We start from the raw sequence: 56153 nt of genomic DNA, 5'->3' as shown, positions 1-56153 counted from the left end.
AAACCATGTCTCAAACAAAAAGAGAAACCCATCGCTTCAGAAAAGAGTGGGTTTCTCTACAGCCTGAAGGCAAAAGGCAGGGGAAACCCTGCCTTTTGCCTTGTTTGGTTTCCATTATGAAGAGGGCTGAAACCGTTATTTTTGAAAATATTTTCACTTCTTGGCTTGTCATGCTTGGACACAAAGAATATATACCCGTACCCCTCATATACTGTACCAAACTATCTCGAGTAGGGAGGCGGGAGCGTGCACGATTACATCAAGGAACGGACAATAAAAATCGGCCGTTGCATCGTCGAGACGAAGCACACGGTGCGAACGATTGCCAAAGAGTTTGGCGTCTCGAAAAGCACGGTGCATAAGGATTTGACTGAGCGTTTACCAGAGATTAACCCCGATCTGGCGGATCAAGTGAAGCACATTCTGGAATATCACAAATCGATCCGGCACCTGAGGGGAGGAGAAGCAACCAAAATCAAATATAAGAAGAGTACCGGAAGAAAGCGCGAGGTTCTGGCGGCTGCAAAATCGTAAGCGATTTTTTCTACAAAAATAGAGGAATTTCGCTCATTTCAGCGAATACTGTACAAGATGAACATTGAACCGACTACTATTCGTCTTGGAGGACTTTAGACTTATGTTTAGCAAGGACATCGGAATTGATCTTGGAACAGCAAATGTGTCCATTCACGTAAAGGGGAGGGGCGTCGTCTTGGATGAGCCCTCCGTCGTCGCGATCGAGAGCGAAACGAAGCGTGTATTAGCTGTGGGCGAAGAAGCGCATCGAATGGTTGGTCGGACACCAGGTAATATCATCGCCATCAGACCGCTTCGGGACGGTGTAATTGCCGACTTCGAAATTACGGAGATTATGCTTAAAGCGTTTATCGATCGCGTCGGCGGCCGCTCGTGGTACAGCCGCCCTCGCATTCTCATTTGCGCGCCGACCAACATTACCTCGGTGGAGCAAAAAGCGATTCGTGAGGCGGCTGAACGCAGCGGGGCTAAGGATGTTTTCTTAGAAGAGGAACCTAAAGCAGCTGCAATTGGCGCAGGTATGGATATTTATCAGCCTAGCGGCAACATGGTAGTTGATATTGGCGGTGGCACGACGGACGTGGCTGTGCTTTCCATGGGCGACGTCGTTACCGCCTCTTCTATTAAAGTTGCTGGGGACAAGTTCGATGCCGCTATCATGAGATATATTAAGAATAAGTATAAGCTCTTGATCGGTGAGAGGACCAGTGAGGATATCAAAATAAAAATCGGCAGTGTGTATGATGACGGCCGCAAAGACGAGGTTGATATCCGCGGACGGGATATGGTATCCGGCTTGCCGCTTACGGTTACAATTCACTCCAGGGAAGTACGTGAGGCGCTTTGGGAGCCGATATCGTCAATTGTAGCAGCGGCTAAATCGGTGCTGGAGAGGACTCCTCCGGAGCTGTCGGCGGATATTATTGATCGGGGGGTTATTCTAACAGGCGGCGGAGCGCTTCTCGGCGGTCTTGATGCACTGCTGGCGGAGGAGCTGAAAGTTCCTGTGCTAATTGCGGAAGATCCTATGCACTGTGTCGTTAAAGGGACAGGCCTTCTTCTGGATTATTTGGACAGAGCACCTAGTAAACGAATATAAGAACGGCTGGTCTATATAACGATAAATAAAGCTCATCATGCCGCATAAGGACGGCAGCAACGTATTCAGGTAGGACGCTTTGGGGAGCGTGCCGAAGGATACGAAGATAATAAATGAGTCTAAAGACGCATAGACGTTCTATTCACCGTGCCGCTCAGAAAGCCGATATATAGTGTATATGCTTACGAAAGCCTGGTTTACGCTTACGAAGCTATGCTTCTACGAAACATCAGCATACGCTTACGAAGGCAGCTTTCTCAAGAAAGCTTTTAGGAGGCTCATACATGCTAAGAGGTCTTTACACGGCAGCGGCAGGGATGGTTGCTCAGCAGCACCGACATGATACCGTAACGAATAATATTTCGAATATTAATACGCCTGGTTATAAACAAGACAATGCGGTCACTCGTTCATTTCCCGATATGCTCCTTCAGCTCACCGGTGTCAAAGAAGGTGAAGGGCATGCCATTGGACATTTGAATACGGGAGTATTCGCTGAGGAGAGTCTGCAAATAAATTTGCAGGGCGATCTGACGCAGACGAACCGGTCCGGCGATTTTGCTATTATGTCTGATATCGCGGTCCCCGGCATCATCTTCGATGAATCCGGCAAATATGTTTCACCGGATGGGATGGAGACATTCCAGCCGCAAGCTTTCTTCACGATTCAAGATCCGAACGGGGAAACCCGTTATACGCGTAATGGTTCATTCACTCTAAATGAACAAGGCTTTCTAAGCATGGCTGATGGGTCGCTTGTCCTAGGAGCGGATAGAAGGCCGATTCAACTTCCAACGGGCACATCAGTGGACAAGCTTTCACTTGATAATGGGCGCCAATTGATTCATACAGCGACAGGCATAAGTGTGGGGCAATTGCTTATCACTCGGATCGAGAATCCAAATGAGCTGGTACGTTCAGGAAACGGTAAATTTGCCCTTCAAGGCGATCCGAAAAATGCAAGTCCGATTGCTGCAGATGACCGTGTTGAAGTGCGTCAGGGCTATATCGAGCGTTCGAATGTTGACTCTGCTCAATCCATGGTTGATTTGATGTCAGCGGCCCGCGCTTACGAAGCCAATCAGAAAGTTATCCAATACTACGACAAGAGCTTGGACAAGGCTGTGAATGAAGTAGGACGCGTTTAAATGGGTGTGAATTCGTAAAGGAGGCCTGAAGTCTTGAACAGCTCTATGATTAATGCAATGGTTTCAATGAACGGACTTCAGCAGAAGCTCGATATTCTTGCCGATAATATTGCCAACGTAAATACGGTTGGCTATAAGCGCAAGGAAGGCTCGTTCGAAGATCTGCTGACGACGCTCAAGAAGCAGCCGGATTCCTTTACACAGCCGGGAAGGTTGACACCGCTTGGTTTTAATCAGGGCTGGGGCTCCAGACTCACGAATGTTCAGCCTGATTTATCGCAGGGACCGCTTCAACAAACCGATCAGCCTTATGACCTCGCCATCGAGGGCAATGCCCTTTTTGAAGTGCTGGTTGATAACAACGGAACACGCGCTTATACACGCGGAGGATCCTTTCAAACTTCTTTTGCTGCAAACGGCGCGAACATTCTCACGACACGTGAGGGTTATCCTGTTGCATCAGCGGATGGAAGGCGTATCGAAATACCGGCTGGCGTGCATGATGTGCAAATTGACGCGCAAGGCCATATTACAGGTTCTCCCCCATATGGAGGACGTATAGATCTTGGTCAACTGGGTATGGTACAAGCTACGAAGCCAGGATTACTGTCACAGGTGTCCGATAACTTATTCACTATTGCAGATGGCATGAATACTGGGGATGTCGTTCAAAGCATTGTCCCTAGCGAAGCCAATCGAATCTCGATCCATCAAGGTTATGTAGAGCAATCCAATGTTACTTTGGCAGATGAAATGACTGAATTGATTAACGTGCAGCGCGCTTACCAGTTAAGTGCAAGAGCATTGTCCTCGAGTGATACCATGCTTGGGCTTGCAAATAATCTGCGCGGGTAGGAAAGAGTTGAGCGGTATGGATACGAAGAAGGAAACAGCTGCAGGACTGGAAGGTGTCTCTCAAGCGGAGCGTTCTCTGCTAACGGCAGTTCCGTCCGGCAGTCGATCAGCCGAGCAGGAACTGCATTCAAAGCGGGGTGCTGAGGCTGCCCAATCGGACAAGGAACGTCCGAAACGCAACCAAGGAGTCCGCATTTTGCTATGGCTGCTCCGTAAGAGTGTCGTGCCGGCATTGTGTGTGATTGCAATTGTCGGCGGTATGTGCGTAGGCTACGTTACAATCGGAAAAGGCTCTGTCTCGGATGTATTTAATCTGGCAACCTGGAAGCATATGTACGATCTTGTGTTTGCGGATTCATAATATGGAATATACTTGTACAAGCCCCTACTCTACGCAGAGCGGGGCTTTTTTGTATGCGCAAAGGGAACGATGCCCCGCGATGAACTTGAAAAAGGCAGTACCAGGGCAGCTGAGCCTTGGTACTGCCTTTACATGACGAGCATGCACGCACTATTTAATAGTAATCCGGATGCTGATGGATTTGCCGCCGAAGGCTGCCTTGATTGCTGCAGAGCCTTTGGCAATACCAGTAACCGCTCCGTGATCGACAGTTACTGCTTTATCGTTGGACGATGACCAAACCGCCGAACCGGATACATCGATCGTTTTGCCGTTCTCGTACTCAGCGGTAACTTTGATCGTACCTTTGTCTGCGGCATTCATTGTAAATGATTTTGAGTTCAAAGTAAGTTTCTTCAACTTAGGCACAACGCTCACGGTAATTTGTACCGACTTATCCTGATAGCTGCCCTCAAGCTTAGCTGTACCCTCTGTCAGCCCTTTAATCGTGCTTCCTTTGATCGAGGCAACTGTCTCCGGTGTCATTGTCCAATCCATCTTGCTGCTGAGAGACACGGATTTACCGCTCTTATAGACGCCTGTTACTTTCAATGTTTTGGTGCGATTGGGGTTAAGAACGACGGAGCTCGCATCTACAAACAGCTTCGTAATTTCCTCTTCGATTGCAACCCGTATGGTGATGGATTTGCCCAGGTAGGTGCCGGTCAGCGTTACGTTAGATACGACAAGCCCCCGCATATTCAGTGCTTTCAAAAGCAGGTTTGAAGATGAACTCTTCCATGTGACTGCGTTTGTTACATCTTCCTCACTGCCGTCTTCATAGGTAACCTTGATTGTTGGAAGCTTCACTTCTTTGCCGATAACGATACTTTGAGACGTCTTATCAGCCGTGAGCACTAATGGCTTCTGATAAACAGTCACGGTGACGGATACGGATTTGTTAGTGTCGATTTCAGCGGTGAGGAGCGTTGTTCCTGCTTTATTCGCTGTCCATTTACCATCAACGAGATTGACAATATCGGTATTGCTGCTCTTCCAGGTAACAAGCCCTGAGACATCTATGGATTCATCGGCTAATGTTTTGGCTGTGATTTTCGGCAGGGTAACGGCTTCATTCAGAAATGCGCTCACTTTATCGCTTGCGGCAGTGAGCATGCTGACCGTTGGATAAACCGTAACGTTAACTTGCTGCGATACGCCTTTGTAGGAAGCCTTAATGGTTGTTGTGCCTACACCTTTAGGCGTAACCAGCACTTTGCCATTATCAACACTTACTGTTGCTGCGAATACATTACTTGAAGTCCAGCTAGCGGCAGTGGATACGTCTTCAGGCTGTTCATCACTGCCAACCACAGTCAACGTGAATGCTGCTGGACTGCCTTTTAACGATAGATGCTGTTCTTCTTTGGGGGAGATCCGCATCGCTTCAAACGCCGGACGCACAACGACCGATATCGATGTCGACGCTCCCAAGTGGTAAGCGGTAATTGTCGTTGTTCCAGAGCCTACCGGAGTCACTGTCCCGTTATCAACGGTTGCGACAGCGGTGTTGGCACTGGTCCATTTGATATCGCTTGGCGCTGGAGTCGGCGCACTGCCGGTTGAAGTTAATATGCCTGAGGCAGTCACCGTTTCCGGGGCATTGCCAAGTATAAGTTCCATCAGCGTATCTGGAGATATTGTAAAGGATTGATAAGGAGATGCGACTTTAAGCTTAATGGAGTCCGTTTTGCCTTTGTAAGCGGCTGTAATCGTAGTTTCACCCAAACTCACCAGTGTCACATGACCCGCTTTAACCGTTGCGATGGCTGTATCGGAGCTTGTCCAAACGGCATCATTCGTGGCAGTGAAATCCTCAAAGCCGCTTTTCTTAGCAGTAAGTCCAAAGACGATGGATTGGCCGAGCTCAACATTAGCGGCATCGGCGGCGGCATTTCCGTTGGTATCCTCCAAGGTCAGACTGTCATACTTGTAAGAAGAGGTGAACTTAATCGTAAGCGTGTATCCTTTGTACTGGGCTTTAATGACGGCATCACCGCTTGTTACCCCCGTCAGCACCCCATTCTCTACCTTAATAACTGTGGAGTTGGATGATGACCATGATGCATCCGTTGTGACATCCTTCTTCGTCGTTACTCCCGCTGGGGAGAGGAAGGTTGCGTTGGTTTGGAGCTCGTAGGTTTCCCCTACATATAAGGAAGGGCTGGACGGCGTTGTTTCAAAGGTAAAGCCGGTAACGGTATCCTCCGCGGCAGATGCAATACCGGCGAATGCGGATAGAATTAGAAGGAGTGACAGACCTGCGGAGGCCCAAGTACGGATGACTCGGGCAGAAAAGGCTTGCTTCACATGACTCATAGTGGTTCGAATAACCTCCGGCTTCATATAATTTAGGGACCTCTACTATTTAACGGTTTACGGAGCCTTAAATTGAAGCAAAATACCACTAATTACCAATAATGTTCATTCGATTCCTCGCTGCAGCAGGCAGAAAGACTGCGCCTTCATTAAGAGCAGAGTTTTATTTTTCCTGGTGTAGAGGTATAATGGGTGAGGAACTTTGAAGCCATATCCCGAAAAGGTAAGGGGGCGTGAGCATTTGAATCTGCCTAACTTGTTGACGATGCTGCGTTTTGCGTTGATCCCCGTTTATATCGCTATTTTCTCCTCGGGACATATGAAATGGGCATTTCTCATTGTCATTCTTGCAGGACTGACTGATATTTTAGACGGATATTTAGCGCGTAGAAACGGACAAGTGACCTCGCTTGGCGCCATGCTCGATCCACTAGCGGATAAGACGATGATGATCACGGTTATTCTTTCCTTGCTTATAACGGGACATATTCCTTGGAGTGCGGGTGCGGCTATTTTCATACGCGATTTAGGTATGATCATAGGATCGGCGTATTTCCATTTTCGGGGGAAAAAGACGGTACCGGCCAATTGGATGGGCAAACTGACGACCGCCCTTTATTATCTGGCTATTCTTTTTATATTCTTTGAACTGCCCTTTGCTAAGGCCTACTTATGGGGAATTATTATCTTCTCCTTTATGACTTCCTTCATTTATATCTTTTTGTTCGTCTCCTTGAACAAGGATAACGCTGCGGCTGAGCAGCCCAATCTTTTGGCAGAAGAGGAGAAGACGAAGACGATGTAAAAGCAAAAAAGAGACTGACCGCGAGAGGCTTCTGTAGAAGCATTCTCTCCTTGCGGTCAATCTCCCTTATCTTAACCTTCACGACTGCAGTTTCGAGAAGGATGGCCTTATTGTGGCACAATAACCAACAATTTAAACGTGGATTTCGAAAGGAGACATAGAAATGCTGGATATTAGACAAATACAAGAGATTATTCCGCATCGCCCGCCGTTTCTGCTTATCGATCGCATTCTTGAGGTAGAGGTTGGCAAGCGTGCGGTAGGGATCAAAAATGTGACGATGAACGAGCCTTTCTTCACAGGCCACTTCCCTCAATATCCGGTGATGCCGGGTGTGCTGATTGTTGAGGCGCTCGCCCAGGTAGGTACAGTCGCGATATTGATGGTGGAGGGAAATAAGGGGAAAATCGGATTTTTCGCCGGCATTGATAATTTCCGTTTCCGCGGCCAAGTGACTCCTGGCGATACGTTGACTCTGGAAGTCGAGATTACGCGCTTAAAGGGGATTGTCGGAAAAGGACAAGCAACCGCCAAAGTCGGTGATAAAATAGTGGCCGAAGGCGAGATCATGTTTGCCCTTAAGGATCCTGAATAATTATCTCGTACCCAACGATTGAGACATATAGAAGCAGTACAAATACGGTGGAGAGAGGGAGATTGCAAATGACACAAGCAGCAGTAGAACGTTACGAGGCATGGCTGAAGGATCCCGTGATTGATGCAACGACGAAAGAAGAGCTCACAGCAATCAAAGGGAATGCGAAGGAAATCGAGGATCGTTTCTATCGTGACCTTGAATTCGGAACGGGCGGTCTGCGCGGAGTTATGGGCGCGGGTACGAACCGGATGAACATCTATACTGTAGGTAAAGCAACACAAGGGCTTGCGGACTGGGTGCTTAGCCAGAACAAAAGCAATCCTTCCGTTGTTATCGCTCATGACTCCCGCAATAACTCGCCTGAGTTCGCGCTCGATGCTGCCCTGGTGCTGGCTGCAAACGGCGTAACGGCTTATTTGTTCAAAGGCCTTCGCCCGACGCCGCAGTTGTCTTTTGCTGTACGTGCTTTGGGTGCTGTCAGCGGCATTGTCGTTACAGCCAGCCACAATCCACCCGAGTATAACGGCTATAAAGCTTACGGCTCTGACGGCTGCCAGCTGGTGCCTGAGGATGCAGAGCAGGTTATTGGCGCTATTCAGCGCGTAAGCGGCTTCGATCAAATTCGCCGCATCAGCCAAGAAGAAGCGGAAGCTAAGGGTCTGCTGCGCTGGCTTGGAGAAGCTGATGACGCAGCTTATGTGGACACTGTTGTGTCTCACAGCCTAAATCGTGATTTATTGAAGCGCGGATTTGGCGATACTTTTAATGTGGTATTCACCCCGCTGCACGGAGCAGGCAATATGCCCGTTCGTCAGGTATTGAAGCAGGCAGGCTTCAATAACGTGCACGTTGTCCCTGAGCAAGAACAGCCGGATGGCTACTTCAGCACGGTCAAATCGCCGAATCCGGAAGAGCGGGAAGCTTTTACGCTTGCCATTAAGCTTGCACAGGAAGTGGAAGCGGATATTATTATCGGTACGGATCCGGACTGTGACCGTATGGGTGCGGTCGTGCGTAACAATGAAGGCGAGTATGTTGTTCTGACAGGCAACCAGTCAGGCGCTATTATGGTGAACTACCTGCTCAGCACGTTAAAGGAACGCGGACAGTTTCCTGCAAACGGCGTTGTGGTCAAAACAATCGTGACAAGTGAAATGGGCGCGGATATTGCACGCTCCTATGGTGCAGGAGTGGTCAATACGCTGACGGGCTTCAAATACATAGGGGAGAAAATGACTCAATATGAAAAAACGGGCGAGCATACATTCTTGTTCGGCTATGAAGAAAGCTATGGATATTTAACCGGAACGTATGCCAGGGACAAAGATGCCGTTATCGCTTCGCTGTTTATTTGCGAAGCAGCTGCTTACTATAAGAGTCAAGGGAAGACGCTGTATGATGTTCTTCTCGAATTGTATGAAAAATTCGGGTTTTACCTGGAACATCTGGAGTCGCGTACACTTAAAGGCGTTGACGGCGTTCAGCAGATTGCCGGAATCATGAACCACTGGCGCAGCAACCCGCCAGCTGAGGTTGCCGGTGTGCGTGTAACGAAAATGCTTGATTATTTGCCTGGTCTTGACGGGCTGCCAGCGGAGAACGTATTGAAATTCCTGCTGGAGGATGGTTCGTGGTTCTGTCTGCGTCCGTCCGGTACGGAGCCGAAAATTAAAGTTTATTTTGCAGTATGCGGCAGTTCCCAAGCGGATGCGGCAGCGGCTGTAGAACGATTGACGCAAGCGGTCATGGAAGTTGTGGACAACAAGGCTTAAGGAGTGGAACCGGTGCGACAAACTTGGCAACAATGGAATCGAAGAGCCCAGCTGTTACTGTGGGTGCTTACATTAATAGGGGTTATCGCTGCCATTCCTGTGGGTGCTTCCCGCTGGGAATTAGAGAAAACAGCCAAGCAGGTTGAATTTGTGTTCGACTATCGGGACCTCGTGCAAATTGCGTCTTACCAGGCGCATCCCGAGCAATTCATTAAAGAACAGCTTGTCACCATGAAAGAGTCCGGCATTCACTCTATGGCCGTGTTTGAAAGCTCTCTGCAGGATTTAAGCTGGTCGGGCCGTCTGACGCTGTACAATTCCGAAGATGTAAGCAATCTGATGGACATGCCTAAACCGACGAATGAGAAATATACGTATTTGCTCTTTGCCGGCAGTAAAGAAGAGGCAGCTTTGCGTCCTGTGATTGAAGCGACGTTTCAGCAGTGGGATATTCCGGTAGCTCCTTGGAGCTATGACGGCAAATCCGGACTTGTTATTGAAACGCCTGTAGAGAACGCAGTCTTGAAGTCCATGAAGCCGGATCCGATCGCTGTTCAAACGCTATATGACGCGGGATTTGCGATCTTGCCCCGTTTCTCCGACCGTACGCCTTATGATCAGGAAGCCATGAATAACTTGCTCACTGATTATAAAAAGCTGGGCGTAACGCGCATCCTGTTTGATGGCGATGCGGTTAAGGGGTATCGGGACAATCCCGATTTGAAGAGTATTGCCGGATTTGCGGATATCTTGAATCGCAATGGAATCGGCATTACAACCATCGAGAATTCCCAGCCGCAAAAAGGCATGAATAGTCTGGCTTATTTGATTCATTATAATGTGGCAAGGCTTTATTCGCTCTCTGACAGCGATGCGGCTACGATGACGCCGGAAGGCATTGCAGACCGCTTCCAATTAGCGATCAAAGACCGCAGCATCCGGATGTTCTATCTCAATAGTGCGCCTGTAAGCAGTGCTTCCAAGTCAGCGATCACGAACTCCCTGCAAAATATTTATGACTCCCTGCAGGGAGATCAAGGTGCAATTGCCAAGCTGACTAAGCTTGGCTTCAAGACAGGAGCAGCGCAGCCGTTTGATTACCAGGCCCCTCCTTCTTGGCATAAGCCGCTGAAGGCGCTGGTTGCGCTTGGAGCGATTTCACTGATTGCACTGCTGATTAATACCTTCCTGCCTGGTGTTCTGATTCCGGTATTCGTAATAGGTTTAGCCGGAAGCGCAGGCTTGTATGTCCTCTCGAAATCGCTGTTTGAACAAGGCCTGGCGCTTGGAGCGGCGATCAGTGCGCCGACGCTCGCCATTATATGGGCTTTGAGCCGGGTGAGGGCGCATACGGTGGGTAATCGAAGACCGGTTGGCGGACCAACAACAGAAGGCAAGGGTTACACAGGTCCGCCTTCCATGCGCTGGACGTTTCAGGGTATTAGCGCAGGCCGCAGGTTTACGATGGCCATTGCGATATTTGCAACTACATCTGTCATTTCCTTGGGGGGCATACCGTTTGTCGTTGCCCTGCTGAACAATATTACGTATAAGCTTGTACTGGAGCAGTTCCGTGGCGTCAGTTTACTGCACCTTGCACCGATTGCGCTTGCTGCCCTATATGTATTCCTGTATACGGGAGATTCCGTCATCGGGAATATACGGAAACTGCTCAAGATGCAAATCACCGTTCTATGGGTTATTGCAGCGGTAATTATTGGAGCCGCCGGCTTATATTACTTATCGAGAACGGGTAATGCAGGCAAGACCTTTTCACTGGATATCTTGCTTCGCAACACGCTCGAGCAAACCTTCGGCGTCCGCCCGCGGACGAAAGAGTTCCTGCTTTCGCATCCATTATTTTTCTTTGGGCTGTTTTTGGCGCTTCGTTACCGCGCAGCATGGGTATTCTTTATTGTAGGTGCCATTGGCCAGCTGTCGATGGTCGATACCTTTGCTCACATTCATACACCGCTGCATATCTCAATCATTCGGGTACTGCTCGGTCTCGTACTTGGTGCGATAATCGGGATGGTCATGATCGGGGTATGGCAGGTATTGGAAGGGGCATGGAAACGATGGTCACCTCGCTTCGCGCAGGCGAAACAAAATCTCAAATCCGGCGTGTAGTTATCTCGGGTTATTATGGTTTCCGCAACAGCGGAGATGAGGCGGTTCTAAAATCCATTCTGTTCGCGCTCGAGGAAGAGGGAGCCGGGCAGGGCGTCCAGATTGTGCCGATCGTCTTATCGATCGATCCGGCCTGGACGACGGCGATGTACGGCGTGGAATCCGTGCATCGCATGAAACTTGGCGAAGTGCTGCGTGCGATTCGCAGCAGCCACGGGCTTATCAGCGGCGGGGGAAGCCTGCTGCAGGATGCAACAAGCGCGAAGACGATCCCTTATTATACGGGCGTTCTGAAGCTGGCTCAGCTGCTGGGCAAGCCGACGTTTATCTACGCGCAGGGCATCGGGCCGGTGAACCGCCGGTGGATGGACTGGCTGATCCGCGGCGTTATGCGGCGCAGCGCATATGTGTCGGTGCGGGATGAGGGATCCGCCCAGCTTCTTGAGCGGATCGGTTTGCCGCTTGAGCGGATCGACGTCGTACCCGATCCGGTCATGGCGCTGCCGCTGCCGGCAGCGCAGCCGCAAGCGGGCGAAGCCGCTGCGGCGGGCGGCCTTGGCCACGGGGCCGCGGCTTCGCCGGCGGCGGCCCCGGGCCGCGCGGACGCGCCCGGCGCGGCTGCGGAGCGCCTGCCGCTCGTCGGCGTGTCCTTGCGCCAATGGCGCAAGGACGGCGCCGACCTTGCGCGCATCGCCGCCGCGCTGGGCGCGCTGGCCCGCAGCCGGGCTGTGCGGCTGCGGTTCCTGCCCTTCCACACTCCATCAGACGCGGAAGCGTCGCGATGGGTGGTCGGGCAGCTCGGCGATCTCGGCGCAAGCCAAGCCGAAATCGCCGAGCCCGGCGACGACCCCCAGCAAATGCTGCTGGAGGTCAGCCGTTGTGACGCGCTGCTGGGCATGCGCCTGCACGCGCTCATCTACGCGGCCAATCAGGCCGTACCAATGGTCGGCCTGTCGTACGATCCGAAGATCGATCAGTTCCTGAATCGGATCGGAATACAACCAATCGGCACGACGGAATCGCTGGATCCTTCCAGCTTCGTCTCCGAGATGAATCGGATGCTTGATGACCCCGCCGCGTGGCGAGCGAACCATCAAGCGTCGATCAACAAATTAAAGCAGGAAGCACGCGTTCCGGCGAAACAAATCGTCAAGCTGCTTCGTTTAAATAATTGAGGTGACAACAAGAATGAGCCAAGCAGCCATTCAAAGCGTGCCTACGGTTTCGATCTATGGGATTCGCTTTTCCAAAATGAACATGGCGGATACCGTCCATTATTTAACACAACGGGTGGAGCGCCGCGAACCGACGCAGGTCATAACCGGTAATCCGATTATGATCATGACTGCGCTTGAGCAGCAAAGCTTTCATAAGGTTATGCTGGATGCAGAGCTGGTAGTACCAGATGGCACGGGTGTTGTCTGGGCAGCTAATTATATCGGCGATCCGGTTACGGAGCGTGTCGCTGGTTTCGATCTGCTCCACCATTTAATGGGGGTTGGAGAGAAGCGCAGCTGGCGCGTTTTCCTCCTCGGAACGACCCAAGAAATTATTGAACAAACCGCTAGGAAGCTGAAACAGCAGTATCCGGGCGTTACAATAGCTGGCTACCGCAATGGATATTTCGGATCGGCAGAGGATGCCGAAGTCGTCGAATACATACGGTCAACCCAAGCTGATCTGCTGTTCGTTGCACGTTCGGTAGATACGCAGGAGCCGTGGATCGCCCAGCACAAAGAAGCGTTTGGCGTTCCCGTCATTATGGGTGTGGGGGGCAGCTTTGATGTCATATCAGGCAATCTCAAGCGAGCACCGAAGCTTTTTCAAAAGCTTCGTCTGGAGTGGCTATACCGGCTTCTGCAGCAGCCATCTCGATATCGGAGAATGTTCATGCTGCCGAAATTCGTAGCGAAAGTGATGCGAGATAAAGAAAAGGTCGGAAAACATCGTCCAACCTCCTGAAAATAGCGACTAAATCGCTGAAAATGCTTGAAAATGACAGTGGTGTTTCTTTTTCAATCGGAGTATAATTCATTCCGGCGATAGCTTTGAAAGGGAGATGGAGATGACTGAGGTCGTTCTTTATATTGTAGGTTTTATAATCTCGCTATGTCTTGCACTGGCGCTAACTCCGTTTGTTATTAAATTTGCTTACAAAGTCGGGGCTATCGACAAGCCCAATCATCGTAAAGTTCATACACGCATAATGCCGCGTTTAGGCGGACTAGGAATATATGCAGCTTTTATTGGCGCTTATTTTGCCGTTAAACCGTTCATTCCGGACGGATTGCTGCGCAGCTATGATACGAATTTAATCAATGCCCTGCTGGCGGGCGGATCTATTATCGTCGTAATCGGTGCATTGGACGACCGCTTTGAATTATCGGCCAAGGTGAAATTGCTCGGCCAAATCATCGCAGCCTGTGTGGTTGTTCTTGGCTTTGGCGTTAAGATTGACCTGCTTAACATCCCGTTCGGGGAAGCTATGCAGCCAATCGCATCATGGATCAGTATCCCGTTGACTATTCTTTGGATTGTCGGCGTAACCAATGCGATCAATCTTATTGATGGGTTGGATGGCCTTGCAGCTGGCGTATCGGGCATCGCCATCGGCACCATTATGGTCATGGCGGCAATCATGGGATTTGCCCCGGTTGTTCTGCTTAGCGCATTATTGCTGGGAGGGATCATCGGATTTCTCGTTTACAATTTCCACCCGGCAAAGATCTTCATGGGCGACACCGGATCGTTATTCCTCGGTTTCGGGCTTGCAACGCTTTCCATGCTGGGTTTCAAGCAGGTAACGATCGTATCGTTCGTAACACCGCTTCTCATTATCGGAGTTCCGCTTTCGGACACGTTCTTCGCGATCGTTCGCCGCTGGGTGAACAAGAAACCGATATTCGCGCCGGATAAAGGCCATCTGCATCACTGCCTGCGCGAGCTTGGCTACAGCCACCGTAAAACCGTACTAATCATCTATGCCATTGCATCCTTCTTCGGTATCTGTGCGATTCTGCAATCCACGATTGTACAATCAACGGCTGCCAACTGGATCACCTTTGCAGTCATAGTCATACTCGTATTCGTTCTGCAGATTGGGGCTGAGCTCATTGGCATCGTGGATAAAACCCGTAGGCCCGTACTCAACTTCCTCCAGCGCATTCTGATGCGCACCGAGCAATCGCGCTCCAAATAACCGTTTTTATTGGTAAAATAAACTCCGCTTCCAATTGGAAGCGGAGTTTTTTGCGACTGCTGATCCAGCTTTTTCTCGCTGCAATCTAAACTTTTACCGTTTTGACGCCGATAACTAGAATACAGTTAACTATGACAATGGTATTAAGTGGAGGAGGCATATCGTGATTAAGAAATTAAGTACATGGTTCATTTTATTAGCCTTAGTCATCCAACTACTGCCTGCCAGCGGGATCCAGACAGCGACCGCAGCTACAGGTAATTTTACATTCCCAAGCGAAAGTGATCAGATCGGTTCACCCCGGGTTACGACAGATGAGCGAATAACACTTTCTGGCACACTTAACAATGTTGATCCAACTTCAATTTCTTATAACGTATACCAAATAATCGATCCTGCTACAGAGAAAATTGAAAACAAAAGAGAAAACCTGACAAGTAATATAGCTGTGAATGGTTTTTCCATTCAAATCTTCAATATTCAACTCTTCCCCGGTCTAAACAAAATTACATTTAAAGGAACCCAGGGTGGCGGCGAAGTTTCAAACTCGATCTATGTGGATTACCGTAATGGACCAATGTTATATGACCTTACTGCGAACTTAGACGGCAATAACTTTCCAATCGTGGAGAATGGTACTACGGTCGTACAATCTAATGCGTCCAAAGGTCGTTCTACGGCGGATATCAGCATTACCGGTAAAGCTCCGAATGCACAATCGGTAACGATTGTTGTTAATGGAAGCAGTAAAACGTATTCGGTTAACAGTGCCAATAGCAACACATTTGCTGCGGCACCGATTACTTTGCAGAAAGGAAAGAATTCTGTAAAGATCAAAATATCCAATGGAACGCAGGTTATAGAAACAACACGAGACATTGCCTTTTACAACGGCAGTGTGACGTTCTATGATGTGAACCTGAATGAGCTTAACGCAGGAAATACAATTGTTCAATCCCAAGCGCTTGAATACAGTCCGAATTTCGTATATTCGGCAAACTCGAATACCTTGACGATTACGGGTAAAGCAATTGTTCCAAACAGTTATTATGAGGTAGTAACTAATCCATCTACAACACCACCGACGAAGCAGTTTGTTCCGCACCCTGATCCCTATTCCCTGGTATCGGATTCGAATAACTTGAAGGCTTCGTTGAAGGCTTCGATGAAGCTCGTTACTGCTTCTGTCTATACAGACCTTACTCCGAGTATCGTTAATATTTCCGTTGTTGGCTCACCTGCGGTGACGGATCCATTCTTTGTCTATGATTACAAAATTGATGTAGGTGCAATCAGCGGGTTAACGAAAGACTCCTTATACAACGTTAAGCTGAGTGCAAGAAATGAAGTAAATGCGCATTTGAACCTTACACCGACTGAAGAGGGTACAGATGGTTTATATTTCTCCCTAAGAGACGGTTCCAAAGCCTTCATTAGTGAAATTAATTATTTGCCTGGCTATAAACCTAGCTCTTACGAGGGTATAGAAGGTGTATCGTTAAACGGCAAGAACATTTATGGACTCCCTTTAGGGGTTGAAATTCTGATCGGTAATCCAGGAGCAGGCAATCAAACTGTAAACGTGGACCGGATTGAAGATCTTTATGGAAAGCATATGGACAGTCCTGCCACAGCAGCAGCTTACACAGTCAAGCCGTTAAGCCAATCCATTGTTACCAAAACAGTGAATGGACAGCTGAAAACCATTCAACGCGTCGTTCTCGAGTTTCCCAAGATGCCTTATGAGGGAACCCAAACTCTTACGGTTAGTGTAGTTGGGGGTGCCGGTCCGGAGAAGACCACATTCACCTTATTATATGGGCCTTATGCTAACTTCAAGACTCTCTTTGACCATATGACGGTTAATGACGATGCAACCAAAACCATCGAAGATCGTGTCAGTGAAATTATCGGAGGAACGACTGGTGTTGTTTCAAAGTTCAGTTTGTTTGAAGGTGAGCTGCAAAATATCAATGATACCAATGAGATACGATACGTTGCAGATGCAGTAACAGGACCGCGTACGATGTATTTCTACATTAATAATGTACCTTTCCCAATTGTCCCGGTTAATTCAGCTAATCCACACGATACGCATTTTATGCTCGACAGGTCTGGAACGCCAGCAGAAGTAACAGCAAGATTGACTTCTGCAATGAGAGCATTTTATAACGGCGAGAATATCATCAAGCTGGTATTCCAAAGTTCTAAGAGCTATTATGAGAAGATTGTGCGTGTAAATTTAATACCTACGAATCTGCCGATCATACCTGCGGATACGACAGGAGTGTTTCCGTTCACTTTCCAAGAAGGAATTAGTGATATCAAGCCTGTTTTCAATGATCCGAAGTTTAAGAAGCAAGGTGCGATCTTCACAACGAATGAAGCATTCATGAATATATACGGTACGTTTGATTTTATAGATTTGGGAACTACCCAATCTGCTGTTGAATCCAAAATGCTGTTATTATTAACCGATGATGATGCCTCGGCTACTGTTCATATTCCTGCAAGTGATTATATATTCAAAATCTCAGGCGCAGGCCTTACAAGCGATATTACTTGGAGCTTGTCCCAACCATTTATGATTGTTAACGGGGATACGACAATTGGCATGTATCCGGCATCTGGAGCAATCAACGGCGATTTAGTTGTTCGTTACGACTTAGCAAAACAATCGTTTTCTTTCTTATTAAAAAAACAAGAATTGAATGCTGACGGTAGTTTAAGTGTTTACGTATTTAGCGTTTTTAACAGCGGTACAACGGGACCTAAAGCGACGTACCGATTAGAAGTTGATCCAACCGTGCTGCCATACAAAATCCTTCGTCCATATTTACCGGCAGAAGGTATCGTGAATAAGAATTTCGTGGATGTCATTATTAATGCCAAAGGCGCGGAGAAAGTAACCGTCAATAAAATAACGGCAGACAAATTCTCTTACGATTCAGATAACAACCCAGCTAACGGTGTTGAATATCCAAATGCATTTAAAATTACGGTAAACGGCTTGAAACCAGGTGTTAATAAAATTAATTTCACTATCGAGAGTGTGACGGATAAAGTCAGCAATTACTTCGAAATTAAATATACACCGACCATCATTCCAGGCGCGGAGTTCTTAGATGATATGAAAAACTCGAATAAAGTCTTCGATGGCGCGGTTAGTTTAACCTTTCCGAAAGGCACGGCGCTAATTCGCAGAGACTTTAATGTCCCTGCTAACTTGAAGAACCAAGTCTTCACCGGCCATAAGCTTTTATTCGCTATTGCCAATCCTGAAGATGGGGTTGTTGATCGTCGTGAATACGACAGCCCGCCGGCAGACTTTGATTTGATCATGCAAAACTTTGGTACGAGATTTAAGGTCTCTTTCCCATCGCGTTTCACGAAGTCCAGCCCTGTATACTGGATTGATGCCGGTTTGGCGGATGACATTAGCACAGCGAATTATGATCCGCTGAAAATGGGTGTTGATCCTTATCAATATCCAGGTGCTAAAGGTCCGGATGATACCAAAATCCCAACTTATGATGAGCGCCCAGATGATCGTGAACTGGTCGCCTCCAAACGCGGGTCACTTACACTTGCTTTTGATCCAGCAATGCGTGAGGGCATTGGAACGATTATTACTGTATATCGTTACGATGTGAAGAATAAGTTCTGGGTTAATCTTGGCGGTACGGTTGATACCAAAAAGAATACAATTACAGTCCCTTTTGACCAATTTGGATATTATGTGGTTGCCAAAATGGTTTACTCTTTCTCTGATGTAACGAATCATCCGTATGCACGCAACTATATGGAAGCTATTTTCTCTAAGGGCGTCATGAACGCAGCGAATTTCGACGACTTCGGTGCTGACATGTATACAAGCCGAGGCGAGTTTACCCGTATGGTCGTCAGAGCATTAGATATTCCATTGAACTATGGGCTTAGCAAACCGCACTTTGATGATGTCCCGCCAATCATTAACCAAGACGCCTTATGGGATTTCAGTTACGTTGAGACTGCTGCGCGTGAGGGTATCGTGCGTGGTACTCAGCCGCGGGCATTCGAGCCTAATACGAATCTAACGCGTGCAGAAGCGGCTGTATTCATCGCCAGGGCGCTTGAGCTTAAGCTGGAGACAGATCCGAAGAAGATCGATGCTGCCCTAGGCAAAACCTTCAAAGATTATGCCAATATCAGCTATTATGCAAAAGCATCAGTTCTTGCAGTAGCGAAGAAAGGCTACATTCAAGGCGCACCAATTGATCCGACTGATCCGAAAAAAGGATTTGTATTCGAACCGAAATCAAATCTTTTGCGTTCGGATGCGGCTATTATTATGGGTAAAGTCTTAGCTGATCTGAAGCGATTGCCAAAGCTGAATTAATAAATATCTTGAGCTGCCTGGGGCAATCCCAGGCAGCTCAAGATATTTATAAGAAACAATTGCTAGAGTTCTCTTTACATGGGAAATGTTATATGTCGACGGAAGCAGGACTTTCGAGCTATACTAGCATTTGTGGGTGGACAAGGTCATAGAATCAAGTCTTTCCCGCAGCAAGTTCACATAATAGACGATGTTTTGAAGAATTTAAAAGTTTTTTTCAATACATCGCAACTTTTTCGAAACTGGTGCGTTTAATTACATGTACATAGCGGTAAGAAAGATTAGCTTGTGTATGCTGGGAACTTATTCAGAAATTGTCTAAATTACTCTTTACGCTAGAAATGGGCCATTGTATAATGTTATAGTGGTATCGCTAGTCTACCAAATTTTGCTTTCTTTCTCCTGTTTACAAGTTTCTGCGACACCATTCCACAAGGAGTGTAGTTTCTGCAGACATTATTTATACGAAATTTGCTTAACTCTGGAAAGGGGGTGAATCGGCCGATGAGAAAGAGCAATCAATATTTCACACAAGACTCTCAACAACCGAAGCATTTTAGAGGAGGAGAACAAAAGGTTATGAAAAAAAGTTTATCATTACTGGTAGCAATTGCTATGGTTTTCTCGATGTTCGCATCCGTAGCATTCGCTGCTGACGCAGCAGTAGAAAAAACAACACAAGAAAAGTTTGACGAATTGAAAGCAGCAGGTATCTTCACTGGTTATCCAGGAGGCGGTGCTGGTCTTACAAACGAAATGACTCGTGCAGAATTTGCAAAAGTTCTTGCAAAAGTAACTCAACTTACTGACAACGCAGCTGCTGCTAAAATCTACAGCGACGTTGTAGCAAGCCACTGGGCTGTTGGTCAAATTGGTTCAGTAACTGAAGCTGGTTTCATGTCCGGTATCGGTGCTGGTAAATTTGGTCCAACTGGTAAAGTAACTCTTGAGCAAGTAGCTAAAGTAGCAACTTTGGTTGCTGGTATTAGCCAAGTTGATAAAGATGTTACTGGTACAGTATCACCTTGGGCTAAAGGTTATGTAGCTGCAGCAATCGACGCGGGCCTTCTTACAGAAGTTCCTAGCTACCAAGTAAACGCAACTCGCGGCGTGCTTGTAGAAGTTGCTTACGACCTTTATGATGTTAAACCTGGTGTTCTTAAAGCAACTGGAGCTAAACAAACAGGTGCTAAGAAAATCACTGTAACATTCAACCAAGCTGTTACTGATGCTGACAAAGCTGCACTTACTTACGAGCTGAAATACAGCTTGACTCCTTACCCTGTAACACCTGAATATGCTACTGACGGTAAATCAGTTGTTCTGTCTGCTGCTTACCTGCCAGCTGGCGATTTCACACTTACAGTTAAAGGTAGCGATGCAATCAGCCTGAAAGTTGAAGCTGAAAAAGCTACTAAAATCGATGTAACTGTTCCAGCATTGACTTATGCTGACAGCGTAGACTTGGGAGTAAAAGTTTACAACCAATTCAGCGAAGAAATGACTAATGCTGGTCCTACAATCTCTGTTTACAACGTAACAAAATCCAAAAATGTACCTGTAAATGGTACTCAAGTTAACCTGAAAACTGGTGATGTTGCAGCAATCGGCGATAGCATCAATGTAACAGCTGTTTTACCATCTGCTGGTCTTTCAGTTAACAAAACATTGAAAGTAATCAACGGTAGTGCAGCTACTTCGATCAAAATTGATCAAGTACAACCACTCGCTGGTAAAACTCGTATTTCCGTTGGCGAAACTGGATTAGTTCTTCCATTGTCTCTTGTAGACGTTAACGGTCAAGCGATTAAGCTTCCTTACCAATCACAAGTAATTTTGGCTAATGGAGCTCACAGCTTCGATCTTGGTGGACTTATCTTCTACGTAAGCGACACTGATATCATCAATAATATCGCAGTAGATCCTAATGGTGTTGTTACTTTCAACACTAAAGCAAATTCAGGTACTGCATACATCACAATCACTAACGGAGCAACTGGCGCTACTGCTACAACTTCTGTTGTTGTTAATGGTGTATCTGAATTGAAAGAATTGCAATTGCAACACCCTGGTAAACCAATCGTTAAAGGCGAAGCAATCGTATTCCCTTTCACTGCGCTTGATACTTTTGGTGCAGCAATTGCGGGTAAAGATCTTGTTATGAGCCAAGTTTCTTTCTACGGACCACAAGGTCTTACTGTAGCTAAGAATGCTAAAGGCGAATTGGAATTTACTTTTGCTAACACAGGTTCATACACTGTTTACACTTTGGTAAAAGGTATTCAACAAGCAACAACTGTACAAGTAACTGTAGGTGATTCTTCTTACTTCACAGCTGTTAACGGTGTTAAAGACGTCGCTACAACATATGAAGTTGGCGCATCTAATGACTTCGATGTAGATAACATCACAATCGTAGATAACTATGGTCGTGTATCTAATGTTGCAGCGGGTACTTACACTGTAACTCCTGATGATCCTAACGTTGTTAGCTACACTGGTGGTAAATTGGTTGCTGGTAACGCTGCTGGTTCCACAACAGTTACTGTACACAGCAACGCTAACACTAATATCGCAGATTACAAATTTACTGTTAACGTTGTAGCTTCTAGCGATATCAAAACATTCGCAATTAGCGACATCGGAACTATATACGGTAAAGACACACTGACAGGTGCAAGCAAATATGCTAAAGCAGTTACTCTTGTTGGTAAAACAGCTAGCGGTACTACTGTAGCTCTTAAAAACAGCAATGCGAATGCGGTAACGACATCTGACGAATCCGTAATTGCACTAAGCGGCAATAATACAATCTATGGTTTGAAAGCTGGTAAATCAACGATTGCAGCTTACAATGCAAACAATGTTAAAGTTGCTGAGCTAGAAGTAACTGTATCTGATGCAGTTCCAACTGCTAAAACAGCTGCTTTCTCCGCATCTGAGTACACAACTGCTGGTACTGTAACTGTATCGGTTGAAGTAAAAGACCAATACGGTGTAGTAATTACACCAGATAGCTTTATCGCTTCCAGCGATACAACTATTGCAACAGTATCTTCGATCACTAAAACAGCTACAGCTATTACTGCAACTGTTACTAAAGTGAAAACTGGTTTTGTAACTTTGAACTTCGTATCATCCAACGGTACTACTGCAACTGCAACTGTAGTTGTTAACTAGTACTTCAACAAAGAAACAGGCGAGGGCTTCCCTCGCCTGTTTTTTCTATTTACCGACATTTCACGCAGTATTCATCTTGATTTGCTAAAGTAGATGTAATAAATCTTTCATGAGGACGAAACAAAGTGAAAGCATTAAGCGTCTATTAGAGTATATAGATTTAGGAGGAATGTTCGTGAAGCAGAAGTGGATTAAATATGGGGTCGTCACCTTAGCAGCGTCGTCTTTGCTTTTACAAAATGGTCTATTACCCGCAGCACCCGTTGCGGCTGCAGCTGCTCCAGTATCCATATCGAATCAAATCGTGAAATTAAGTGCATCAAGTTATTTGAATATTAGAGAAGCCCATTTCCTGATGCAGGAAAAAGGTAAAGTATTGGCATTCTCAGTTGCGATAACGAATAATGGATCCTCAGAGATCAACCTTATTGATTATTGGCTTCGCGTGAAGACCAAGTCCGGTAAGACTTTTAAAACGACATTAACGGAAGGGGACAAAACCAAAACAACGGTTGCCCCCAAAACGACTCAATACATAACTTACTATACGGTCGTAGATAATCAGACAACTATTAATGACTTATCATTTGAGGTTGTGAAATGGGATTTCTCCCAGGCAAATTACGAACGTAGATTAGGTGTTATCAAGTATCCGGCTAATACGACAGATCGGATTGCAGCCTTCCAAGGTTCAGTTATGCTCTATAACTCGAACAAGATTAAAGGTGCGATTAAACAATCCTTTATCACCAAGGATGCTAACAGCGCGTATCTGACCATTAACTTTCTATTGGAGAACGTAGGGCAACAGGCAGTAGATCTGTCCAAAATGAACTTTTTCGTTCAGACAGACAGTTTCTCTGTTTATAATGTTGACGCTTCAGGCCTGGATCAAGTGTCGATCCAACCTAAAGAGCGTAAAATCGTGACTCTACATGCAACCGTTCCATTAGTTGTGGCAGGAAAACCGCTATCTTTTGTCGTAGCTCTTAATGATGAAGCTTCTAAAGTTACACTACCATCTGGAGTATTTAACTTACCTTCAGTCAAACCTGCTGCTGCTGTTGAATTCGGACAGAAGCGAGCCGTATATATGGATGGTACACCGATTAATACGCAGGTAGGCACAGTGCTCTTAACTCAAGGGACAGATAAAAACCAAGTTGAATTTAACTTCACGCTTAATAATATTGGTACAACTTCAATTGCAAATCCAAGCTTAGATTACTTTCTGATGACACCTTCCGGAATCAGTTATCCTCTGACTTATACCAAGGAAGAGAATAGTACGCTTTTGCCGAATATTGAAAAAGTTATTTCTCTAACAGGCGATATCCCGACTACAGTCAAACCAGAAACAGGACAGCTAGTAGTGAAAACAACAGCGACGGATAAAGCAAAGTCCTATATTATTGGTAATTATAAAATGCAGAAATCTACGCCTCAAGTTGGCGGATTGAACAGTGCGTTCAAGTATAATGATTACAGCGTCAAATTGGTATCTATTCAGCGGTCACCGATTGAAGACAATGATATGTTAGTAGCAAATCTAGCGATAACGAATCAGACTCAGATCACCAAGCAAGTCCCAGCTCTTGGCGGATATTTCCTTGTAAATGGTGTGAAAGTTGGAACAGAACAAAAGATCGTAGGACTGGATGATGCGGTTACGATTGCACCAGGAGCTTCCTACAACGCCATTGTATATGCTCAAATTCCTTATACAACGGCTATCGATACAATCACTTTTGTAAGCACCGAAACAATTCAGGATAAAGCCGGCAAGACACTCTATCAATTCTCAGGCCAGAAGCTAAGCGACATTCCTACCAAATCGACTGATGCATCATATGATATTATGAGTATAGGCAAACGTTCATCGATTAAAATTGCCCGTACAGCTATTTTTACCGGTGACTCCAAGGATACTTTTTATGCGGAACTGGAAGCAATTAATAATGAGAATCGAGCAGCATTAGTAGCGAAGCTCGGGGCATATATCGTAGATAAGAATGGTATTGTTGTTCCAGTCCAGTTTGCAGAAATAAAAGACAAATTATCTCCGACAGGAAAAGCGCTTGTATCTGCTTGGGCTCCAGTATCTAAGCAATTCGATAAAACTGCCTATCAGCTTATTGTAGGCCAGGCCTTATCGAATTCAACAGGTGGCTCTACGGGTACAAGTACAGGAGAGACACCAAGTGACGGGGGAGGAACTACGGACACTTCTTCCATTCTTGTTAATCCAGTTTCCTATAGTTTAAACAATCAGAATACAGTTCCGACTAAGAGTGATTTTACAGATATTCAATTTGCAGGCTTTAATTTGACGCTGCATCATATCATTGCCTCATTAAATGTATCGGGTCAGTTCTCGGTTGAAGGCTTGAAAATGGCGATGGATTATAGTCTGGCTAAAGATACACAATACGAACTCATTACTGGAGATCACAAGTTGATGTTTGAGTTTGTTAATAAAGACAACAGACAGGTGACTTACACGAAACAGTTTGGTTTATTAACCGCAGGCACTAACGAAGAGCTGCTAAAAGAAGGCGAGAGCGCACCATTAGAATTCACAATTGCGGATACTGCCATTCAATCGAAAATAAATCAATACCAGAACTATACGCTGAATATATATGATGTTTTCCAAAATTCAAAGCTTCTTGTGGCTTCAAGAGACCTCCAGTGGTTCTCCGTTTCGAATTAATAGAATTCGCTTCTATGCCCCATCTCAGCGATTCGCTGGATGGGGTATTCTCGTTTCATTTAAGAGCCTTAGGTGTGGAATACATTCTCATAATCTAGTATGCTAGTAACCATAAAATACTGGAAAAAAGGAGATGACTAAATATGAAACAATCAATGCTCCGCCTGGGCATTGCTGTGGTCCTTGTCGGAGCTGCTTTTGGTGCGGGTACCTATTGGAATAGCCAAGCAGATGGTGGAGATGCTGTCGCGGTTCCCGGTTCAGTCAATGACCCTGTTGTTACCAAAAGCTATATCGATAAACAAGTGGCAAATCTTGTAAAAGCCGAGCTTTCCAAGCAAGGCGTCGATCAGACAAAACTTCAGGCTGCGCTTGATGGCTTCCGTAAGGAGCTGGAACAAGGCCAGAGCGGACAAACAGTTGAAGTGGTCTCTGTTCCTGTCACGAAGCGTTTAGTGGCTAAGGATGGCGCTGAAATTGTCATAAGAGTCGGCAAAGCGGTGGCGTATAGTTCAGATGCAAATGGAATAGCCGACTTGACGGATGGTACAGACATCACCAATGGAAAGACTGTTCCTAGTAATCATCTCATACTATTCCCGCGCGGAGGACGAGGAGTTATGTCAGCGAATGGCGCAAAGAGTGGTTTGACCGTCCTGGTGCGCGGTGATTATGAGCTGCAGCCGCTGCAATAGTTTATTTTTACCCTTTCTGACAAGATGTTATGCGCTTTGAATGATGGTCACGTGCGCACAATAGAAGCATCTACTCAGGAGGTGCTTATAAAATGTCAAATCGGTCAAGAAAAGTTGTTCCTGCAAGCAGAGAAGCCTTAAATCAGATGAAATATGAAATTGCAGCCGAACTTGGACTAACCAATGGCACAATCACTCAAGATCGCTTTGGTATGACGGAGTTTGCTTCTGAATTAGGCGGTACTGAAGCTTCTTCAGCTCCGGGCAGCGTGCAGTGGTCCAAGCTCGCGACTAGAGATGCTGGTTCTGTGGGCGGTCTAATGACCCGACAATTAATTCAGCGGGCAGAAGAGGTACTTAAAGGGTTGTAAAGCCGTCCATTCCCATTGACACAAAGCGACACTTTCGGTATCATACTGTTTTAGAGAGTTGTCATGGACCTTTTCCACCTCGGAAAAGGTTCATTTTTTGAAATCAACAATTTTCAACGTTCGTTCCACGTTGATTTCTTTATAATTCCAGTCTTAAGTGTGTTTTATCCATCATACTTAGATTAATTAAGATGTAGGAGGTTGATGAACAAATGTCGTTAAAAGGACGTCACTTGTTTACATCGGAGTCTGTTACTGAAGGACATCCGGACAAAATATGTGACCAGATTTCCGATGCTGTGCTTGATGCTTTTCTTGAGGTAGACCCGTATGCTCGTGTAGCTTGCGAAGTATCTGTGGCTACTGGTTTGGTGCTCGTTATTGGTGAAATCAGCAGCCGTGCTGATTATGTGGATATCCCGGCAATTGTACGCCGTACAATCAAGGATATCGGCTACACACGTGCTAAATATGGTTTCGATTCAAGCACATGTGCTGTGTTGACATCGCTTAATGAACAATCAGCAGATATCGCGCAAGGTGTTAATGCTGCATTGGAATCACGTGATGGCAAAGATGTTCAACTGGAAAACGAGGATATCGGTGCAGGTGACCAGGGCCTTATGTTTGGCTTTGCTTCTAACGAAACACCTGAACTAATGCCGCTTCCGATCGCTCTAGCTCACCGTATTTCCCGTCAATTGTCGGAAGTGCGTAAGAACGGTACGCTTGATTACCTTCGTCCTGATGGTAAAACACAAGTCACGATTGAATACGTTGACGGCAAACCGAAACGTGTTGATGCAATCGTTGTATCGACTCAGCATGCTGAGGAAGTTACACTAGAGCAAATCCAAGCGGATATTCGCAATCATGTAATTAAAACAGTCGTTCCAGCTGAGTGGCTGGATGCTGAAACTAAATATTTTATCAATCCAACAGGACGTTTCGTTATCGGCGGTCCTCAAGGTGATGCGGGTCTTACAGGCCGTAAAATCATCGTTGATACGTATGGCGGTTATGCCCGTCACGGCGGCGGTGCTTTCTCTGGTAAGGATCCTACAAAAGTTGACCGTTCCGCAGCTTATGCTGCACGTTATGTAGCTAAGAATATCGTTGCTGCAGGTCTTGCTGACAAATGCGAAATCCAATTGGCATACGCAATCGGCGTAGCTAATCCGGTTTCGATTAATGTCGATACTTACGGAACAGGTCATGTAGCAGAAGAGAAGCTTGTTGAAGTCATTCAAAAGAACTTTGACCTTCGTCCTGCCGGCATTATCAAAATGCTTGATCTCCGTCGTCCAATCTACGGAAAAACTGCAGCTTACGGTCACTTTGGCCGTACAGATATCGATCTGCCGTGGGAACGCGTAGACAAAGCGGATAAGCTTAAAGCAGACGCTTTGGCAATGGTATAACAAATTCTTAACTTCCTTTCATATAAGCCGTCTCCATGTGGAGGCGGTTTTTTGTCGTCCAATTCCAATGACTGTACCTCTTCATTTCTGAAGGTTAATGACCGAAAAACATTATACGAGTGTCTTAATTTAGGGAGTGGTTACAGTTGATTCGAAATCGTAAACGGATATCCTATTTTTTAGCAGCTTTATTGCTGGTACAATTCACAATCGGCGGTTTCGTAACCGGACCTTTTCAAGCGGCAGCAGCCTCGGGGGGACCGTTGGCCGTAAGCACATCGCCCTCAACTGGCGCTGCTAATGTACCTCTTAATGCCAAGCTAATTCTTACATTGGACGAAAATGTAATGAAAGGCTCGGGACCTGCAGCCATTTCGATACGCAGAACAACGGATCATGCATTATTTCAGTCTTATATCGTTGCTTCGGACAGCCGGGTTCAAATCGGTTCGGCAAGAAATATTGTAACGATTACACCTGATGCTAATTTCGATGTTAACACGAATTATTATGTATCTATTGATGTGGGAGCGTTCGTAAATGAAAGTAATAATACCAATTTCGGAGGAATTTCGGGCATGCTTGCTTGGAACTTTACAACAGTCGGAGCGGCAGATACGACGCCTCCTACAATTACTTCAACGGCACCGGTCAATGGTGGAACAGCAGGTATCGGCACATCGCTGACTTTGACTTTAAATGAGCCCGTTTATGCAGTTGGCGGCAATATATTCATTAACAATGTAGTTCAACCCGGTGATGTGCGTACGATAAATGTGACTTCCACAAACGTTAGTGGAAGTGCGACGTCAACCATTACGGTTCAATTGCCCGCGATCCTGAAGGGCAGCAGCAATTACGAGATTATCATTCCTGCAGGTGCTTTCCAGGATGGGGCAGGCAATAGCTTTGTCGGTGTAACAACGGGACAGTGGAGGTTTGCAACTTCCGTTCCCCCGCTTGGCAATCCTTCTTTGTCGCCTCAAGCGAATTCTTTTGCCATAGCGGTAGGCACGAATTTGGCCTTGACCTTTCCATCTGCTGTTGCTTTAAATACGGGCAATATCCGGATAAATAAGATCTCAGATAATAGTACCGTTCAGACGATACCTGTTATTTCAAGCCGTATAAGCATTTCTGATAAGACAGTGACAATCGATCCCCCTGACGACTTAGCGGCGAATACGGGCTTTTATATTCTCATTGATGCTAGGGCCTTCAAGGATGCCTCAGATGGCTCGGTTCTCTATCAAGGTATCGCAGATGCAAGAACATGGAGCTTCGTAACAGATCCGGGGAATGATGCAACACCGCCGACACTGCTTGCGGATCGCAAACCGCTAAGTGTTCAAGCGACGCCTACTTTGAATTTGGAAATGAATTTTAGTGAGCCCGTATATCCGGGGAATGGAAATATTGTTATTAAGACATCTCCATCAGGGAATGTGTTTGCGTCCATCCCAGTGACCTCAAATAAATTAAATGGCGGAGGAACGACAAAGATTACGGTCGTTGATCCAAGCATCACTTTCGTGAATAATGCAACCTATTACGCCGAGATAGGCGGTCAAGCATTTAGTGATGCGAAAGGGAATTACTATGCAGGAATAACCGGATCAACGGAATGGCCGTTTATCGTAACGCAAGTTGGTGTAAAGCCGACTATCGTAGCGCAGACACCTGCGAATTTAACGACGGGTATCGGTTTGACGGGCATCAGGCTCGAGGCCTTATTCAGTGAACAAATCCAATTGGGGACTAATCCGGCAGCTGTTAAAGTAAAGCGGATCACCGGTACGAATACCACGCCGTTTACAACGACATTGTCTATTGATCCGCAGAACAACCGAAAGCTGATAATTGCAATTGACGGCACGTTGGCAGGCAGTACGGATTATTACGTGGAAATGGCTGAGGGCGCAGTAAGCGACATGGCTGGAAATCGGTTTGAAGGTATTCTCAATCAATATCAATGGACCTTCTCCACGATTAATTCTTCGACTGGTACACCAGCGGTTACTAAGGCAGAACTCACTGGTAATATTAAAATCACTTTAACGTTCAACAATGCGCTCGACACAAGCTCCGTTCCAGTACCGGCTAATTTTTATGTGACGGTTAATGGCGCTGGCCGTGCGGTGACGGAGGTACAGGTAAACAATCAGTTTTTGACATTAACACTCCAGAGCAGTGTTGTGAACGGTCAAATTATCAAAGTTTCTTATTCGGCCGGCTCGAAGCCCATCAAAGGATTAAATGGTATTGCGGCTGCCAATTTCTCGAATCGGGATGTAACCAATAACCCTGATAATGTCATTCCAAGACAATTGAATGCTGCTCTCAGCGGAAATATGATTATTCTTACTTTCAGTGAGGAGCTCGCGGCAATCCATTCAAGTGCCTATAGTCAATTTACGGTATATGTAGACGGTTACTCACGCAGTGTGACACAAATCTCTGGATCTGGAACCGCTGCATTTTTAACTTTTAATGGAAGTGCAGTTATAACCGGACAAACCGTTTCTTTAACGTATTACGCCACCTCCTACCCATTAAAGGACCTTGTTGGAAATGCTTTGCCTTCATTCAACAGCTTCTATGTCCAGAATGGATTGGATACGAAGGCACCGGCCCTGCAGTCGGTTACCGCTGCAGTGAATCAAATTACACTCGTGTATGATGAAGCATTAAATGCGGCATTCCTGCCGTCTCTGAGCTCATTTTATGTAACGGTGGGGGATTATCGATCAAAACGGCGGCGGCAGCTAAAGCATCCGGTTACTCTCCGGCAGGTCGTTCAGCTAATCAGTACGTGCTGTCAGCCGACAAAATTTTAGCCGCTTTTAATACGGTTCGAACAGTCGCAGGGATATCACCCCGTGTGGTATTTACGGTTCCGGACTCAGAAGCAGCCGGATTGGTAGCTATTTCGCTGAGTGCGCTTGAAGAATCCAAGAAGTCCGTATCAAATGGCTCAATAGCGATTGTATATAAAGATACTTCTTATGAAATTCCACTAAGCGCGTTAAACTTCAGCCAGTTGGCACAGATGGCAAACGCCAATAGTGCAGTAGGCCAACTATTCGTATCCATCGATATGAACGCAGCGAATCTAGCTTCTGGATTAACGTCTGCACTTAACTCAGCATCCGCTCAAATGCTGGTCAGCCCGGTTAGCTTCGAGCTTAGCATAAACAGTAACGGGCAATCGAAATCCTTAGATACGCTGAGTGCATATGTTACACGGACCATCAGGACTTCGGCAAAGCTCGAAGGCAGACAGGCCGCAGTCGTCTGGCTCGATCCGCAGACCAATAAGCTTTCTTATGCGCCAACGCAAGTGACGCAGGAGAATGGAATGTCCGTCGTAACCTTCAAGCGTAAAGGAAACAGCGTGTATACCGTCATTAAAGGCGCAGTTAATTATTCGGACATTGCAAAGCACTGGGCAAGAAATGATATTCTGCTCCTTGCGAACAAATATATCGTCGAAGGGAACTCGCTTACTGCTTTCTCTCCCGATAAAGCGATTTCTCGCGGCGAGTTCGCGATGTTCATTGCAAAGGGGCTTGGATTGAACGGCGATAAGCAAGCCGCAGCTAAATTCAAGGATGTAAATACGTCCACGACAGTGGCCGCTTATATTGGGGCTGCCAGCAATGCCGGGATCGTCAAAGGGAAGACCGACGGAACCTTCAAGCCCAATAGAACGGTAACACGTGTAGAAATGGCATCGATGATGGTCCGTTCGGCTAACGCAGCCGGAATTCAGATCGGTCTGTCCGGCAGCTCGGTAACCGTTTTGAAAAGGTTCAAGGACAGCACGAAGATCGGTACTTGGGCACAGGGCGATGTGGCAAAGGCTGTCCAGGCGGGAGTCATTAATGGCATGTCTAACGGAACCTTCGGAGGCAAAACGGCGGCTTCACGCGCACAAGCAGCGGTCATGATTAAACGCCTGCTCGATTACCTGAATTTTATTGATATTTAGATCCTATGAATCTCTTTGATGGTGAAGCTATCTAGTCCTTGGACAAGATAGCTTTTTCTTTTCGCTGCCTAGCAACTGATAGGAGTCTTCTATCAGGGCGTAACTTTTACCTCCCATTGATAGTCTAACTCTAATAGACTTAAAGATGGGAGAGTTGCTAGACAGATGCGCAATCCAGAGAAGAACAATCATACACCGATTCATTCCGCCCTAAAGAAGACCATTCTTACTGCTTATAAGCCGACAAGCAAGCGAATGCTCGTAATGACGCTAGGTGCCTCGCTGCTCGTACAGCCCTTATCTATAGCAATTCCTACATACGCTGCGGCTGCAAGCAGCGAGGAGGCCGCTGCAGCGTCTCAGACGATGACGACGCAGGCTTCTGTGAAACAACTCGTACAGCTATCGGAAGAAATGATAACATCAGGCGCCAAACGAATCGATTATCGATGGGCCAACAAGCTAAGTGATGGTGCTGAGTTATCGAATGTACATGTCATTGAGATTGATTTAGCAAACCCTTACGTAAAGCTCGATGTCATGAATGGCAAAGCGGGAACGGTAACGGGCGTAAGCTCGGTTGGAAATATGGTAAACAAAAGCGGAGCAGTTGCAGGCGTTAACGCCGATTATTTTAATGTATCCAGCGGAAAAGGAACGCCTATCGGGGCAGAGGTTACGAGTGGGAATTTAACGGCGAGTACATCCGAGCTGACAGGAATGTACGCTTTTGCTGTGACCAAAGACAGGAAACCAATCATTGATACGTTTGGCTTTGAAGGAAATATAACCGCAGCTGACGGTTCAAGCTTTGCTCTGGCTGGCATTAATAAAGCATCCTATCGAACCGAGCCTGATAACGGATATAGTCATGCGAATGCGATGTATATCTATACAAGCGCCTGGACGGTTTCCAGACCCGATGCTTCGGATAGCGCGACGACTCCGACCGAAGTGCTTGTCCAAAACGATATCGTCAAGGAAATCGTTACGAACGGGAAGATTCAAGGAAATCCGCCAGTGGACGGCTATATTTTGCGTACACATGGAAAAGCGGCCCAATTCGTCCGTGATCATTTGCTGATCGGTCAGCCGATTAAAGCCAATTACAATTTAATTGCTAATTCCAGCGGTGCAAAGGTTGATCCTTCTACGCTGCAAATGCTGGTGGGCGGACATACCATCCTTGTCGATCAAGGAGCTGCGGCGAAATTTTCCAGAAATCCGAGCAGCATTAGTCCAGCCAGTGACCGTGCACGTACGGCCGTGGGCTACTCGAAGGATGGCTCGAAAGTGATGCTCGTCACGGTTGAGGATAGCGGCAGCAGCAAGGGCGTGACCTTGGAAGAGCTTCAGAAGCTGCTTGTGCAGCTTGGCGTATGGCGCGGAATTAACCTCGATGGAGGCGGTTCGACGACGATGATTGCCCGTCCTCTTGGTGAAACGGGCACCCAGCTTTCTTTTCCAACGGAATATGGGGTTACCCAGCGCCAGGTTGCCAATGCCATAGGCGTCTTTACGACTGCGCCTCAAGGTCAATTAAGAGGCATTAAAGCAAGCGGAAACACAACTCTGTTCGTTGGCCAGCAGTCTTCATATGCAATGAAGGCCTATGACACCTTTTATAATCCGATTGACCCAGGAAGCCTCACGCCATTCTGGAAATCAAGCAGCGCAATCGGCACCTTCGCGGGAAATACGTTTACTGCCGCAAAGGCCGGTCAGACTACCATTACCGTTCAATCGGGCAGCATTAACGATAAGCTCGCTGTTGAAGTTATTGGCGGTGACCAAATTGCTCAAATGAGTGTTGATGCGAGCTCGCCGGTTCTGGAGCAGGGGAAAACCATCTCTCTTCCGGTTCGGGTAACCCTGAAGGATGGGCGCAAGATGACCGTTCCGGCTGAGTCTGTCAAATGGGAGCTTCGCGGCTTTACAGGTTCAGTTAATGGGAACTCGCTTACTATTAATACGGTGAATTCAGCTTCTAGTGTCGGCTATGCAATTGCACGCTATGACGGCTACTCGGCCATGGCGGTGCTTGCGGGCGGTGCAGATAAGAAATTTGAAGATTTTGAAAAGGTGACCTACCCAATTTCTTTTTCCGGTACGAATGGTGTATTGGGTTCTGCCAGTGTTGTGACTGGACTGCCGGGCAATGAAAGCTCCAGTTCCCTGCAGCTGAATTACGATTTCTCGGCGGGTACTGGTACTAAAGCAGCATATGCCGTTCTGAATGGAGCGGGTCTTTCTGTAGAAGGCACGCCTTCAGCCATGACGATGAGTGTCATGGGGGACAGCAGCTTCAATTGGCTCAGGGCTGAATTTATGGATAAAGCGGGCAAGTCCTACCTGGTAACCTTGGCCGATCAAGTCGATTGGTCCGGTTGGAAGCAGCTGAAGGTGAATCTGCCTGCGGATCAGATCACCTACCCTGTTAAATTAAAACGAATCTATGCGGCGTCTATAGCAGACGGACAGGATGAGAGATTACTAATCGGTTCACTAGCTTTTGATAATATTAGCTTCCAATTCCCGGCTGTAGTTCCGGAATTGCCTAAGACGAAGATTGAGCTGAAGGTAGGCTCCAAGTCGGCGTCAGTTGCCGGCAAACCGTATAAGCTTGATGTTGCGCCTGTGGTTTTGAATAATACGACTTACCTGCCGCTGCGCTTCATAACAGAGGCAATGGGCGCCCAAATCAATTGGGAGGGCACCTTGAAACGGGTTTCGGTCCTGCGCGGAGATAAACTGCTGGAGATGTGGCTCGGCCGGAAGGAGTTCCTATTAAACGGAATTCGTAAGCAGTCTGAAGTCGCACCGATTTCCCGTGGAGGACGGTCATTAGTCCCGATCCGGCTTGTGTCGGAGCAATTAGGCCTAATCGTAAAATGGGATGGAAAAATGGGCACGATTACCGTCGAATGATATGACTTGTCTAGTCTAATCTGTGCTATGATAAGAGAAGATTAACAGATTTATGAAGAAAGTAGGCCGAGCCGAACGTGGATTATCGTATTAAAGATATAGATCGCGTGATCAAAAACGCTGTTCTAGTGATGGAAGAGAGCAAATATCAAATTTTTGAGATTTGTGAATCTGCCCGCAAAGAAATGTTCGCGCTCGGCCAAGAACTTAACCAGGTATTACAAGAAGCCGCTGCGATCATTGATAAGGTCGATAAACTGGAGCTGGATTATCGACGGTCGCGAATGCGATTAACTGAAGTTAGCCGTGACTTTATCCGATATAAAGAAGAGGATATTAAAATCGCCTATGAAAAGGCTACACAGCTGCAGCTGGATTTAATGATATTCCGTGAAAAAGAAGTCTATTTAAAGGCTCGCCGCGATGATTTACAGAAGCGGGTGCGAAATGTGGAGCAATCCATTGAGCGGGCGGAGACGATCGCATCGCAAATTAATGTCGTGCTTGAATATCTATCCGGTGATTTGAATCAGGTGACGAGAATCCTGGAATCTGCGAAAAATCGACAGCAAATAGGTCTAAAGATTATTTTGGCCCAGGAAGAAGAGCGCAAACGTATCGCAAGAGAGATTCATGATGGTCCTGCTCAATCACTTGCAAATATAGTTCTTAGGACGGAAATTGCGGAAAGAATGCTTAGTAAGCAGGAATTTCAGTTAGTCCAGGAAGAATTAATAGATTTGAAGGGGCAGGTGCGTTCAGGTATTGAAGAAATTCGTAAGATTATTTTTAACTTGCGACCTATGGCCTTGGATGACCTCGGATTAATCCCAACACTGCGTAAATATATTCAGGATTTTGAAGAAAAAAGTAAGATTCGGACGATGTTCGACACCATCGGTAAGGAGACACGCCTTCCTTCGGCAATGGAAGCGGGCATCTACCGAATGGTTCAAGAGGCTTACAGTAATGCATTTAAGCATGCTAATCCGTCTTACGTCTCACTAGAAATAACCTTTCAGACTCAGATGGTGAAGATTGTCGTAAAGGATAACGGAGTTGGTTTCCACGTCGATCTGATGGAGTCCCGGGCGAAGCACAGTACACATTTCGGTTTGATCGGAATGCGTGAGCGGGTTGAGCTGCTGGAGGGAAGGATGGAGATCGAATCAGCGATTAATGAAGGAACGAAAGTGACGATTCATATTCCCATCAATGCGGAGCAGCGAAAGGAGTAAATGAGGATGGACCTGAGAGCGACTAGCCCTAAACGGAAAATTAAAGTTTTGATAGCTGATGATCATCAGCTATTCCGCGAAGGACTTAAGCGGATTTTGAATATGGAAGATGATTTGGAAGTCATCGGCGAATGTAACGACGGGATACAGGTGCTTGAGTTCTGCAACCAGATCAAGCCAGAAGTTGTGCTGATGGATATTAACATGCCAATCGAGAACGGGGTCGTTGCAACAGAGCGGCTGCGTGACATTTTCCCCGATGTGAAGGTCATTATCCTATCGATTCATGATGATGAGAGTTATGTGTTTGAAACTCTGCGTAAAGGCGCATCCGGTTATTTGCTGAAGGATATGGAGGCGGAAGCCTTAGCCAACGCGATCCGGTCGGTTGTAAGCGGATATGCGTACATTCATCCTAAAGTAACGGGCAAGCTCATTAACCAGCTTCGCCGTATGACGTATCTCGATGAAATCGGTGCAGCATCCGGAGCGGCTGCGGGGCGCGAAGCGGGCGTAAAATTCATTCCAAGTGAGAACAACCCGTTGACACGCCGCGAAGCTGAAGTTCTTCGGCTGATGGCGGAAGGTAAGAGCAACAAAATGATCGGCGAATTCCTCTTTATCAGCGAGAAGACGGTTAAGAATCACGTCAGCAGCATTTTGCAAAAGATGGAAGTAGACGACCGGACTCAGGCGGTTATTAGCTCAATTAAGTTCGGCTGGGTGACGCTGTAAGAATGAAGGATGGCAAATAGGAGTAAGAGATTACATACATATTGTAGAGGGGCCTCCGCCGGTGCGGGGGCTTTTTTTGGGGTTCGGCACAATAGGGGGACAGCTGGAAGCCCGTTTATTCGACTTGTCCGTGATTGACCAGCACCCATGGGCGTTGCTCGGCATATGATGTCACAAAAAGGAGGTGGCCACCATGATTCCAGTTCTGCTTTGGATTGTTGGTTGTTACGCCTTGGCGGCGGCTGCCGTGCATGCGGCTTCAGTATGGTCTTCTAAACGTAATCGCAATGTGCAGCATTTTGTACTCATAGCGGGTAATGAACAGCTCCAGATGGAATGGTATATGAGATCGCTGCGCCGGTTTTCCCATTTTACCGGGCAGGAGGTTAAGGTGACGGTTGTCGATCATGGCTCAGAGGATGAAACCATCGGTATCGCCCGATTTTTTGCAAGATACGGGATGAAGGTGGATATTAAATCAGGAGCACCCATGGCCGGGGCGTTAAATGGGGCGCTGGGAGAAAGCGAAGAGGCTAAACCGATGAATGACAGCCGCATATGTCAGGAGGCAGGAAATAATTCCCGCGAAACAGAACCGCGGCAGAATCCGAAGACTAGCTCGATATGGCAACGCTTTCGGGCGGCCCTGAGTGGAATTTGGAAAGGGCCTGTTATTGCGAATCAGGCTAAGGGCGTGGAACCTACTTCGCTCATGTGGATGCTTCAAGCGGAAGGAATTATTACGGAATCGGAGCATGCAGTATTGATTGATTTGAGAGATCCGGCGGAAGTGTCGCGGCTTCCGTTATAAGCGTAGAGGATGGGACCGTCTGCGCCGCATAAGCCTTGCTAAGGGATCATTGCTATGTTTGGGGAGGGCGAGGTATAATCTTAGTAACGACATATGATGACGAGTGAAGCACACCCGTATGATTGCCTTAGGCAGTCTGCGAGTGTGCTTTTATTCGTTTATTGGGGTGGACCTCTAAATCGTGATGCTTCATTTTTGGAAAATAGCGGTATAGAACGATTCGAGCTTACTGGAGGCGTTACCATGAAAGTTATATTATATGTACGGCTAGGATTAGGGGAAACACAGGCGAGATGGTCAATTGCGCCAGAGGTTGATTATGCTTATTGGCTGGACGACCGGTTTAGACTTGAATTGGAGGAAGAGGTTCGAAGGCTTGAGCTTGAGGAACGCCATAGAGATGAAAGAGGGAGTTTGGCTGTACATATTAGTGAAGGAGAATCGTGCAGAGGGCTTGGGCGAGGAGAGAGATCACGGGTTAAGAAAAACAGCGGAGCGGGGGAAGGGGAAAGTGATAATAATGAAGAGCCTGCAGGAGCTTTCGCGGTTGCTGCATGGTCAGAGCCGCTGCCGTTAGGTGTGGCAAGAGGTATAGCGGAGAAGTGGCCGGCTGCTGCAAGGCCGGTCCATGTGGATGAAGCGTGCAGCATTCTTACACGATTAGTAAGTGATGCGGTGAATGCGGAGGCAGAGCAAGGCTTCATGGCGAAGCCTGCGCCGACTGCACATGCGGCGCATGTGCAGGGCCCGTCCGCCGGGTTTGCGGCGGACGGCGGCCGTGCACGGGCGCTGGCGCTGGCGGCGCAGGCTGTGCGCGCCGCTGCGCTGCTGCAGGGACGAGCGCTGCTAAGCAGCGAAGCGCTCGCCCTGCTTGGCGCCGCAGGCGCGGCCTCGCCGGCAGGCGCAGCGCCGGCGGCCTGGAGCGCGGCAGCCCGCGCGCTCCAGCTGGCCGCGCTGCTCGGCCAGCTGCGCCTGGGCGGCGCGGTCGCCCCGCAGCCGCAGCCCGGGCTGCTGCGGTGGCGGCAAGCGCTCGGCGCCGTGCCGCGCCCGCCGCTGCTCCGCTGCCAGCGCTGCGGCAGCGGCACGGCGCGCATGCGCCGAACGCCATGCGCCGCATGCGGCCGCGCATGCGCGTACTGCGAGGCATGCCTCAACATGGGCCGCAGCAGAGAATGCGGCCTCCTCATACACGGCATGCCATACGCTCTTGGCGTCCCAGTACCGCCGGGCGCCTCAAGCGCATTTGATCTAACCGCGGACAGGCTGGCCGCGCGTTTAGACCCTTGGAAGCTAAGCCCGGCGCAGTCTGCTGCAGCCGCAGCGGCCCTAACTTTCATCGAAACGCCGCCACCAGCAGCAATGGCGGCTGCTGCCCTAACATACATCGAAGCGCCATCAGCAGCTTCTCTAACATGTATCGAAACGCCGCCACCAGCAGCAATGGCGGCCAGAACCCGCCCATGGCGGCGGCTCTTCCAGGCCCGCAATAATCATGCCCGTACTTCACAAAGGCATAACAGGCACTTCCTCCTCTGGGCAGTCACCGGCGCAGGCAAGACTGAAATGATCTTCCCCCTCATCGAGTCCTGCATCCTGCGGGGTGGCCGGGCGCTCTTGGCGACGCCGCGGCGGGATGTCGTTCTCGAACTCGATCCGAGAATACGCCGTGCATTCCCGCAGACTTCAGTCGTCACACTCTATGGCGGAAGCGAGCAGCGCTGGGAGCAAGGAGAGATTACGCTGGCGACCACCCATCAGCTTTTTCGTTTTCGTCACGGGTTTGATCTCGTGATCATCGATGAGCTTGACGCGTACCCGTACCACAACGATCCGATGCTGCACTATGCGGCTGAGCATGCCGGCAAACCTGGAGCAGCCGCTATCTTTCTATCAGCAACTCCGCCGGCTGATATGAGAAGAGCGGTGAAGCGCAAGCGCTTAGCCCACGTCCGTGTCCCTGTACGGTTTCATCGGCATCCGCTTCCAGTCCCTGTGCAGCTCGTCATTCCACCGGTGAGACAGTTACTGCATAAACGTATGCTCCCGCGTAGGCTCGTCCATAAATTGCAAGCATCCATAAACCGCGGAGCGCAGATATTTGTTTTTGTCCAGCATATCCGGGACGTAGAGCCGCTCGTTCACCGCTTTAGGCGGCTGTTTCCGGGCATTATCATCGAAGGCACCTCCTCAAAAGACGAGGAGCGCAGCGGCAAGGTGCTGCGGTTTCGTGACCGCGGCATCCGCATGCTGGTGACGACAACCATATTGGAGAGGGGCGTAACCATCGCGAAGAGCGATGTGTTTATTTTGGATGCGGACGGCAAGCTGTTTGATGACGCTTCGCTTGTGCAGATGGCCGGCCGGGCAGGGCGGTCCATGGATGATCCGGCAGGCGCCGTATATTTCTGCGCATCCGCCCGTAATCGTTCGCAGCAGTCAGCCATCAAGCAAATACGCGGAATGAACCGGATTGCCGCCAGAGAGGGATATCTTCTTCAGCATAAGGAGGGTTACCTTACATGACAGCCTTTTGGAGCAAGCTGCAAGAAACCTTACCCAAAGCAATTGGCAGTATGAGCGCCCTGCTGTCCCCTTCATCCCGGGCCTGTTCAATCTGCGGCAGATCCGGGCGGGGAGCGCCCTCAAGCAATAATCTGCCCCTTTGTACCGCATGCAGCCGTGCAATACCATGGATTACTAGAATCATGTGCCCGATATGCGGCCGCGCGGAGCAATGCACGGACTGCTCGCGCCGGACAGACACCTCGTTCCTGCTCAATCGAAGTGCAGTCCGGTACGATTCAACGATTAGACATTGGCTGGCCATGTACAAATATAGGGGGCATGAAGCGCTTGAGCCGCTTTTGGGAGAAATGCTGGCAGCTGCCTACCAAAGAATGATGCGGGATTTGCTAATGCGGGACGCCTCCCACCGGTTTGATGCAATTATACCCGTGCCTGTGAGTGAGGAGAGACGGATAGAGCGCGGCTTTAATCAAGCAGAGCGCCTCGCTTCGTACTTGGCTGAGCAGGTGAATCTGCCCGTTCATGAGGTGCTTGTCCGCATGCGTCACAGCGCTAAGCAAAGCTTTAAGACCCGGGGAGCGAGACTGCTGGATTCTCGGAATCTATTTGCTGTAGATCACTCCTCTTTTCTATTTATGCTAGAACAAATCCGGCAAGGATCAACACAGCTAGCTGCCAAGCGTTCCTCTGCTGCAAGTAGAGAGAAACTAGCGGATGATCTAAATTCGCCTGCCCATCGGCCTGTTCGTTTTCTGATTATTGATGACATTTATACGACAGGGAGCACGGTCAATGCCTGCGCAGCAGCGCTGTCACGCTCCTTTCGAACGACCCTTCCAGATGTTCAAGCCGAGATTTTCATCCTCACCCTCGCACGCTCCTAACAAGGGGTGAAAAAAATAGTGAATTTTGTCCATTTTTGAGGTAATATGAAGAAACTTAGGTAGGCTACCTTGAAGGGAGCACTCGTCCAATGAACTTAGATAACTGTCCACGCTGCGGCAAGCTGTACGCCAAGAATTTTCGGGATGTCTGCCCAAGCTGCATGAAGGAAATAGATCATGAATATCAGCTGTGCGCAGATTATTTGCGCAAGAATAAAGGCGCCAATATAACGGAGCTCTCAGATGAAACCAAAGTTTCTGTCAAGCAGATTACGAAGTTTATCCGCGAAGGGCGCATATCGCTTATCGGTGTTCCGAACTTGATGTATCCTTGCGAGGTTTGCGGAACGCTCATTCGGGAGAACAATATGTGTACGAGCTGCAGAGCAACGCTCATGAATGAAGTGAGAAGCTCGAACAATGCTAAAGCTGATCAGAAAAAAGAATCAGATAAAACGCCTGGTTCAGCAACTGCCGCTTATCGGATCATGGATCGACGCGACCGTGCATAAGCTTGTATTTTATGATGTCTTACGATTTCTATAAATTTTTATACAAACTTGCCGATAATACTTGTATAGAGTTATCGGCTTTTTTAATTGGCTGTGAACGTTGGAGGGGTTACGATGAAAATTAATGAAACGCAGCGCATCGGCGCAGTGAATCCTTATCAGAAACAAAACGAGCAACAAACCGGCAATGCGGGACGCAAACGGAAAACGGACGAAGTGCAGATATCCGCAGAAGCGCAGGAGATGTTATCTTCCAGCCGGGTTAACGGGGCGGAGCGAGCGAAGCTCATCAACGAATTGAAGCAATCCGTCAGATCGGGCACTTACCATGTTGAAGCAGGTAAGATTGCGGAGAAGCTGCTTCCTTTTTTGAAATAAAATCTTGAATAAGAATAGGTGAGACCCGGTTATGGTGGATGCAATCGTCGAGGTATTGGAGAAGCAAGCTGTCTTATACAGCCAGCTGTTGGAGCTGGCGAAGCAGAAGACGCCATTTCTCGTGAAGAACGAAGTGGATCAGCTAAACGCCGCCATGCAGAAGGAAAAAAGACTCTTGAAGCAGGCGGAGGAGCATGAGCAGGTCCGCATGCAGCTTTCGGGCCAATTCTTCACCGGTCTTGGCTTGCCCCGCTATAAAGGCGGCAGACTGAGCGAAATGATTCGAACGGTAACGTCGGCTCAAGACAAACAAAAGCTAGCAGAGCTTCATGAACAATTAACCTCATCGCTTCATGAACTGCAGAAGATCAATCAACTGAATCAGCAGCTTATAGAGCAGTCGTTAAAATTTATCGATTATTCCATTGATATCATGGTCGAGGATCCTCACGATGACATTACCTATCAACATCCGCGCAGCCCTGGGTATGGGAACCCGCGAAACGGTTTATTTGATACACGAGGATAGGGAGGCAAATCGGAAATGACTTCAACCTTTCATTCAATCGAAACGGCCAAGAGAAGCTTATTCACGCAGCAAACGGCAATTAATACGGTCGGCCACAATATCTCAAATGCGAATACGGAAGGCTATTCCCGTCAACGGGTAACGATGGTGACAACGAAGCCTATGGAAGCTTTCGGTATGAATCGGTCGACGAATGCCGGCCAGCTTGGAACTGGTGTTGAAGCTGCTGCCATCAACCGGATTCGGACCGCCTTCCTGGACGATCAGTTCCGTAATCAGAGCAAATATGCCGGCAGCTGGTCTGTTCAGTCAGATACGCTGAGCAAGCTTGAATCCATTGTGAATGAGCCTTCGGACAGCGGTATTCGCACGGTTATGGATAAGTTCTATCAAGCCTGGTCTGACCTCAGTAAAGATCCTGAGAATGTAACGGGGCGCAAAATCGTGCGTGAAACGGCCATGGCTTTAACCGATTCCTTTAACCAAACAAGCAAGCAGCTGTCGGATTTGTCAGCAGATTTGACAAGCAGCATTGATGTTAAGGCGACGCAAGCGAATACATATATGAATACAATCGCTTCCTTGAATGCAGAGATTAAACGAATCGAATCACTAGGCGACAATGCTAATGATCTGGAAGATCAACGGGATCTGATGACGGACAAGCTGTCGCAGATCGTTAATATTCAGGTAACCGATACGCCGGATGGATATACCGTTTCGATGGGGAACATCAATTTAGTTACGGGCGATCAGGCTGCTCCGCTTTCTGCAGCAGCGCTTAATTCCGCCTATCAATCGGGTGATCTGAATAATGGCGAAGTTTTCGGCATGATGACTTCACGTGATGTGTACGTAGCCGATTACCAGCGCCAGTTGGATACCCTCGCCAATACACTTGCAAGCGGAGATATCCAAGTCACGGTTCCTGCGGGATCCGTGCTTCCAGGGACAACAACGCCGCTTGCGACTGATACAACGATGACCGTCAAGGGGATTAACGGGCTTCACAAGCTTGGATATTCCATGGGATCACCGGCTGCAGGCGGGCTGGATTTCTTTACAGCTGCTGCAGGCTCAAGCACGATAACAGCTTCCAGTATTCAACTAAACACACCGTGATTGCCGATGATACGAATAAAATAGCAACATCGATGAGGACCGTTGATGTTAATGGGACGCCTACAGTCGTTAATGGAAATAACAGCCTGGCTCTTCTGATGTCCGAGCTCAGTGATGTGAAGTTTAAGTTTGATCAGTCTGCAACCGGTAATGGTATCTCGGAGGCGACAATCAGCACCTTCTATAGTTCTCTGATCGGTGCGCTGGGTGTACAGTCGGAGGAAGCCAGCCGGCAGTACCAGAACTCGGTTGCGCAGCAGGATCAGGTAGAGAGCAGCCGGCAATCGGTAAGCGGTGTCTCGCTTGATGAGGAAATGTCGGATTTGATTAAATACCAGCATGCTTACGGGGCTGCAGCACGATTCATGACGAACTTTGATCAGCTGCTTGAGAAACTTATTAACGGAACCGGCGTAGTTGGCCGTTAGGAATAGGAGGCAATAAGATGGCATTACGTGTAACGCCAGGGATGATGCATATGCAGCTATCTCGGAACCTGAACCGGAACTTAACCCAGATGGACAGCCTGCAGGAGCAGATGACTACCGGCCGCAAGATTAACAAGCCATCCGATGATCCGGTTGGAATTACCTATGCACTTCGTTACCGGACGGAAATCGCTTCGAACGATCAGTACACGAAAAATGCAGACGCCGCCCATTCGTGGCTGGATTTCAACGATACGCTGCTCAATCAAGCTGGTGAAATCATGAAGCGCGTAAAGGAACTTACTGTTCAGGGCTCCAATGGCACCAATCCGCCGGAAGCTCTTGAGAATATCAAGAACGAGATTTCCCAATTAAAGAATCAAATGATTGATATCTCGAACAGTAAGCTGAATGGCAAATATGTTTTTAATGGTCAAACCTTTGACAAAATGCCATATGATCCTAATGTTGCTGGATTTGATGCAAAAGCTGTCACTACGGATGCAGGAGATGTTTCTTATGCGGTAGGTGTAGGCGTTACGCTGCCGGTTAACTTAACTGGGAATAGTGTTTTTGGGAATATAGGGGAAAATGACAATGTTTTCGCTGTATTCGATAACGTAATGACGGCGCTAAGCTCGGGAATTTATACTAATATTTCCAACCAATTGAGTTCGGTGGAAAATAGAACAAGCAAAATATTGAATGCAAGATCCGAAAATGGTGCGAGAGTCAACCGGGTTGAGCTTATGCAAAATCGACTCGATGACTTAGGGCTTAATTTAACCGGCATGCAATCTAAAACAGAAGATGCTGACTACGAAAAACTGCTTATTGACTCTAAAATTAACGAAAACATTTATCAGGCGTCATTATCCGTGGGAGCAAAAGTTATTACTCCATCACTCGTAGATTTCCTGCGCTAGAAGGGGGCGGAAGATGAAGCTTCCTATCATTCAAGCTGAATCGCAAAAGGGCTTAATAGGTATTGAATCACGCTTAGGACAATATGACATTCAATCCCAGCCTGCCGATATGCAAGTGAAAACAACACCGACCCAGATTAGTGTTCCTTTACAAATGCCTGAGCTTAATCTCAATCAGGATCGAATGTGGGCTGCTTTCAATGGCGGCAAACCAGTAGAATTCGTGAATCGCATCTACTCGCAGATGCCGGAGATTGCACTTCAAGGTATTGCCCACATCGTTGAAAAGGGAAATCGAATGGGAGACCTGCGCATTAAACAAAATCCGATTCCGGATATAGCGCTTGAGGATATGTTAGCTGGTGCTCCGGATGTTGAAGTGTTCGGACCTGTTTCTTTTCATAGCGTAGATATTGACTTCACTATTCATAAACCTGATGTTCAAATTGAGGCAGGGAAAGTCGATATTCAAGTTCAAGTCCATAAACCGGAAATCAATTATCAACGCGGTAATTTTAAAGTTTACATGCAGCAGTATCCCTCCATACGTTTTGATGTCTCAGGACTAGACCTTCGAGTATAGATTAGTCCGAATCAAGTATGCTATAGAAAAACCGGGACCGGTTTCATTCTATGGCATTTTCTTTATCATTCACTTACTACAGCGTAAGAAAGGGGAAGAATCGAATACTATGGAACTACAAACTAGTCGTTTTGGTCAATTAACAGTCTCGGAGGACGAAATCTATACCTTCTCAAATGGAATTCCGGGGTTTGAGGATCAAACATCGTTTGTCGTTGTTGCCTCCGAAGATGATCAACCCTTTGCATACTTGCAGTCGATCAGTGATGAACGTTTGGTTTTTGTCATTGCGGATCCATTTTTCTTCTATCCTGATTATGATTTCGAGCTTCCGGAATCTGCAGTTGCGGAGCTCGGTGTAACCTCCGTAGATCAGGTAATGATCCGATCTATTATTAGTATCGGGGAAAGGCTTGATACGGCCACAATCAATCTTGTTGCACCGATCGTTTTCAATTTGGGTAATCAGACTGCTAAACAGGTCGTTCTAGGGCGGACGACTTATTTGACGAGACATCCGTTGTTTGAGGCGAATAAACGATAAAGGGAGGGTGTGCAGCATGCTTGTGCTTTCACGTAAAAAGGGTGAAACTGTCGTTATTCAAGATAATATAGAAATTACTGTGCTTGAGGTTAGCGGGGATACCATAAAACTTGGCTTTAAAGCACCGCGCGAAGTAGAAATTCTGCGTAAAGAAATTTGCGATTTAATCGAGCAAACTAATAAAGAATCAGCTGCACAAGCATCTAATATAGAGAGTTTAAAAGATCAACTGAAAAAAATGCAGAAAAATCACGAATAGCTATAAATAAGAGAGAGGCTAGCGCCGATATAATATTTAGAGCCGGATAAGGGCGATCGACTTTATCACGGTACACCACATGGATGTGGTACAACAACCATTTCAGGGAGGAAATTACGATGCGTATTAATCACAACCTTACTGCTCAAAACACTCACCGCAACATGACGTTGAACAACTCAGCTGCTGGTAAATCTATGGAGAAACTTTCTTCTGGTCTTCGCATCAACCGTGCGGCTGACGATGCTGCTGGTCTTGCTGTATCCGAAAAAATGCGCGGTCAAATCCGTGGTCTTGAACAAGCTCAACGTAACGTTCAAGACGGTATTTCCTTCGTTCAGACTGCAGAGGGCGCAATGAACGAAGTTAGCTCCATGCTGACTCGTATGAAAGAACTGAACGTTCAGAAACTGAACGGTACGTACTCCGCTGGCGACAAAACAAACATCGACAAAGAGTTGGATGATCTTGGTACGCAAATTGACAAGACATTCACTGATACTTCATTCAATGGTATCCTAATCACTGCTGGTGCAACAATCCAATCCGATGATAATGCTCAAACAATCGCGATTGCTGGTGTTGCTACAGCTGGTATCACTGGTTTAACATCGGCTTCTGCATTAGCAGCTGTTGAGACTGCAATTGGTAACACTTCCACAGAACGTGCTGTCTTGGGTGCGAAACAAAACCGTCTGGAGCACACTTCGAACAACTTGGGTACAACTGTTGAGAACTTGACAGCTGCTGAATCCCGTATCCGTGATACAGATATGGTTGCAGAAATGGTTAATCTCACGAAGAACAACATTCTTCTTCAAGCTTCCCAAGCGATGCTGGCTCAAGCCAATTCGCAGCCGCAAGGCGTTCTTTCCTTGCTTCGTTAATAGATACTATCAAGATAGAGACCTTGGAAATTTCAAGGTCTCTTTTTTGTGCAAATAATCTAATATTGGTCTGCATTCTAACCGATATAAATAATAAGAACAAATAATGAATTGGGGTGCGAATATGTCGATGAACATTCATAGTGCTAACACCTCAACCGGTTACACAACAGAGAGAACTTCGGGTGATAGCGGACAAGGGCAAGCAAAATCAATAGATATTTTGAGTCAGGTTAACTCGGTCAAAGCATTAAACAAAGTTGAAATGCAAGGCGTTAGAGTGACTACCGGTGACGAGCAGCTGGTCAAGAATATCGAGCATGCACTTAAGGTTATCCAAGGACCAGATACATCATTTGAAATGGCAGTACATAAAGCAACGAATACGATCACAATTAAAGTGCTGAATAAAGAAACGGGTGAACTAATCCGAGAAATTCCACCGGAGAAAACATTGGATTTAGTTGCAAAGTTTATGGAAATAAACGGAATCCTCATTGACGAGAAAATTTAAAGGGGAGTTAATATGAGAATATCAGGTTTTGCTTCCGGTATGGACATTGATTCAATGGTCAAAGAACTGATGAACGCCAAACGGACACCTCTAACCAAATTGTCGCAGCAAAAAACGCAGTTAGAGTGGCAACAGCAGCAATATCGGGACATTAACATTAAGATGGTTGATTTTCGGAACAATAAATTGTTCAATTCCGGTTTAAGCGGCTCAATCGCTGCCAAGCAGGCTAATATCTCCGGCAATACCGCTGCTGTAAGTGCCAAAGCTGGTTCAGGCGCTGCAGCAGGCGCGATGACTCTCGAAGTCACAAGTCTCGCAGATGCGGCAAGTGTATCGAGTGGTGTGGGTATTGGGGCAGTTGATACCACTCAATCATTGAGTGCACTCAAAGCTCTTGGGAAAATTAATTACGTGGCTGATGGAAGTGGCAACTTAAGTTTTACTTTTAATGGTGGTACTTCTACAATTACGCTCAATGAAAATACAGATACGCTGGCTACCATGGTAACCAAAATAAATAGTACCAGTTCAGCAAAAGTAAATGCATTTCTGGATAGCGCGACAGGAAAAATGTCAATTTCATCCAAAATATCCGGAGCATCTGGCAGCGTCTCAGTAGATCCGGGTGGGTTGCTGGATAGTTTTGATTTAACTTTACCAGCGGTTGGCCATGATGCGATAGTGAAGATTAACGGAATATCAATCAACAACCCGTGCAAGTAACACTTTTACTGAGAACGGAGTTGAAATTACGCTGAATGCACCGTCAGGCGGTTCAGCAACCACATTGAATGTAGTGGCCAACACAGACAAGATTGTAGATACCATCAAGTCATTCATATCCGATTATAATAGTTTGCTTGATACCGTTAACGGCAAGCTGAACGAAGAACGTTATCGTAAGTATGCACCTCTAACGGATGAACAAAGGAGTGCAATGAAGGACGATGAGATTAAACTTTGGGAAGATAAAGCGAAGAGTGGACTGCTTCACAACGATTCAACACTCTCTCAAGCCGTCAATAATATTCGACTGGCCTCTGTCACGAGCGTCAAAATTGATGGAGCTGATGTTAATCTCTCCGCATTAGGTATTAGAACGGGAGAATGGACCAGTCTCGGGAAACTCGCTATTGTAGATGAGGGTAAACTTCGAGCAGCTATAGAATCAAACCCTGATCAAGTTGTAAAATTTTTTACACAGCAAACGACGGAGGCGGACCCGAAGTTGAAAGTATTGCCAACCAACCCGGACAATGGCTTATTTAATCGGTTGTCGAATAGTATAATGGCAGCTCTGGATGGAATGACTGAAAAGGCTGGAACATCCAAATACAGTACAGATCCCAATGCTGCATTCGCACCAACCAGTTTGTTAGGAACACAGCTTAGGGATATTGATATTCGAATGAGTGACTTGAGTGATCGATTAACTTCGATAGAGACTAATTATTATAGAAAGTTTACAGCAATGGAGACTGCAATGAACCGTTATAATTCGCAATCGTCAAGCTTATTCGGGGCTTCGCAATAAGAGGAGTGAGAGAGAATGATAACAACACCACATCAGAAGTATCAGCAATCCTCTGTTCAGACTGCTTCGCCGGGTAAACTTATAATTATGCTATACGACGGAGCGATTCGTTTTGTTAAGCAAGGAATAGATGCTATTGAACATAAGAATATAGCAAGTGCAAATGAGAACCTGATCAAAGCGCAGAATATAGTTCATGAACTGGTAGCATCACTTGATTTCAAATATGAAATCTCAAATGGGCTGGCTCTACTCTATGAATACATGCTTCACCGCCTTATCGAATCGAATGTACGGAAGGATATTGTTCCTGCCTCAGAGGTATTATCCTATCTAACCGACTTGAAAGCGGCATGGCTGCAGGCTTCTAATCCAGCGCTGCAATCAAAGGAATAACATGAATAATCTACTGCATCAAATATTAGAAGAGACAAAGCTGCTGTGCCATCCGAACCTGAACACTGACTATGAGCAATATGTGCAGCTTGTCGAGCTTAGAGAAGCGCTAACGAGCGCCCTCGTTAGCAAACCTTTATTAACGCCCCAGAATAAAGAAATGATTAGAGAGATTATCAGCTGTGATCCCGTTATTCTTCAGCATATGCAGCGTTTGAAGGATGAAGCCAATGAGGGAATTAGCCGTATACGATCATACAAGAAGCAGAAGTCCGCTTATGATCAGCAATACAGTTCAGAGGGTTTTATGTTTGACAAAAGAAACTAACAGATAGGATCGAACACATAATGGAAAACAAAGCTCTGGTGCCGGAATATATAAATCGATTTCAATGTATTGGCAGCGAGTGCGAAGATACATGCTGCGCCCTCTGGAATGTCAGTATTGACCAAGACACCTACAGCCGATATCAAAATGTGCAGCATCCTACTCTGAAGAAGCAGTTCAAGTCGGATGTGGCAGTTAATAAAGCTGCTGATCGTACACAAGCGCAATATGCAACAATGAAGCTAGAACCTTCATCAGGTGCCTGTTGCTTCAACGATAAAGGATTATGCTCTATTCAAAAGGAACTGGGCGAGTCCTATTTATCACCAACCTGCGCGACCTATCCTCGTAAAGTTAATGAGGTCAACGGGGAGCAAGAAGTTTCCGCTGTGTTGTCCTGCCCTGAAGCAGCCCGTCTTGCACTAATTGAACCTAAAGGGATGGAGTTTGTTTACGCGGATGCTTATACCAAGCCCAATCTCCTGTGGAACGCAAGGGTTGTAACGGATTCGCCAAATGCCACGTTGACAGCGAAGTATTTTTGGCCGCTGCGAATGATCTCCATTGAAATTTTACAGAATCGCCAACTGACACTTTCTCACCGATTCATGCAGCTTACAATTCTAGCAGATCGAATTGATGAATCAATTGAACGCTTTGGAGATACGCAAATAGAAGATCTGCTAGAACAGTTCCGGTATGAACTTACCCAAGAGAATGGAATTATGGACAGTGCAATATTTCCTGCTAATGGTCATTTCCAACTTAAGTTTCTGAATGATATATTAACGACTTTTATTGAACAGAATTTATGGTACAATACCCATTACAAAGAATGTTTGGATCAGTATCTCAAGGGAATGCAGACAACGGAAAGCAGCAAGGTCGAAGAGACTGTCTCTGCTTTTGAAGCTATTCGCAACGATTACTATGCTCCGTTTATGAACGAGCATGAATACATGCTTGAAAACTATCTGGTCAACTACATTTACTCCACTATGTTCCCGCTTTCAACCAAAGAAACAATGTTCGAGAAGGTGCGATATATCGGGATTGTATTTGCTCTTATCCGGATGCATTTGATCGGCATGTCAGCATTTAACAAAGGGCTTAATACCAATTTGATTATCCAATTGATTCAATCCTTCACCAAAAATTTTGCTCACACGAAAAAATTCAAAGAATTAATTGAGAAAAAGTGCCAACAAGAAGATATCACGCTAGGTCATCTGTCTTTGCTTATAATGAGTTGAAATAGTGGAATCCATTTTTTTAATTTATGACAAATATTTACCAATTTATCCGGTCAAATAAAAGGGTAATTTAACCATGTGGCAGATGTAAATGTATTCGCTTACAAAAGTTGTTGACAATATTGTGACGACGATGGTATATTCTGTTTGTGGGCCACACAGTGTGATCTCGCAGCTATTTGAAGATGAAGGGAATGTTCTGGATGCAAGGTAAAGTAAAATGGTTTAACGCTGAAAAAGGTTATGGATTTATCGAAACTGAGCAAGGCGGCGACGTATTTGTTCATTTCTCCGCTATTCAATCCGAAGGCTTCAAAACGCTCGAGGAAGGTCAATCCGTTGAATTCGACATCGTCGAAGGCGCACGTGGACCACAAGCAGCAAACGTAAATAAACTGTAATCATCTGGCTGTTAAGCGGCCACATTATAAATGGTACACGCTTAACCACATGTAAACAGCAGCAGCCCTGGGAAACCAGGGCTTTTTTATTGTGCAGGATGTCATTATTGGTGTGAATTATTATCATTTTTATGGCTATGAATCTTCTACATTAAATTTTCAAATAATTCTAAAAATACAGAAAATAGTTTTGAGATCGCCCACAGGGGTATGTTATAATAAGAACAAGTAAAGGAGGAATGCTTTTATGGAATACAACATTCGAGGTCAACACATTCAAGTGACAGACGCCTTGCGCGATTTTGTCGAGAAGAAGTTCACCCGCTTGGAAAAGTATTTTGAAACTCCGATCGCCTCCGAAACAATCGTTACAATGTCTGTCACCAAAGGTAAACACGCAGTTGAGGTAACGATTCCTTTATCCAATGTTTTACTTCGCGCGGAAGAGAAAAGTGAAGATATGTACGCGTCTATCGACCTCGTGGTGGATAAACTTGAACGTCAAATACGTAAGCATAAAACGAAAATCGGCCGAAAATTTCGTCAAGACAGCGGTATCCGATCTTTATTCAAAGAAGAACGTTCTCCTGTTAGAGTGTCTGATGAGGAGGAAGATTTTGAGCTCGTCCGGACGAAGCAATTTATATTGAAGCCTATGGATGTAGAAGAAGCAATCCTACAAATGAATATGGTCGGTCATTCCTTCTTTATGTTCGCGAACTCAGCGACCAGTGAAGTGAATGTCGTATATAGAAGAAACGATGGCAAATACGGACTGATTGAACAAACATAATCACCAAATAAGAATGAAGGGACACAGCTTCTCTTGAAGCTGTGTCTTTTTTAATGGAAAGCGTGAATAAGCGCATGTAAATAATGATGGCTGCGGGTGGCTCACATTGCGAGAACTGCCGCAAACTGTTACAATTTATGCAAAGAGGCGTAATATCGAAAGGGGAAGACTATGCTCGGACTAGTGAAGAAATTATTCGGAGACGCCAATGAACGAGAGATTAAGCGTTTGACGCGAACCGTTGAGGAAATTAATGGACTAGAGCCGCAAATATCGCAGCTTTCGGATGAAGCGCTTCGAGGCAAGACGGATGAGTTTAAAGCGCTTCTTGAAAAAGGCGAGGATATTGATACCCTGCTCCCTGAAGCGTTTGCTGTTGTACGGGAAGCATCCAAGCGGGTGCTGGACAAGCGGCACTATGACGTGCAGCTGATCGGCGGTATGGTTCTTCATAACGGTCAGATCTCTGAAATGAAAACCGGGGAAGGTAAGACACTTGTCGCTACCCTTGCGGTTTATTTGAACGCACTGCTTGGCAGAGGTGTTCATGTTGTTACTGTCAACGATTACTTGGCCCTTCGCGATAGCGAACAGATGGGGCAGCTATATAACTTTCTTGGCCTTACGGTAGGCTGCAATATGCACGGTCTTAGCCATGAGGAGAAGCAGCAGGCTTATGCTTGTGATATTACCTATGGTACGAACAATGAGTTTGGCTTCGATTATCTGCGGGACAATATGGTGCTGTATAAGGAACAGATGGTACAGCGTCCGCTTTATTTTGCGATCATCGATGAAGTGGATTCCATTCTCGTCGACGAAGCGCGTACGCCGCTTATCATCTCCGGTCAAGCTGCCAAATCGACTGAGATGTATTTTGCCGCGGACCGCTTCGTGACGCGCCTGAAAGAAGAAGAGGACTACACGATTGATGTGAAGCTTCGTTCGGTAACGATAACGGAAGCCGGTGTTGAGAAGGCGGAGCGTGCCTTTGGCATTGAGAATCTGTTCGATCATGCCAATGTTCTGCTGTACCACCATCTACAACAAGCACTCAAGGCATATGCCATTATGAAGCGCGACGTTGATTATGTCGTTCAAGATGAAGAAGTTATCATTGTTGATGAATTTACAGGCCGTCTGATGTCAGGCCGCCGCTACAGTGATGGTTTGCATCAGGCGATTGAAGCCAAGGAGCAGCTCAAGGTTCAGAACGAGAGCATGACGCTTGCGACCATTACGTTCCAGAACTACTTCCGGATGTACCGCAAGCTGGCCGGGATGACGGGTACTGCGAAGACAGAGGAAGAAGAATTCAAGAAAATTTACGGCCTTGACGTTATCCAAGTCCCGACAAACCGTCTTAATATCCGTAATGACATTGCAGATGTCGTCTACAAAACGGAGAGCGGCAAGTTTAAAGCGGTTGTTGAGGAAATCGTCAGCCGTCATAAGAATAAGCAGCCGGTGCTCGTCGGTACGGTATCCATTGAGAATTCCGAGCGTCTATCCGAAATGCTGAAGAAACGCGGCATTACGCATAAGGTGCTTAATGCGAAGTATCATGCGGAAGAAGCAGAGATCATTTCGCGCGCGGGGCAATCGGATTCGGTTACCATCGCGACGAACATGGCGGGCCGGGGTACGGATATTTTGCTCGGCGAAGAAGTTCCGACTCTTGGCGGTCTTCATATCATCGGTACCGAGCGTCATGAAAGCCGCCGGATCGATAACCAGCTGCGCGGCCGTGCCGGACGTCAAGGCGATCCGGGTTCGTCCCAGTTTTATCTATCGCTTGAAGATGAGCTGATGCGACGTTTTGGCTCTGAGAACATCATGGGCATGATGGAACGACTTGGTTTTGATGAAGATCAGCCCATTGAGAGCCGCTTAATCTCGCGTGCGATCGAATCCGCTCAGAAACGGGTGGAAGGCAACAACTTCGATCAGCGTAAAGTCGTCCTCCAGTACGATGACGTTATGAACCAGCAGCGTGAGATCATCTACAAGCAGCGCCGTGAGGTATTGTTCTCGGAGAACATCCGCCAGATCGTGCTCGAGATGATTACACCGGTAATCGGCCGCATCGTGGATGCTCACTGTCCAGGCGATGAAGTGCCTGAGAACTGGGAGCTTCAGGAGATCGTCGATTATGCGCAGGGAACCTTCCTCCATGAGGGCATGATCTCGAAGGACGATCTATGGGGCAAAGAGAAAGAAGAGATCGTTGAATACCTGAACGGCAAAGTACATGAGCTGTACGATCAGCGTGAGGAAGAAATCGGCGTCGAAACGATGCGCGAATTCGAGAAGGTTGTCGTGCTGCGTGCGGTAGACAGCAAGTGGATGGATCACATTGACGCGATGGATCAGCTCCGTCAAGGGATTCACCTTCGTGCATACGGCGGTACGGATCCGCTCCGCGAATATCAATTTGAAGGCTTCGAGATGTTCAAGGAAATGATCGAGAACATTCAAGAGGAAGTCACCAAATATATTATGAAGGCGCATGTCGAGAGTAACCTGGAGCGTCAAGAGGTTGCTAAGGGGCAGACGGAATCCGGCGGCAGCAGTGAGCCGCAGCCGAAACGTCCGCTTAAGAAAGATGAGCGCACAGGCCGCAATGATCCGTGTCCATGCGGAAGCGGCAAGAAATATAAGAACTGTCACGGACAATAAGGCTGCTTCCCGCATAGGGTAGGGCAGAACATAATGTTGAGGTGAAGCTAGCGTCATGATAGATGTAACGGTAAAGCAGGATTTGCGTGAGATGACTAAGCGGCTCCAAGAGCTTAGGGGGTCTCTTTGACTTAGATATTAAGAACGAGATGATTGCCAACTTCGAGGAGAAGATGACGGCTCCTGATTTCTGGGATGACAATGACCGCGCGCAAAGCACCATTGCAGAGCTTAACGCCGTCAAGTCGGTAGTCGACCAATACGACCGGATGGAAGCGGAACGTGAGGATCTGCAGACGATGCTGGAGCTGGCGGAGGAGGAAGGCGATGAATCGCTGGAAGCCGACATCACCAAGAGCGTCAAGGCGCTTGTGGACAAAGTCAGTGAGTTTGAGCTTCAACTGCTGCTCAACGAGCCTTATGACAAGCTCAATGCGATTCTTGAGCTTCACCCGGGAGCTGGCGGCACGGAATCACAGGATTGGGGTCAGATGCTCTACCGGATGTATACACGCTGGGCAGAGAAACATGGCTTCAAAGTGGAGCTGCTTGATTATCTTGCAGGTGATGAGGCAGGCATTAAGAGTGTAACGATATCCGTAAAAGGCTACAATGCCTATGGCTATCTGAAAGCAGAGAAGGGGGTTCACCGGCTGGTCCGGATATCGCCTTTCGATGCTTCAGGACGGCGCCATACCTCATTCGTGTCATGCGATATTATGCCGGAGATCGATGATACCATTGAGGTTGAAATCCGCTCGGAGGATTTGAAGGTGGATACGTACCGTGCCAGCGGCGCGGGCGGACAGCACATCAATAAAACCGAGTCGGCGATCCGGATTACACATGTACCGTCAGGAATCGTCGTTTCCTGCCAGACACAGCGCTCGCAGATTCAGAACCGTGAACGTGCGATGCAGATGCTCCGCTCTAAGCTCTACGAGCGTAAGATTGAAGAGCAGCAGAAGCATCTGGCGGAGATCCGCGGCGAACAATCCGATATTGCTTGGGGCAGCCAAATTCGTTCCTATGTCTTTCACCCGTACAGTATGGTGAAGGATCATCGGACATCGGTGGAAACCGGTAACGTCGGAGCCGTCATGGATGGCGACTTGGATTTGTTTATTGATGGGTACTTGCGCAGTAAAATTCGTCACGATTAATGAACGGATGGCTGCAGCACGCATAAGTAAAGAGAAGGACTGTCCCAAAAGGGTAGTGTGAGTGAGACGGTCCCAAAATATGAACAAAAGAACCTTCAAAACCACGATGAAAGTGGAGATGTGATATTATCCCCTTCAAGTAGACACTCAGAAAAAAACCTTATGGTACCATAAGGAATGAGTGAACT

45 protein-coding genes and 1 pseudogene are annotated in these 56153 nt (G+C 47.0%); 45 read left to right on the top strand and 1 reads right to left on the bottom strand.

Going from position 1 to position 56153, the window contains the following annotated elements; all coding sequences use genetic code 11:
• Window positions 1–246 precede the first annotated feature (246 nt).
• The 5 genes from spoIIID to ACFPYJ_RS29140 all read left to right on the top strand — a co-directional run bounded on the left by spoIIID (window position 247) and on the right by ACFPYJ_RS29140 (window position 4000).
• Window positions 247–534, top strand: coding sequence for a sporulation transcriptional regulator SpoIIID (gene spoIIID / locus ACFPYJ_RS29160; RefSeq protein WP_125663688.1), 288 nt, complete (start codon window positions 247–249; stop codon window positions 532–534).
• Between the two features lie 103 nt (window positions 535–637).
• Entirely contained in the window at window positions 638–1636 is a 999-nt protein-coding gene (gene mreB / locus ACFPYJ_RS29155; protein WP_379191763.1) for a rod shape-determining protein MreB, read from the top strand.
• A gap of 284 nt (window positions 1637–1920) precedes the next feature.
• The gene (locus tag ACFPYJ_RS29150) at window positions 1921–2784 is read left to right on the top strand and encodes a flagellar hook-basal body protein (RefSeq protein ID WP_379191762.1); all 864 of its coding nucleotides are present in this window, start codon (window positions 1921–1923) and stop codon (window positions 2782–2784) included.
• Window positions 2785–2817: 33 nt separating this feature from the next.
• Window positions 2818–3639, top strand: a complete 822-nt coding sequence (locus tag ACFPYJ_RS29145; protein ID WP_379191761.1) for a flagellar hook-basal body protein — start codon at window positions 2818–2820, stop codon at window positions 3637–3639.
• Between the two features lie 16 nt (window positions 3640–3655).
• On the top strand, window positions 3656–4000 hold the full coding sequence (locus ACFPYJ_RS29140) for a DNA-directed RNA polymerase subunit beta (RefSeq protein WP_379191760.1): 345 nt from the start codon (window positions 3656–3658) through the stop codon (window positions 3998–4000).
• Between the two features lie 150 nt (window positions 4001–4150).
• On the opposite strand, the gene ACFPYJ_RS29135 is transcribed toward ACFPYJ_RS29140, so the two are convergent.
• On the bottom strand, window positions 4151–6358 hold the full coding sequence (locus ACFPYJ_RS29135; protein WP_379191759.1) for an Ig-like domain-containing protein: 2208 nt from the start codon (window positions 6356–6358) through the stop codon (window positions 4151–4153).
• Window positions 6359–6599: 241 nt separating this feature from the next.
• Between ACFPYJ_RS29135 and ACFPYJ_RS29130 the strand changes: the two genes are divergently transcribed.
• From ACFPYJ_RS29130 to prfB, 40 genes and pseudogenes are all read left to right on the top strand, one after another.
• Entirely contained in the window at window positions 6600–7163 is a 564-nt protein-coding gene (locus ACFPYJ_RS29130) for a CDP-alcohol phosphatidyltransferase family protein (RefSeq protein WP_379191758.1), read from the top strand.
• Window positions 7164–7326: 163 nt separating this feature from the next.
• Window positions 7327–7758, top strand: coding sequence for a 3-hydroxyacyl-ACP dehydratase FabZ (fabZ, locus tag ACFPYJ_RS29125; RefSeq protein WP_379191757.1), 432 nt, complete (start codon window positions 7327–7329; stop codon window positions 7756–7758).
• 68 nt (window positions 7759–7826) lie between these two features.
• The gene (locus ACFPYJ_RS29120; protein WP_379191756.1) at window positions 7827–9533 is read left to right on the top strand and encodes a phospho-sugar mutase; all 1707 of its coding nucleotides are present in this window, start codon (window positions 7827–7829) and stop codon (window positions 9531–9533) included.
• 12 nt (window positions 9534–9545) lie between these two features.
• Entirely contained in the window at window positions 9546–11663 is a 2118-nt protein-coding gene (locus ACFPYJ_RS29115) for a DUF5693 family protein (protein WP_379191755.1), read from the top strand.
• Window positions 11603–12838: a polysaccharide pyruvyl transferase CsaB gene (gene csaB / locus ACFPYJ_RS29110; protein WP_379191754.1), complete on the top strand. Its 1236-nt coding sequence runs from the start codon at window positions 11603–11605 to the stop codon at window positions 12836–12838. The genes ACFPYJ_RS29115 and csaB overlap by 61 nt, the downstream gene beginning before the upstream one ends.
• 13 nt (window positions 12839–12851) lie before the next feature.
• Complete coding sequence (locus ACFPYJ_RS29105; protein WP_379191753.1) at window positions 12852–13625, top strand: WecB/TagA/CpsF family glycosyltransferase; 774 nt, start codon at window positions 12852–12854, stop codon at window positions 13623–13625.
• A gap of 103 nt (window positions 13626–13728) precedes the next feature.
• Window positions 13729–14862, top strand: a complete 1134-nt coding sequence (locus ACFPYJ_RS29100) for a glycosyltransferase family 4 protein (protein WP_379191752.1) — start codon at window positions 13729–13731, stop codon at window positions 14860–14862.
• A gap of 163 nt (window positions 14863–15025) precedes the next feature.
• Window positions 15026–19240, top strand: a complete 4215-nt coding sequence (locus ACFPYJ_RS29095) for an S-layer homology domain-containing protein (protein ID WP_379191751.1) — start codon at window positions 15026–15028, stop codon at window positions 19238–19240.
• A 504-nt stretch (window positions 19241–19744) separates the two neighbouring features.
• Complete coding sequence (locus tag ACFPYJ_RS29090; protein WP_379191750.1) at window positions 19745–22420, top strand: S-layer homology domain-containing protein; 2676 nt, start codon at window positions 19745–19747, stop codon at window positions 22418–22420.
• A gap of 175 nt (window positions 22421–22595) precedes the next feature.
• A complete protein-coding gene (locus ACFPYJ_RS29085; protein WP_379191749.1) occupies window positions 22596–25133 on the top strand; it encodes a hypothetical protein in 2538 nt (845 codons plus the stop codon).
• Between the two features lie 143 nt (window positions 25134–25276).
• A complete protein-coding gene (locus tag ACFPYJ_RS29080; RefSeq protein WP_379191748.1) occupies window positions 25277–25828 on the top strand; it encodes a hypothetical protein in 552 nt (183 codons plus the stop codon).
• A gap of 92 nt (window positions 25829–25920) precedes the next feature.
• Window positions 25921–26199: a small, acid-soluble spore protein, alpha/beta type gene (locus tag ACFPYJ_RS29075; RefSeq protein ID WP_379191747.1), complete on the top strand. Its 279-nt coding sequence runs from the start codon at window positions 25921–25923 to the stop codon at window positions 26197–26199.
• A 212-nt stretch (window positions 26200–26411) separates the two neighbouring features.
• Entirely contained in the window at window positions 26412–27620 is a 1209-nt protein-coding gene (gene metK, locus ACFPYJ_RS29070) for a methionine adenosyltransferase (protein WP_379191746.1), read from the top strand.
• Between the two features lie 146 nt (window positions 27621–27766).
• The gene (locus tag ACFPYJ_RS29065; protein WP_379191745.1) at window positions 27767–30457 is read left to right on the top strand and encodes an Ig-like domain-containing protein; all 2691 of its coding nucleotides are present in this window, start codon (window positions 27767–27769) and stop codon (window positions 30455–30457) included.
• Between the two features lie 44 nt (window positions 30458–30501).
• Window positions 30502–31611 carry an S-layer homology domain-containing protein gene (locus ACFPYJ_RS29060; protein ID WP_379191744.1) on the top strand — a complete coding sequence of 370 codons (1110 nt, stop codon included), beginning with the start codon at window positions 30502–30504 and terminating at the stop codon, window positions 31609–31611.
• 165 nt (window positions 31612–31776) lie between these two features.
• Window positions 31777–34539 (top strand): stalk domain-containing protein, encoded by a 2763-nt coding sequence (locus ACFPYJ_RS29055; protein ID WP_379191743.1) that lies wholly within the window; start codon window positions 31777–31779, stop codon window positions 34537–34539.
• Between the two features lie 77 nt (window positions 34540–34616).
• A complete protein-coding gene (locus tag ACFPYJ_RS29050) occupies window positions 34617–35777 on the top strand; it encodes a sensor histidine kinase (protein WP_379191742.1) in 1161 nt (386 codons plus the stop codon).
• Between the two features lie 6 nt (window positions 35778–35783).
• The gene (locus ACFPYJ_RS29045) at window positions 35784–36512 is read left to right on the top strand and encodes a response regulator (RefSeq protein ID WP_379191741.1); all 729 of its coding nucleotides are present in this window, start codon (window positions 35784–35786) and stop codon (window positions 36510–36512) included.
• A gap of 193 nt (window positions 36513–36705) precedes the next feature.
• Window positions 36706–37323, top strand: a complete 618-nt coding sequence (locus ACFPYJ_RS29040) for a hypothetical protein (protein ID WP_379191740.1) — start codon at window positions 36706–36708, stop codon at window positions 37321–37323.
• A 243-nt stretch (window positions 37324–37566) separates the two neighbouring features.
• Window positions 37567–39846 carry an ATP-dependent helicase ComFA gene (locus ACFPYJ_RS29035; RefSeq protein ID WP_379191739.1) on the top strand — a complete coding sequence of 760 codons (2280 nt, stop codon included), beginning with the start codon at window positions 37567–37569 and terminating at the stop codon, window positions 39844–39846.
• Complete coding sequence (locus ACFPYJ_RS29030) at window positions 39843–40733, top strand: ComF family protein (RefSeq protein WP_379191738.1); 891 nt, start codon at window positions 39843–39845, stop codon at window positions 40731–40733. Before ACFPYJ_RS29035 ends, ACFPYJ_RS29030 begins: the two co-directional genes overlap by 4 nt.
• Window positions 40734–40822: 89 nt before the next feature.
• Window positions 40823–41245, top strand: coding sequence for a TIGR03826 family flagellar region protein (locus tag ACFPYJ_RS29025; protein WP_379191737.1), 423 nt, complete (start codon window positions 40823–40825; stop codon window positions 41243–41245).
• A 114-nt stretch (window positions 41246–41359) separates the two neighbouring features.
• On the top strand, window positions 41360–41623 hold the full coding sequence (gene flgM, locus ACFPYJ_RS29020; RefSeq protein WP_379191736.1) for a flagellar biosynthesis anti-sigma factor FlgM: 264 nt from the start codon (window positions 41360–41362) through the stop codon (window positions 41621–41623).
• Window positions 41624–41654: 31 nt separating this feature from the next.
• Complete coding sequence (locus ACFPYJ_RS29015; protein ID WP_379191735.1) at window positions 41655–42152, top strand: flagellar protein FlgN; 498 nt, start codon at window positions 41655–41657, stop codon at window positions 42150–42152.
• 15 nt (window positions 42153–42167) lie between these two features.
• Window positions 42168–43702 (top strand): annotated as a pseudogene (gene flgK, locus ACFPYJ_RS29010) (flagellar hook-associated protein FlgK).
• A 17-nt stretch (window positions 43703–43719) separates the two neighbouring features.
• Window positions 43720–44628 (top strand): flagellar hook-associated protein FlgL, encoded by a 909-nt coding sequence (gene flgL / locus ACFPYJ_RS29005; RefSeq protein WP_379191734.1) that lies wholly within the window; start codon window positions 43720–43722, stop codon window positions 44626–44628.
• A 13-nt stretch (window positions 44629–44641) separates the two neighbouring features.
• Window positions 44642–45211 carry a DUF6470 family protein gene (locus ACFPYJ_RS29000; RefSeq protein WP_379191733.1) on the top strand — a complete coding sequence of 190 codons (570 nt, stop codon included), beginning with the start codon at window positions 44642–44644 and terminating at the stop codon, window positions 45209–45211.
• A 109-nt stretch (window positions 45212–45320) separates the two neighbouring features.
• Entirely contained in the window at window positions 45321–45755 is a 435-nt protein-coding gene (gene fliW / locus ACFPYJ_RS28995) for a flagellar assembly protein FliW (protein WP_379191732.1), read from the top strand.
• A gap of 16 nt (window positions 45756–45771) precedes the next feature.
• Window positions 45772–46014, top strand: a complete 243-nt coding sequence (gene csrA / locus ACFPYJ_RS28990) for a carbon storage regulator CsrA (RefSeq protein WP_379191731.1) — start codon at window positions 45772–45774, stop codon at window positions 46012–46014.
• Window positions 46015–46133: 119 nt separating this feature from the next.
• The gene (locus ACFPYJ_RS28985) at window positions 46134–46901 is read left to right on the top strand and encodes a flagellin N-terminal helical domain-containing protein (RefSeq protein ID WP_379191730.1); all 768 of its coding nucleotides are present in this window, start codon (window positions 46134–46136) and stop codon (window positions 46899–46901) included.
• A gap of 124 nt (window positions 46902–47025) precedes the next feature.
• Window positions 47026–47415, top strand: a complete 390-nt coding sequence (locus ACFPYJ_RS28980) for a flagellar protein FlaG (protein WP_379191728.1) — start codon at window positions 47026–47028, stop codon at window positions 47413–47415.
• A 12-nt stretch (window positions 47416–47427) separates the two neighbouring features.
• Window positions 47428–48141 carry a flagellar cap protein FliD N-terminal domain-containing protein gene (locus ACFPYJ_RS28975; protein WP_379191726.1) on the top strand — a complete coding sequence of 238 codons (714 nt, stop codon included), beginning with the start codon at window positions 47428–47430 and terminating at the stop codon, window positions 48139–48141.
• 25 nt (window positions 48142–48166) lie between these two features.
• Complete coding sequence (gene fliD / locus ACFPYJ_RS28970) at window positions 48167–48952, top strand: flagellar filament capping protein FliD (RefSeq protein WP_379191764.1); 786 nt, start codon at window positions 48167–48169, stop codon at window positions 48950–48952.
• A 15-nt stretch (window positions 48953–48967) separates the two neighbouring features.
• Entirely contained in the window at window positions 48968–49348 is a 381-nt protein-coding gene (gene fliS, locus ACFPYJ_RS28965) for a flagellar export chaperone FliS (protein ID WP_379191725.1), read from the top strand.
• 1 nt (window position 49349) lies between these two features.
• Complete coding sequence (gene fliT / locus ACFPYJ_RS28960; protein ID WP_379191724.1) at window positions 49350–49676, top strand: flagellar protein FliT; 327 nt, start codon at window positions 49350–49352, stop codon at window positions 49674–49676.
• Between the two features lie 20 nt (window positions 49677–49696).
• Window positions 49697–50929 carry a flagellin lysine-N-methylase gene (fliB, locus tag ACFPYJ_RS28955; protein WP_379191723.1) on the top strand — a complete coding sequence of 411 codons (1233 nt, stop codon included), beginning with the start codon at window positions 49697–49699 and terminating at the stop codon, window positions 50927–50929.
• Window positions 50930–51132: 203 nt separating this feature from the next.
• Complete coding sequence (locus ACFPYJ_RS28950; protein ID WP_125666700.1) at window positions 51133–51330, top strand: cold shock domain-containing protein; 198 nt, start codon at window positions 51133–51135, stop codon at window positions 51328–51330.
• 247 nt (window positions 51331–51577) lie between these two features.
• A complete protein-coding gene (gene hpf, locus ACFPYJ_RS28945; protein WP_379191722.1) occupies window positions 51578–52123 on the top strand; it encodes a ribosome hibernation-promoting factor, HPF/YfiA family in 546 nt (181 codons plus the stop codon).
• A 171-nt stretch (window positions 52124–52294) separates the two neighbouring features.
• The gene (secA, locus tag ACFPYJ_RS28940; protein WP_379191721.1) at window positions 52295–54802 is read left to right on the top strand and encodes a preprotein translocase subunit SecA; all 2508 of its coding nucleotides are present in this window, start codon (window positions 52295–52297) and stop codon (window positions 54800–54802) included.
• Window positions 54803–54857: 55 nt separating this feature from the next.
• A protein-coding gene (gene prfB, locus ACFPYJ_RS28935; RefSeq protein ID WP_379191720.1) for a peptide chain release factor 2 occupies window positions 54858–55965 on the top strand; the annotation gives its coding sequence in 2 pieces (ribosomal slippage) (window positions 54858–54929 and window positions 54931–55965; 1107 coding nt in all).
• The last annotated feature ends 188 nt before the right edge of the window (window positions 55966–56153 follow it).

The organism is Paenibacillus solisilvae, assembly GCF_042656405.1.
Lineage (GTDB): Bacteria > Bacillota > Bacilli > Paenibacillales > Paenibacillaceae > Paenibacillus_Z > Paenibacillus_Z solisilvae.
The sequence above is the reverse complement of the archived record's forward strand: the minus strand, read 5'-3'. Positions and strand labels throughout refer to the sequence as shown.

Coding starts and splice junctions, on each gene's coding strand:
- ACFPYJ_RS29035 (WP_379191739.1), top strand. CDS start 37,567: ATGAAAGTTATATTATATGTACGGCTAGGATTAGGGGAAACACAGGCG.
- ACFPYJ_RS28975 (WP_379191726.1), top strand. CDS start 47,428: ATGAGAATATCAGGTTTTGCTTCCGGTATGGACATTGATTCAATGGTC.
- ACFPYJ_RS29000 (WP_379191733.1), top strand. CDS start 44,642: ATGAAGCTTCCTATCATTCAAGCTGAATCGCAAAAGGGCTTAATAGGT.
- ACFPYJ_RS29015 (WP_379191735.1), top strand. CDS start 41,655: ATGGTGGATGCAATCGTCGAGGTATTGGAGAAGCAAGCTGTCTTATAC.
- hpf (WP_379191722.1), top strand. CDS start 51,578: ATGGAATACAACATTCGAGGTCAACACATTCAAGTGACAGACGCCTTG.
- csrA (WP_379191731.1), top strand. CDS start 45,772: ATGCTTGTGCTTTCACGTAAAAAGGGTGAAACTGTCGTTATTCAAGAT.
- ACFPYJ_RS28950 (WP_125666700.1), top strand. CDS start 51,133: ATGCAAGGTAAAGTAAAATGGTTTAACGCTGAAAAAGGTTATGGATTT.
- ACFPYJ_RS29140 (WP_379191760.1), top strand. CDS start 3,656: ATGGATACGAAGAAGGAAACAGCTGCAGGACTGGAAGGTGTCTCTCAA.
- ACFPYJ_RS29075 (WP_379191747.1), top strand. CDS start 25,921: ATGTCAAATCGGTCAAGAAAAGTTGTTCCTGCAAGCAGAGAAGCCTTA.
- ACFPYJ_RS29055 (WP_379191743.1), top strand. CDS start 31,777: ATGCGCAATCCAGAGAAGAACAATCATACACCGATTCATTCCGCCCTA.
- ACFPYJ_RS29120 (WP_379191756.1), top strand. CDS start 7,827: ATGACACAAGCAGCAGTAGAACGTTACGAGGCATGGCTGAAGGATCCC.
- fliT (WP_379191724.1), top strand. CDS start 49,350: ATGAATAATCTACTGCATCAAATATTAGAAGAGACAAAGCTGCTGTGC.
- ACFPYJ_RS29150 (WP_379191762.1), top strand. CDS start 1,921: ATGCTAAGAGGTCTTTACACGGCAGCGGCAGGGATGGTTGCTCAGCAG.
- ACFPYJ_RS29040 (WP_379191740.1), top strand. CDS start 36,706: ATGATTCCAGTTCTGCTTTGGATTGTTGGTTGTTACGCCTTGGCGGCG.
- secA (WP_379191721.1), top strand. CDS start 52,295: ATGCTCGGACTAGTGAAGAAATTATTCGGAGACGCCAATGAACGAGAG.
- ACFPYJ_RS29025 (WP_379191737.1), top strand. CDS start 40,823: ATGAACTTAGATAACTGTCCACGCTGCGGCAAGCTGTACGCCAAGAAT.
- ACFPYJ_RS29080 (WP_379191748.1), top strand. CDS start 25,277: ATGAAACAATCAATGCTCCGCCTGGGCATTGCTGTGGTCCTTGTCGGA.
- fliW (WP_379191732.1), top strand. CDS start 45,321: ATGGAACTACAAACTAGTCGTTTTGGTCAATTAACAGTCTCGGAGGAC.
- fliS (WP_379191725.1), top strand. CDS start 48,968: ATGATAACAACACCACATCAGAAGTATCAGCAATCCTCTGTTCAGACT.
- flgL (WP_379191734.1), top strand. CDS start 43,720: ATGGCATTACGTGTAACGCCAGGGATGATGCATATGCAGCTATCTCGG.
- fabZ (WP_379191757.1), top strand. CDS start 7,327: ATGCTGGATATTAGACAAATACAAGAGATTATTCCGCATCGCCCGCCG.
- ACFPYJ_RS28980 (WP_379191728.1), top strand. CDS start 47,026: ATGTCGATGAACATTCATAGTGCTAACACCTCAACCGGTTACACAACA.
- ACFPYJ_RS29100 (WP_379191752.1), top strand. CDS start 13,729: ATGACTGAGGTCGTTCTTTATATTGTAGGTTTTATAATCTCGCTATGT.
- ACFPYJ_RS29030 (WP_379191738.1), top strand. CDS start 39,843: ATGACAGCCTTTTGGAGCAAGCTGCAAGAAACCTTACCCAAAGCAATT.
- fliB (WP_379191723.1), top strand. CDS start 49,697: ATGGAAAACAAAGCTCTGGTGCCGGAATATATAAATCGATTTCAATGT.
- ACFPYJ_RS29135 (WP_379191759.1), bottom strand. CDS start 6,358: ATGAGTCATGTGAAGCAAGCCTTTTCTGCCCGAGTCATCCGTACTTGG.
- ACFPYJ_RS29090 (WP_379191750.1), top strand. CDS start 19,745: ATGAGAAAGAGCAATCAATATTTCACACAAGACTCTCAACAACCGAAG.
- ACFPYJ_RS29105 (WP_379191753.1), top strand. CDS start 12,852: ATGAGCCAAGCAGCCATTCAAAGCGTGCCTACGGTTTCGATCTATGGG.
- csaB (WP_379191754.1), top strand. CDS start 11,603: ATGGAAACGATGGTCACCTCGCTTCGCGCAGGCGAAACAAAATCTCAA.
- metK (WP_379191746.1), top strand. CDS start 26,412: ATGTCGTTAAAAGGACGTCACTTGTTTACATCGGAGTCTGTTACTGAA.
- mreB (WP_379191763.1), top strand. CDS start 638: ATGTTTAGCAAGGACATCGGAATTGATCTTGGAACAGCAAATGTGTCC.
- ACFPYJ_RS28985 (WP_379191730.1), top strand. CDS start 46,134: ATGCGTATTAATCACAACCTTACTGCTCAAAACACTCACCGCAACATG.
- ACFPYJ_RS29045 (WP_379191741.1), top strand. CDS start 35,784: ATGGACCTGAGAGCGACTAGCCCTAAACGGAAAATTAAAGTTTTGATA.
- flgM (WP_379191736.1), top strand. CDS start 41,360: ATGAAAATTAATGAAACGCAGCGCATCGGCGCAGTGAATCCTTATCAG.